The sequence below is a fragment of the Mesorhizobium sp. P3_A8 genome, assembly GCF_056402995.1.
Genome location: NZ_JBFUGI010000004.1, coordinates 1 through 57,293, shown reverse-complemented (window position 1 = coordinate 57,293; position 57,293 = coordinate 1). Strand labels below are relative to the sequence as shown.

Here is a 57,293-nt window from a genome sequence, read left to right as displayed (position 1 = left end):
TGCGGCACCAGTTCGCGGTCGAGCCGCAACTGCTTGAGACCCTGGGGCAGAGAACCCATCACCCGGTCGAGCGCGCGATGGTAGGTATCGTGCGCTGACTTGACCGGGTCGAAATTCATGCCGGCCTGCCGGAGATAGAAGCGGGCCTGGCCTTGCGTGTTGAAACGCGTCGTCAGTTCCTCGAGCTCGGTCTTGCGGGTGACGACGATCACCCGGTCGATCGGCCTATCGCCCTGCTCGCCGGCCACCTTCTACATCACTTCTCGGTCTTGGCCGGCGCGGCAAGCTGGCTCAGCGCGCTGGTCAGCATGTCAGGCGTGATCGACAGATTGCCGACAGAACCGCCCTTCTCCGCCCAGGCCTTGAAGGCCATTGCCGTCAGCACGTTGGCGGGCGCCGACGAATAAACGGTCAGTTCGAGCTGCTGCGCCTTGGCGGCCGCCTCGGCCAGCGTCAGCTTGTTGCGCGCTTCGGTGTCGACCAGGAGTTTGTTGCGCTCGGCCAGTTCGATCTCGGTCGCCAGTTCGCTCTGCTTGATCTCGCGCTCTTTCTCGACGGCATGTGCCCGACGCGCATAGATCGCCTCGTCGGCCTGCCGCTGCAGCGCCTCGCGATACTCGGTCTGCAGCGCCTTGCGGATTTCCGGCGTCGGCTGGACCGAGGTGATATGGACCTCCTCGATTGACAGACCGGCGGTCGAGGCGATCGGATCGCTTCGCAGCAGGTCGGCAAGATTGCCGCCGAGCTTGGTCACCTCCGCCAGCGCCTGTTCGAGCGTCATGCTCGACACCATGGCCCGCGCCCGGCTCTGAATGGCCAGCACGAGGCGTTCGGCGATCTTCTCGCGGCCGTCTCCGGCAACGTCGGACTTGCTGAGCCTGGCGCTGAAGTCAAAACCTTCCGCTGCCTTGACCGGATCGACGATGCGGTAGCTGACCGAGCCCTGGATCGCCAGATCCTGGAAATTGGCGGTGGTTTCGGTGAAGATGAACGGGTTGTCGAGTGACGTCACCGGCACCATGGCGATGGTCGTGCCCAATGTACCGTACCAGAAGCTGATGCCGCGCCCTTGTTCCCGGATCTTGCCGTTCTTGAAACGAACGATGTGATACTCAGGCGTTCCCTTGAAATAGCTGATGAACATGCACGCCCCCAAGGTTCTTCAATAAAATCAGAACTTTACCCGCGATCCCTGAAGCGGTTGGTGATGGGATAGCGGCGGTCGCGGCCAAAGTTCTTCCGGGTGATCTTGACGCCCGGCGCCGCCTGCCGGCGCTTGTATTCGGCGATGTAGAGCAGATGCTCGATGCGCGTCACCGTCGCCCGGTCATGGCCGCGCGCGACGATGTCGTCGACGCCCATCTCGTTCTCGACCAGGCATTCGAGGATATCGTCCAGCACCGGATAGGGCGGCAGCGAATCCTGGTCGGTCTGGTTCTCGCGCAGTTCCGCCGACGGCGCCTTGTCGATGATGTTCTTCGGGATGACCTCGCCCGAAGGCCCGAGCGCGCCCGGCGGCACATGGCTGTTGCGCCAGCGCGACAGCGCATAGACCTGCATCTTGTAGAGGTCTTTTATTGGATTGAAGCCGCCATTCATGTCGCCATAGAGCGTGGCATAACCGACCGACATCTCGCTCTTGTTGCCTGTCGTGACCACCATCGAGCCGAACTTGTTGGAGATCGCCATCAGGATGGTACCGCGCGCGCGGCTCTGCAAATTTTCCTCGGTGATGCCTTCCTTGGTGCCCTCGAAGAGCTGGGTCAGCGCGTGCAGAAAACCCTCGACCGGCTCGAAGATCGGCACGATGTCATAGCGGCAGCCGAGCGCGCGGGCACAGTCCTCGGCGTCCTTGAGCGAATCCTTCGACGTATAGCGGTAGGGCATCATCACCGCGCGCAGCCGCTCCTCGCCGAGCGCATCGACGGCCAGCGCAGCGCAGATGGCCGAATCGATGCCGCCGGACAGGCCGAGCACGACGTTCTTGAAACCGTTCTTGTTGACGTAGTCCCGCAGGCCCAGCATGCAGGCGCGATAGTCTGCCTCCTCCCGCTCGGGGATTTTCGACATCGGCCCTTCCGAGCAGACCCAGCCGTCCTCCGTGCGTTTCCACGTCGTGACGTCGACCGCGTCCTCGAACTGGCTCATCTGGAAAGCCAAGGTCTTGTCGGCGCCGATGGCGAAGGACGCGCCGTCGAAGATCAGTTCGTCCTGACCGCCGAGCTGGTTGGCGTAGATCATCGGCAGCCCGCATTCGATGACCTGCTTGATGACGACCTGATGGCGCACGTCGATCTTGGCGCGATAATAGGGCGAGCCGTTCGGCACCAGCAGGATTTCCGCACCGCTCTCCGCCAGCGATTCGCAAATGCCGACATCGCCCCAGATGTCCTCGCAGATCGGAACTCCGATGCGCACGCCGCGGAAATTGACGGGGCCCTGGATCTCGAGCCCGGCCTGGAACACGCGCTTCTCGTCGAACTCGCCATAGTTCGGCAGGTCGAGCTTGTAGCGCTCGGCGATGATCTTGCCGCCATCGGCGAAAATGATGGAGTTGTGCGTGCCGCTCTTGCGCTTCAGCGGCGTGCCGATGATGACGCCCGGGCCGCCATCTGACGTATCGGCGGCAAAATCCTGCGCCGCCTTCTCACAGGCCCTCAGGAAGGCCGGCTTCAGCACCAGATCCTCCGGCGGATAACCAGCAAGGAAAAGCTCGGTATAGAGCACGAGATCGGCGCCCTGGCGCGCGGCATCCGCCCTCGCCTCGCGCGCTTTGGCGAGATTGCCGGCGACATCGCCGACGGTCGGGTTGAGCTGGGCGATTGCGATGCGCAGGATGTCGAGCTTCTTGGTCATGCCTGCCGGTTTAGCGCGGCAAAATTCGCCCGGCAATGGCGTTCGTTTGGACCAATTCGGACCGATTGCCATCGTCAATCGTGTCGGACCGATTGACCTCAGTTATTCGCGTCCAGACCGGCGATCAGTCGTCGCCCATATACTCGCGCAACGATTGCGGCGAATGGTTCTCGCCGATCGACATCGCCAGGATGCGCGAGATGTGCCGGCGCGGCAGCCTCGTGTCCGCCGCCCATTGGTTGATCTGCGCCTGGATCTTGTCGAGGTCCCGCTTCGAAGTCGGGCTCTCCGCGATGTCGAGGCCGGAGTCGCGCAATGCGGCCGCCATGTCAGCCGAAATCACGAAGGCGTCCCAGCCCAGCCAGCGCAGGAAATACTGGCCGGTGTTGCCGCCCAGCCGGCTGCCATGCTTGCCGAGATAGGCCATCAGCCCGACCTGGTCGTCGGCTGGCCAGTTGGCGAGGAATTCGCCGAAGCCGCCATATTCCCCAGACACACGTTCGACGAAGGCGGCGTTGTCGCGGACAGATTTGATTTTCTGCGGGTTGCGCACAATGCGCTGGTCGGAAGCCAGATCGTGCCAGAAATCGTCAGGCTGGAACAACAGCCGCTTCGGCTCGAAGCGCAGAAATGCCTCCTCGAAACCGGGCCATTTCTGCTCGATGACCCGCCAGACAAAACCGGCGGCGAAGACGCGCTCGGCCATGGTCGAGAGAATGCGGTCGTCCGCGATGTCAGCCACTGCGGCATTGTCGGGCGCCGGCCCCAGCAGCGTTGAAAGCTCCGCGTCGCCGCCCTTGCGTTTGGCTGCACGGGTGCGGATTTTAGCGAAATCTGGCATTTTTGCTTCCATCTCCATGCCGCGCTTTTGAAGGTACTGCATCTTCCTATATGGAGACGAGACTGCCAAGCCGACGCTTTGGTGTGGAGACGTCCATGAACAAGACAGTGCCCGAACTGGCCAATCGATGGCTGAGGCGAAACCCAGAGAATTTGAGCGAGCTTGAGAGGCGGGTGCTGCAAAGCACTGTCGACCGCAAACCCATATCACAGGACATCAACGACAATCTTGCCGGCCTTCAGGGCGCCGGCGATCGTATCGCCGATGCCATCGCCCGTGTCGGCGGTTCGTGGTCGTTCATCCTGTCTTTCATCGCCTTCCTGATCTTGTGGATCGGTGCCAACTGGTGGCTGCTGGGGCAAGAGTCGTTCGACCCCTACCCCTTCATTTTCCTCAACCTGGTGCTGTCGATGATCGCTGCCCTGCAGGCGCCGGTAATCATGATGTCGCAGAATCGCCAGGCGGCGCGCGACCGCATCGACGCTGCCCATGACTATGAGGTCAACCTCAAGGCCGAAATCGAGATCATGGCGCTTCACGAAAAGCTGGACGAACTGCGCCATAGCCAGATCATCGGCATGCGCGACGAGATCGCGCAGATAGCCGAACAGCTGAAGCGGATCGACGAACGGCTCGCTCCCCAGACCCAGTCCTCATGACCGAAGCGATCCATCATTTCATCGAACAATACGGGCTGCTTGCCGTATTCCTGGGCTGCATCGCCGAGGGTGAAAGCATCGCCATCCTTGGCGGCTTCTTTGCCCACCAACATGTCTTCGTGCTGTGGCAGACATTTGTCGCGGCCGCCCTCGGCGCCTTCCTCGGCGACACGTTCTTCTTTATCCTGGGCAGAAGTTTCGCCGATCATCGGTATGTCGTCAGATTGCGCAGACGGCCCGGCTTCCGCCGCGCCTATCGCTTGCTCAACACCCATCCCAACATCTTCGTGCTGTCGAACCGATACGTCTACGGTATGCGCCTGGTCGGCGGCATCGCCGCAGGTCTTTCGACCATAGCGATGCCGCGCTTCATCATCCTCAACGCCATCTCGTCGGTGATCTGGGCAGTGCTGTTCAGTTCAATCGGCTACATTTTCGGGTTGGGCGCCGAGCACTTCGTCGGCCAGGCGTTGCTGCGCCACGAACGGCTGCTGATCGGGCTTGGCATCGGCCTGACGGTGGCGATCCTTGCCTGGCTCATCGCCCGACACATCGCCAAGCGGGAGCGCGCCAAGGAGCTTTGACCCGTCAGTCGATGCCGAGCGCCTGATCACCTCGATCGAGGATCAGCGGGATGATCAGGTCTTCCTCATCGGCAAGATGCCGGGTCAGCATGGCGATCAGCCGGCTGTTTTCATTGGCATAGGTATCCGCCGCGAAGCGCTGTTTGTCTTCACTCTCCTGAAGCGTCCTGATGAAGGCATTGGCCGCCTCGGCATTGCGCTCCAATCCTTCATGGATGGTGTGGTGGTCGGCATCGAGAACCTCGAAACCGCGCTTCAGCCGCGCCTCCGCCTTGGCGAAGACCGGAAAATAGTGATGATCCTCGACATTGTGGTGGCCGTCGAGATTACCGAGAAAATGGTTGAGGCGCGGCGCGAACCAGCGCGCGAAATCAGGCGCCGTCAGCCTGCCCTCGCGATAGTCGCCAATACCGTTGGTCAGAATGCCGCCGAGTTCGCGGAACATGTCGTGCCGCTGCAGCCACATGTTGGCGATACCGTGGATGTTGGCGTGGCCCTGCCATTCTTCACGAGGGTATTTTTCGACCAGCCAGCGCAAATCGTCCGGCAGGCCTTTGCGTTCGACAAGCAGAAGATTTGTAGCTTCGGACATGACAGTCTCCTTTGGTGACCGTCATATAAGAATGGCAACCCTAGATCGGTAGTCCGGTGATCCGCTCGATGAGCGCGATGCCCCAGACGCCGGCAACGATCACCACCGAGATCAGCACCGCCAGCGAACCGCAATCCTTGGCCAGTTGGATGTCCATATTGAACTCGCGGCTGAAGGCATCGCAGGCCGCCTCGATGCCGGTGTTCAGGACCTCGACCATGATCAGGAGCAGCACCGCGCCGATCAGCAAGGCATAGCCACGCCACGACACCGAAACGAACCACCCGGCCGGCAAAGCGAGCGCGAGCAGCATCAGCTCCTGCTGGAATGCCTTCTCGCTGGCAGCCAGCTTGCGGAACGCCCGCACCGAATTGATAAAAGCGTCGATCAGCCGCTGCATGCCCAAACCTCTTTCCGAATTACCGGCACGAGATAAAGCAACGGCCCGATCAAGGGAATAAGGCGTCTCGTCCTAAATTCACTCAGCGACCGCTATCGAAGGCGTCGACTTTTCAAACTGCGGCAGCTCGTCGTCGATCGAATAGTAGTCGCCTTTGTCACCGACAAAGATATGGCAGTCGCCCTTGAGACCTGTCGGCCTGTCGAACGATCCCGCCATGACCGAGATATAGTCTTGATCCCCTGGCTTCCAGAAAAGCACTGAGCCGCATGTCTCGCAGAAGCCGCGCCTGGCGAAAGCGGACGCTTCATACCAGGTGATGCTCTCAGTGCCTTCGATCACGATGTCGGCGTCGGCAACATTGGTCGCGGCATAGAAATGCCCGCTTTGCTTCCTGCATTGCGAGCAATGACAGTAGACTACCCCCCGCAGCGCTCCACTTGTCCGGAAGCGCACCGCTCCGCACAGGCATGATCCCTGGTGACTGTCGCTCATTTCGGCCCCCCTTGAAGAAACCTCGTTCAGCATCATGGTCAGGATTCCAGCTTTGCGGTGGTTACGCGCAAGCAAATACGACATCGACTGGCGCTCGGAATTCGAAATTCAGTTTCATTTTCAGCAGCGCGCCGTGCGGATTTCAAATTCAAAGCCGCCAAACTGGGTGTTGGCGGTGACGATGGTGCAAAAATTTATGCTTCTACAGCCACAGGTAGAGAAAAACCTGCGGAAGTCGTGCGAATTAAGGAAACTTTAGCGTCGCCGCATTTATGCTCTCGTCAAGCGAAGGTCGCGGGTGGGGACGCGCCTCTTTGCAAGATGTTCTGGACTATCGGGTCGCGCTCCCCAGGTCGGCGATCGATGGAACCCGCAAATTCTGTGCCGGGATCCGAGGGGAAGAGTGAACCAGACATGCAGCCGGCAGCCGCCCCAACCGACAAGAATACTGACATCGCATCCGCCGTCGTCGCCACCATGCGCCAGTTGGGCGTGCTCGGCCTGCCGCGCAACTACGAGATTTTCTACGAGGCATTGAGCGGCACCAACCGCGAGCTCAGCCTCGCCGTCCTTGCGCTGAGCAATCGGCCGGCACAAGACGAGCTGGATAAGATCGGGCGCGCTTTCTTCGCCCAGAATCACGGTCCCAGCATCGTCGAGCATGCCCGAGACGTCATCGCCAGGGAACTCGAGGAGGTTGCGTCGCTGTTGCGAAGTGAGCGCAGCCACATCGAGAAATACGGCAGGATCCTGGATGAAACATCCAGCGGCTTGAGCAATCGCAGCCTGCTCTCGCAGGATCTTCTGCAGAAGATTGCCAATGCAATGGCGGTCGCCACCAATTCGACCATCGATCACGGCCGGCAGGTCGCCTCGACACTGAGCGACAAGACGGCCGAACTCGAGAGCGTCAAATCGAAGCTCGAGGAATACAAGCGGTTGGCCGACACCGATCCCTTGACCCACATCTGGAATCGTCGCGCCTTCGACAAGGAAATCACCAGTATCTACACCAGCAACAAGGGTATCCTGTTCAATGCCTTGATCCTTGCCGACATCGATCGGTTCAAGGATATCAATGACCGCTACGGCCATCCTGTCGGCGACAAGATCATCCAGATCATCGCCGAGATTTTCCAGACCAGCATTCGCGGCGACATGTTCGTCGCCCGCACCGGCGGCGAGGAATTCGCGCTGATCATCGAGGGCGCCAGCGAAGACGCCACCTATGAGATCGCGGAACGCATTCGCGCCCTGATCGAGCAGACGCCCTTCACCAGCAGCCAGACCGGCATGAATTACGGCACCGTGACGGTATCGATGGGCATCTGCATGGCGTCGGAGGCCGACGGCCCGGAGGACCTCTACACCAAGGCCGACCGGGCGCTTTACCGTTCGAAGGTGAGCGGGCGCAACCGCGTGACCAAGCATTCGACGATGGCCGGCCGCGCCGGCAAGAGCTGGCTGCTCTACAAGAAGGACTGAGCTCTTCCCTCTTTGCTGGTTGCACCGGCACTAAACGGGAGCACAAACCACAAGCTAAAATAGAAAAAGGCGCCGGGTTTCCCAGGCGTCTTTTTCTTTATCGGTCCAATTGGTTGGGATCAGCCGTTGGCGACCTGCTTGTGCTGGACCGGGTGGCTTTTCTTCAAGAGATCCGACACCAGGAAGGCCAGTTCGATCGCCTGGTCGGCGTTGAGGCGCGGGTCGCAATGGGTGTGGTAGCGGTCCTGCAATTCCTCGGCGGTGATGGCACGTGCGCCGCCGGTGCATTCGGTGACGTTCTTGCCGGTCATCTCGACATGGATGCCGCCGGGATGCGTGCCTTCGGCGCGATGCACCTCGAAGAAGGTCTGCACTTCTTTCAGGATGCGGTCGAACGGCCGCGTCTTGTAGCCGGCGGCCTCGATGGTGTTGCCATGCATCGGGTCCGACGACCAGACCACGCTGCGGCCTTCCTTCTGCACCGCGCGCACCAGCTTCGGCAGGTGGTCGGCGACCTTGTCCGAGCCAAAGCGGGCGATCAGCGTCAGCCGGCCCGGCTCATTCTCGGGGTTGAGCAGGTCGATCAGTTCCAGCAAGCCGTCCGGCGTCAATGATGGGCCGCATTTCAGGCCGAGCGGGTTCTTGATGCCGCGGCAATATTCGACATGGGCATGGTCGGGCTGGCGGGTGCGGTCGCCGATCCAGATCATGTGGCCCGAGGTGGCGTACCAGTCGCCCGAGGTCGAATCGACGCGGGTCAGCGCTTCCTCATAGCCGAGCAGCAGCGCCTCATGGCTGGTGTAGAAATCGGTCTCGCGCAGCGCGTAATTGGTTTCCGAGGTGATGCCGACGGCCTTCATGAAGTCCATCGTCTCGGTGATGCGGTTGGCGAGCGACTCGTATTTTTCGCCTTGCGGGCTGTCGGAGACGAAGCCGAGCATCCAGCGATGCACGTTCTCCAGGCTGGCATAGCCGCCCTGCGCGAAGGCGCGCAAAAGATTAAGCGTCGCCGCCGACTGGCGGTAGGCCATCTCCTGGCGGGCGGGATCGGGAATGCGTGACTTCTGGTCGAATTCGATGCCGTTGATGATGTCACCGCGATAGCTCGGCAGCGTCACCTCGCCCTTGGTTTCATTGTCGGACGAACGCGGCTTGGCGAACTGGCCGGCAACGCGGCCGACCTTCACCACCGGCTGCGCGCCGGCAAAGGTCAGCACGACCGACATCTGCAGGAAGACGCGGAAAAAGTCGCGGATGTTGTCGGCGCCATGTTCGGCAAAGCTCTCGGCGCAATCGCCGCCCTGGAGCAGGAAGGCGTCGCCATTTGCCACAGCCGCGAGCTGCTTCTTCAGCTTGCGTGCTTCACCGGCAAAAACCAGCGGCGGAAAGGTGGCGAGCTGGGCTTCGGTGTTCTTGAGCGCGGCAAGGTCCGGATAGGCAGGAACCTGCTTGATCGGCTTTGCTCTCCACGAATTCGGCGACCATTTCGTCATCGCTGCACCCAACACTCTTTCCGGCGCGCACCCTCGCCCGCCATTTCCGCCCCTATATGGGTTGGCGGCTCCATACACGAAGCCGATTTCCTATTCTAGACCGGAATTTCAGCGCTGGCGAATGGGTCGGGTGGGCTACGCCGCCTTCTCCACCAACCGCGCGAGCTGTGTCATCACCACCGCCGAGCCCGCCAGCCGCTTGTCCGGCGTCGGCCAATCGCGCACGAAGACGACGCTGTGGTCCGGCCGGATCTTGGCCAGCGAACCCTGCTCGCCGATGAACTTGACCAGGCCGACCGGGTTGGAGAATTCGCGCTTGCGGAAATGGATGACGACGCCCTTCGGCCCGGCATCGAGCTTCTCGACATTGGCCTTCCGGCAAAGCGCCTTGATGAAGACGATCTTCAGGAGATGCTTCACCTCGTCCGGCAGCGGGCCGAAGCGGTCGATCAGTTCGGCGCCGAAAGCGTCGATCTCCTCGGTGTTTTCGAGATCGCCGAGGCGGCGGTAGAGCGCCAGCCTGAGCTGCAGGTCCGGAACATAGCTTTCCGGGATCATCACCGCCGTGCCGACGGCGATCTGCGGCGACCAGCCGCCATCCTGGACCTCGCCGGAATCCTTCACCTCGGCCACCGCCTCCTCCAGCATCTGCTGATAGAGCTCGAAGCCGACCTCCTTGATATGGCCGGACTGCTCTTCGCCGAGAAGATTGCCGGCGCCCCTGATATCGAGATCATGGCTGGCGAGCTGGAAGCCGGCGCCAAGCGTGTCTAGCGACTGCAGCACCTTCAGGCGGCGCTCCGCGGTGTCGGTGAGCTTGCGGTTGGCCGGCAGCGTGAACAGCGCATAGGCGCGCACCTTGGAGCGGCCGACGCGGCCGCGCAGCTGGTAGAGCTGCGACAGGCCGAACATGTCGGCGCGGTGGATGATCAGCGTGTTGGCCGTCGGAATGTCGAGGCCGGATTCGACGATGGTCGTCGACAAAAGCACATCATACTGGCCGTCATAGAAGGCATTCATGATGTCGTCGAGTTCGCCCGGCGGCATCTGGCCATGGGCCACCGCCACCTTCAGCTCCGGTACGGATTCTTTCAGGAAATCATGGATTTCCGAGAGATCACTGATGCGCGGAACGACGTAGAAGGAGTGACCGCCGCGGTAGCGCTCCCGCAGCAGCGTCTCGCGAATGACCAGCGGATCGAAGGGCGAGATGAAGGTGCGCACCGCCATGCGGTCGACCGGCGGGGTGGCGATCAGCGACAGTTCGCGCACGCCGGTCAGCGCCAGCTGCAGCGTGCGCGGGATCGGCGTCGCCGACAGCGTCAGCACATGGACGTCGGTCTTGAGGTCCTTCAACCGTTCCTTGTGCTTGACGCCAAAGTGCTGCTCCTCGTCGATGATCAGCAGGCCGAGATTCTTGAACGAGATGGCGGAGCCGAGCAGCGCATGGGTGCCGATGACGATGTCGACCTGCCCCTCGGCAATGCCTTTCTTGGTTTCGGCGAGTTCCTTGGCACCGACCAGCCGGGAGGCCTGGCCGACACGGATCGGCAGGCCGGAGAAGCGCTGCGAAAACGTCTTGAAATGCTGGCGCGACAACAGCGTCGTCGGCACCACCACGGCGACCTGGAACCCCTCCATCGCCGCGATGAAGGCGGCGCGCAGCGCCACTTCGGTCTTGCCGAAGCCGACATCGCCGCAGATCAGCCGGTCCATCGGCTTGCCGGCGCCAAGATCGTCGCGCACCGAGTCGATCGCCGTCTGCTGGTCGTCGGTCTCCTCATAGGGGAAGCGGGCGGAAAACTCGTCATAGAGGCCTTCGGCCGGCACCAGCGCCGGTGCGGACCGCATCTGCCGTTCCGCGGCAATGCGGATCAACTGCCCGGCCATGTCGAGCAGGCGCTTCTTCAGTTTCGCCTTGCGCGACTGCCAGGCGCCGCCGCCAAGCTTGTCCAGCGTCGCTTCGGCGGTGTCAGAGCCATAGCGCGACAGAAGCTCGATATTTTCCACCGGCAGGAACAGCCGGTCGTCGCCGGCATAGTGAATCTCAAGACAGTCATGCGGCGCGCCGACCGCTTCGATGGTGCGCAGGCCGATGAAGCGGCCAATGCCGTGGTCGGCATGGACAACGATATCGCCGGCCGACAGAGCCGAGGCCTCGGCAATGAAATCGGACGCCCGCTTCTTGCGCTTCGAGCGCCGGATCAGCCGGTCGCCGAGAATGTCCTGTTCGGCAACGACGACCAGCATTTCGGTCTCGAAGCCGGATTCGAGCGGCAGCACGGCCAATGCCGCCTGCCCCGGCTCGAGCTGTTCGGCTTCGGCAAGCGTCTCCACCTGCTTGAGATTGCCGAGATGGTGCTCGGCCAGGATCTGCCCAAGCCGGTCGAGCGAGCCTTCGGTCCAGCCGGCGATGACGACACGGCGCCGCGCCGCACGTTCGTCGGCAATATGCCTGACGACGACGTCGAAGACATTGATGTTGGGGTCGGCGCGCTCCTCGACGAAGCTGCGGCCATGGCGTGAGCCGGCGTGGTAGACTTTTTTCGCACCGGCATCGGGCGCATCAAAGGGCGTAAAGTCGATCGCTTCGCGCGGCCCGAGCGAGGCGATCAGGTTTTCCGGCGAGAGATAAAGCAGGTCCGGCGCCACCGGCTTGTAGGGCACGGCATCCTTCAGCGCGGCGTCGGCCTGCTTTTTGCGGGCCTCATAGTGGTCGAGGATCAGCGTGTGGCGTTCGGCCAGCGCCTCATGCGCCAGATGGTCGAAAATGACAGGCGTATCCGGCAGATAGTCGAACACCGTCTCCAACCGTTCGTAGAAGAACGGCAGCCAGTGCTCCATGCCGGCGAAGCGCCGGCCCTCGCTGACCGCCGCGTAAAGTCCGTCGTCGCGCTGGGGTGCGCCAAAGGCTTCGATATAGGAGCGGCGGAAGCGGCTGATGGTTTCCGGCGTCAGCGCCACTTCGCTCATCGCCTGCAGTGCCATCGACTTGCGCTGGCCAGTGGTGCGCTGGGTGGCGGCATCGAAGACTCGGATCGATTCCAGCGTATCGCCGAAGAAGTCGAGCCTGAGCGCCTCGGTCCAGCCGGGCGCGAACAGGTCGAGAATGCCGCCGCGCACCGCGAATTCACCAACGCCGCGCACCGTCGGCACGCGCTCGAAGCCTGACGTTTCCAGCCGCGACACCAGCGCGTTCATGTCGATCTGGTTGCCCGGCTTGGCATGAAACGTCTGCGACTCGACAAGGTCGGCCGGCGGAATGCGCTGAAGCAGCGCGTTGGCGGTGGTGAGGATGACGGCACGATGCGGCTTCTTCGCCAGCGCGATCATGGCGGTCAGCGCATCGAGGCGCTTGGCGGCGGCGTCCGAGCCGGGCGAGACCCGGTCGTAAGGCAGGCAATCCCAGGCCGGCAGTTCCAGCACCGGCAGGCTCGGCGCGGCGAAGGCCAGCGCCTCGATGATAACAGGCAGGCGCTGGCCGTCGCGCGCCACGAACAGCACGGGCTTGTCGGGCGCGATTTCGAGGGCAGCCTGCACCAATCCAAAGGCTTCATAGCCATCGGCGACACCGTCGACGATGAACTGGCCGGCGCGGCCTTTCGGCAGTCCGATTTTGGGGATGAGGCTCATGATTGCACGTTTAAAATGTCATGGTCCGGCGGGACGCCAGGATTTTTTGCAGGACGGCACAATCGATATCCGCCGGCACCGGGCGTTCGCCCGTGATCAGCGGCAGGAATTCAGTATCGGGAATATCGAGAAGCCCTTCATATTGGTCGATCTCCTCGGCGGTCAAGGCGCCGATCTCAGCGTCGGCGAAGGTGCCGAGGATGAGATCCATCTCGCGCATGCCGCGATGCCAGGAGCGGAACAAGAGCTTGCGGCGGCGGGCGTCCAGTCCCTCGCTTGATCGTTTCGTTCCAGTCATTGTGCCGCATCCTCACTTGCTGCGGCGCATATAGCGTGGATAGAAGGGGCTGTCAGCCTTGCGCTGCGGCCGTCGCGACATAAGCTGACATCATGCGTCCTTCCATCCTCGATCCGCTGTTTGTTCCGATCACTTCGCTTGCCGGCGTCGGGCCGAAGGTCGGCACCCTGATCGAGAAAATTGTCACGGCTGATCTTGGTGATCGCGCGGCTCGCGCCGGCGACCTTCTGTTCGTGCTGCCGCACACCGTCATCGACCGCCGCAACCGGCCGGGCATCGCGCTCGCGGCCGAAGGCGCGATCGTCACGCTCGAGGTGCGCATCGACCGCCACCAGCCGCCACCGCGCGGCAACCGGTCGGTGCCCTACCGGGTCTACGCCCATGACGACACCGGCGAAATCGGTCTGACCTTTTTCCATGCGCATGCTGCCTATCTCGAAAAGGCAATGCCTGTCGGCGAGCATGTCGTGGTCTCGGGCCGCATGGAATGGTTCAACGGCCGCCCGACCATGGTCCACCCCGACCACATCGCGCTGGTCAGCGAGGCGGAGAACCTGCCGCTGGTCGAACCGGTCTATCCCCTCACCGCCGGGCTGTCGGGCAAGGTGCTGCGCCGGGCGATCGGCCAGGCGCTCGGCCGCGTGCCCGAATTCCCCGAATGGCAGGACGGCGCCTTCATGCGCCGGCACACCTTTCCCAGCTTTGGCGACGCGCTCGCCCGCATCCACAATCCGGCCGACCCGATCGATGTTTCCATCGAGGGTGCTGCCTGGCGGCGTCTGGCCTATGACGAGTTGCTGGCGGGCCAGGTCTCGCTGGCGCTGGTGCGCTCGAAGATCCGCCGCCTGTCCGGCCGTCCCCTGGTCGGCGACGGCAGCATCGTCGAGAAACTGCGCGCCGCCCTTCCCTATTCGCTCACATCAAGCCAGGAATTCGCGCTCGCCGAAATCAATGCCGACCTTGCCGACCCCGAGCGCATGCTGCGGCTGCTGCAGGGCGATGTCGGCTCAGGCAAGACGGTGGTCGCGCTGCTTGCCATGGCACGCGCCGTCGAGGCCGGCGGCCAGGCGGCGTTGATGGCACCGACCGAAATCCTGGCGCGCCAGCATCTGGCAACGATCGCCTCGCTTGCCGCCAAGGTCGTGTTGCGCATCGCCATCCTGACTGGTCGCGAAAAAGGCCGCGAGCGCACTGAAACGCTGGCTGGTCTGGCCAGCGGCGAGATCGACATCGTCGTTGGCACCCACGCACTGTTCCAGGAGACGGTGACCTTCCACGATCTGGTCTTCGCCGTCATCGACGAACAGCATCGTTTCGGCGTCCACCAGCGGCTTGCCATCACCGCCAAGGGCGATGCCCCCGACATGCTGGTGATGACCGCCACACCCATCCCGCGCACGCTGGTGCTGACCGCCTTTGGCGACATGGATGTATCCAAGCTCACTGAAAAACCGGCCGGCCGCCAGCAGATCCGCACCGTCACGCTGCCGCTTGAGCGGCTGGACGAGTTGGTTGGCCGCATGGAGGACGCCGTCGCCGGCGGCCAGAAAATCTATTGGATCTGTCCGCTGGTCGAGGAATCCGAAGAGATCAAGCTGATGTCGGCCGAGGATCGCTTTGCCTCGCTAAAACCGCTGTTCGGCGACCGCATCGGCCTCGTCCATGGTCGCATGAAGGGCGCCGAGAAGGACGAAGCGATGCGCGCCTTCAAAGAGGGCGAAACCCGCATCCTGATCGCCACAACGGTCATCGAGGTCGGCGTCGACGTGCCCGACGCCACCGTCATGGTCATCGAACATGCCGAGCGCTTTGGCCTTGCCCAGTTGCACCAGCTGCGCGGGCGAGTCGGGCGCGGCGACAAGCCGTCCTCCTGCGTGCTGCTCTACAAGGATCCGCTCGGCGAGACCGCAAAACGCCGGCTGTCGGTGATGCGCGAGACCGAGGACGGCTTTTTGATCGCCGAGGAGGACCTGAAACTGCGCGGCGAAGGCGAGCTTTTGGGCACCCGCCAGTCCGGCACGCCGGGTTTCCAGGTGGCTCGGATCGAGGCGCATGCCGACCTGCTGGAAGCGGCCCGAGACGACGCCAGGTTGATCCTGTCGCGCGACCCGGAACTGCAATCCGATCGCGGCGAGGCGCTGCGCCTGCTGCTCTATTTGTTCGGCCGCGACGAGGCTGTGCGGCTCTTGCGCGCCGGATGAGGCCCTAGCGGCGGATTGGCGACCGTTCCGTTGATCGGCTCGCCATTCAGCGTCACCATCTTGCTTTTCACCTCGGGCGCCACCAACCCCGCCGAGACAATCAGCTTGGCGCCGTCCTCGATCGTCATGTCGAGCAGCACGATGTCCGACTTCAGCACATACATCAGAAACCCGGTGGTCGGGTTCGGCGTGCACGGCATGAACACGGCGATCAGCGGATCGCCTTCCTGGTCGAGCTTCTCATTGATCTCGGTTTCCTTCTCGCTGGCGACGAAGACAAGCGACCACACGCCCTTGCGCGGATATTCGACCAGTCCGACCTGGCGGAACATGTCGCCCTTGTTCGACAGCACGGTCTCGAAAATCTGCTTCAGCGAGCCATAGATGCCGCGCACCAGCGGCATGCGACCAAGCAGGCGCTCGCCGAAACCGACAATGGCACGGCCGACAATGTTGGCGGTGAGAAAACCGATCAGCGTGATCAGGATCAGCGCGACGATCAGCCCGAACCCCGGAACCGGAAACGGCAGATAAGAGTCGGGGCTGTAACGCGCTGGAATATATGGCTTTACCCAGGAATCGACCCAGCCGATGAACGACCAGGCGATATAGGCGGTGATCGCCAGCGGCGCGCAGACGACGAAGCCCGTGAGGAAATAGTTCCTCAGCCGGGTCATGCCGGAGGTCTTGGGAGCATCGGACATGGTTCACCGGGGGCGCGGGTTGCAGCGCAACATTAGTGAACTGGCGGGCGCTTTGGAACTGCGAAGTTTTTAATTGTGCAGCGGCGTCCAGCAGTTCGTTTTCCGACTTCAGCGGACTGGTTTCAGGCCACAAGCCTGCTGAAAGTTCACCCTGTTTGGGGCGTGACATTGACAAAATCCGGAGCGACGGTCAGTCCGGGACAGGAAATGGGGAGCCAATGCTCAGATTGATTCTTGTGGTCATTCTGACTGGCATGGCCCGCGACAACGCTTAGGCGGAGTAAGCCATGCCGTCTCAATCCTGCTTTTCGTTTCGCCGCATCGCCCGCTGCGCTTTGCTGGTCAATGGCATCGCTTCATCCGCCCATGCCCAGCAACAACAGGCCAAATCGGATGTTGCCGGCATCGAGTTTGTTACCCTCGATCACCTTCCAAGGGCGCCGGCCTCCGCCAAATCGCAAAAAGACTGCGACTGGAAGCTGACCAAGCCGAAGACGGCGGGTGGGCAAGCCATTGCCGCGCTAGGCTGGGGCGTCACGGCGGAGCAACCGCTTGGCGCCTATCGGGCCGTGAGTTTCGCCGGCCAGTTCGAGCCTTCCACCAGCGGCACCTGCCATATCGACAAGGGCAACGTCGCCATCTTCTCGGACCAGCAGTTGATTGCGCTGGCCTACGCCGCCAAGGGCGCCAAGCAAACCATTGGCAGCATCGCGCTGCTGCAGGATGGCCTGCGTATATGGGATGGCGACTTGGTCGCCGCGCCCATCGCGGATATCCGCCTCGTCGACGGCAAAAGCCTTCAGGTCGTTCCGGTCGCCGCTGAAGATGCGGTTTGCGAGAGCGCGGGCAAGGTCCCCAATGTCTACGGCAAACCCATCGACCAGGCGCGCCAGTCCCTGATCTCGGCGGGCTGGGCGCCCCTCAAAAATCCAAAGGCCGACGAGGGCCAGGAATTGGAACTCAGCAAGCAGGGCATGGTCGAAGTCGACAGCTGTTCGGGAACAGGCGTCAATTTCTGCAATTTCTACTACCGCAAGGACGCCATGGAACTCTCGGTGACCACAGCTGGCGAAGAGGATCCCCGCATAGTCGTGGGCTACAGCACGCAGTGCGACCGGGCCCATTGGCACCAACCCGATTGACCTGAATGTCAGCGTCTCGCCGGACTCCCTTGGTGCTTGCCGCCCCAAAGTAACCCCGGTGATGCGCTTCGTGCCTGCCAACGCTTGCCGATGCCAGCGGGCAGCTGCCAGTTCCGCCATCCACCGAGCAGTTCAAGTCTCATGAGGCTTGCCTTGCCGCGCTGCAAGACACTTACGCGGAAGACAAGAAACAGTCTGGTATCATAACGGCCCGTGCACCGACACAACCCTGCAGACGAGCGGAGAGAACGGCTACACCCTGAGCACGCCGGGCTTTCAGCCGGGGCGCTGATTACTCCACCGTCACCGATTTCGCCAGATTGCGCGGCTGGTCGACGTCGGTGCCCATGAACACGGCGGCGAAATAGGCCAGCATCTGGATCGGCAGCGCATAGATGATCGGCGAGATGATTTCCGGCACATCCGGCAGGATAATCGTCTCCATCGTCTTCACGCTCACCTGCGCCGCGCCCTTGCTGTCGGTGATCAGGATGATCTTGCCGCCGCGCGCCGCCACTTCCTGCATGTTGGACACGGTTTTTTCGAAAATTCGGTCATGCGGCGCAATGACGATGACCGGCATGTTCTCGTCGATCAGCGCGATCGGCCCGTGCTTCAATTCGCCCGCCGCATAGCCTTCAGCGTGGATGTACGAGATTTCCTTGAGCTTCAGCGCGCCTTCCATGGCCAGCGGGAAATTGGTGTCGCGGCCGAGATAGAGCACATCCTTGTAGCGCGACAGTTCGCGCGCGATCCGTTCGATCTGCTCTTCGAGCTTGAGCACCTGGTTGGCATAGCGCGGCGCTTCCGAAAGCGCGCGCACCAGGGTCTTTTCCTGCTCTTTCGAGATCGTGCCGCGCGCCACGCCGGCGCGCACCGCAAGCGACGCCAGGACGGACAGCTGGCAGGTAAAAGCCTTGGTCGAGGCGACGCCGATCTCGGGGCCGGCGAGCGTCGGCAGCACGACGTCGGATTCGCGCGCCATGGTCGATTCGCGCACATTGACGATGGCGCCGATTTTCATGCCGGCCTTGCGGCAATAGCGCAGCGAAGCCAGCGTGTCGGCGGTCTCGCCCGACTGCGAGATGAAGAAAGCGGCATCGTTGGCCGACAGCGGCATCTCGCGGTAACGGAATTCCGAGGCGACATCGATGTCGACCGGCAGCCGCGCATAGCGCTCGAACCAGTATTTGCCGATCAGCCCGGCGAGGTACGCAGTGCCGCAAGCGGAAATCGCCAACCGGCCAATCTTGGCGAAGTCGAACGGCAGGTCGAGCGGCTTCGAGACGCCGGAGACGAAATCCACATAATGCGCCAGCGTGTGCGAGATCACCTCGGGCTGTTCATGGATTTCCTTCTCCATGAAATGGCGTCGATTGCCCTTGTCGACCATGAAACTGGTCGACAGCGACTGCTGCCGCTTGCGCTCGACTTTTTTGCCGTCGATGTCGAAGATCGCGACGCCGTCACGGCGCACCACCGCCCAGTCGCCGTCTTCCAGATAGGTGATCGAATTGGTGAACGGCGCCAGCGCGATGGCGTCGGAGCCCAAAAACATCTCGCCATCGCCATGGCCGACAGCCAGCGGCGGCCCATTGCGGGCGCCGACGATCAGGTCTTCGTCGCCCTTGAACATGATGGCCAGTGCAAAGGCGCCTTCCAGCCGCTTCAGTGCCTGGTGCGCGGCCTCGACCGGCTTCAGCCCCTTGGCCAGTTCGCGCGCCACCAGATGGGCGACGACCTCGGTGTCGGTCTGCGACGAGAAAGAGTAGCCGTCGCGGATCAGCTCGTCGCGCAGCTCGGCGAAATTCTCGATGATGCCGTTGTGGACGATGGCGACACCGTCGGAAAAATGCGGGTGCGCATTGGTCTCGTTGGGCACGCCATGTGTTGCCCAGCGCGTGTGGCCGATGCCGATCGTGCCTTCGAGTGGCTCCTCCTTGAGGCGGCGTTCGAGGTTGACCAGCTTGCCTTCGGCGCGGCGGCGACCAAGTTGTCCCTTTTCGATGGTGGCGACGCCGGCCGAGTCATAGCCGCGATATTCGAGCCGCTTCAGCGCATCGACGATGAGCGGCGCAACCTGCGAGTGACCGACGATTCCAACGATACCGCACATGCAGACAGTCCCCGATTCCCCATGCAAAACCAGCGCTATTTAGGGATGGCCGGCCTGCCGTGAAAGTCACATTGCATTTCGTCCGGTGTAACGGACGCTTCTCAACGCATGCACCATGCCAGACCGCTCTTGCAATCCGGTTACTGCAATTGTTCGGTTTTTCGATTGCTCGGCCAGAAAGCAAATCTGCCAGCTGACCGTTAGTGGTCGGCGCCGGCGGCCTTTTTCTTCGCCGCCGCGGCCGAAGCAAAACGCTCGCGCAGTTCCTTGCCCTTGCCGGGGATCGTCTTCTGACGAGCGCGGCCGAACGCCAGCGCATCGTCGGGCACGCTTTCGGTGATGACGCTGCCGGAAGCAATATAGCCGCCCTTGCCGATCGACACCGGCGCCACCAGCGAGGAATTCGAGCCGATGAAGGCGCCTTCGCCGATGTCGGTGAAGAATTTCGAATAGCCGTCATAGTTGCAGGTGATGGTGCCGGCGCCGATATTGGCGCCCGCGCCGACGCGGGCATCGCCGATATAGGTCAAATGGTTGACCTTGGCGCCCTCCGAGATAACAGCCTGCTTGACCTCGCAGAAATTGCCGACCTTTGCTTTGTTCCGAAGATCGGCGCCCGGCCGCAGCCGCGCAAAAGGCCCGACATCGCAATTGGACGCAATGGTGGCGCCTTCGATATGGCTGAAGGCATGGATCTTGGCGCCCGTGGCAATCTTCACCCCTGGGCCGAACCAGACATTGGGTTCGACGAGTGTGTCGGCGCCGATCTCGGTGTCATGCGAGAAATACACGGTCTCCGGCGCGATCAGCGTCACCCCCGAAAGCATCGCCTCGTGCCGGCGGCGCTGCTGCCAGATGGCTTCGGCTTGTGCGAGTTCGGCGCGGTTGTTGATGCCCAGCGCGCTTTCGAAGCTGGCCTCGGTGGCAACGACATCGAGCCCCCGCGCGCTGGCGATCTCGACGATGTCGGTCAGATAATACTCGCCCTTGGCGTTCTTGTTGCCGACGGCGTCGAGCAGCCTCAGCGCATGGGCACCGGCCACCGCCATCATGCCGGCATTGCAGAAGCCGATTTTTTTCTCCTCTTCGGAGCAGTCTTTTTCCTCGCGAATGGCAATCAGCTTGCCATCCTTTTCGATCAGCCGGCCATAGCCGGTTGGGTTGGGTGGGCGAAAGCCGATCACGACGACAGCCGCGCCTTCCGCCAATTTCAGCCGCGCCACCGTCAGAGCATCCGCGTCGATCAGCGGCGTGTCGCCGAACATCACCAGCACATCGTCGTAACCTTTTGATATTGCTTCACGAGCAGCAAGAACCGCATGCGCCGTACCGAGCCGCTTTTCCTGTATGAAGGTCTCTGCCTTCGGTGCGAACTTTGCCGCCGCCTTGCGCATCTCGTCGACGCCATGCCCGATCACCAGCGCCTGGTCACCGGCGCCGGCGGCTTCAGCGGCCTTCACCACATGGGCAACCATCGGCAGCCCGGCGATCTGGTGCAGCACCTTCGGCAGCGCGCTCTTCATGCGCGTGCCTTCACCGGCGGCGAGGATGACGGACAGGCAGGATCTCTGGCTCATGGACGGACGACCATATGAAAAGGGTTGGGAATCAAAGCATGCTAGCAGCGGCGCCATGCTGCACCAATGCGGTTAAATTCCGGTGAGATTGAGTGCGGGGCTAAAGCACGACGCCATCTCGTCGATTTATTCAAAATAAATGTTTGGCCGCCATGGTCTTAAAAAATTTCTGCATCGTAAAAGGTAGATGCATGGAGATTTTATCTAAATTGATTGTTGCCGCTTTCGGCTTGCTAGCCTGCATCTTCGTTGGTGCAGTCGTGGGCTTGGGCCTATCATCAATTTCGGTATCAAAATCAAATGTTTCAGGTTTCTTGGAACACGCCTTCATATTGGTTCCGATATGCGCTTTGGCCGGCGCGGTCACCTTCTTTTTTATATTGAGCTCCGTTACAAAACGGTGATCGTCCCGCAACTGCAATGACGCCGACCAATAGCTCTATCCCAGCCGCCCCAGCACCGGGAAATTCTCCAGCAGCCAGTAGGACACTGTCTGCACACCGCCGGTGAGGAAAAACACGCCGGCGACCACCAGAAGCGCGCCGATGGCCTTTTCGACGCGGCCGAGATGGACACGGAATTTGCCGAGGAAGCGCATGAAGGCGCCGGAAAACAAGGCCGCGATCAGGAACGGGATGCCGAGGCCAAGCGAATAGGCGGCGAGCAGCAGAGCGCCCTCGCCCACGGTTTCGCGGCCGCCGGCCAGCGTCAGGATCGGCCCCAGCACCGGGCCGATGCACGGTGTCCAGCCAAAGGCGAAGGCGAGCCCCATGACATAGGCGGCGACGGCACTTGCAGGCTTGCCTTGCGACTGGAAGCGCGCCTCGCGCGACAAGAGCGGAATGCGCAATATGCCGAGGAAATTCAGGCCCATCAGGATGATGAGCACACCGGCGGCCATCGCCAGCGGCTCCTGCCAGATACGCAGCAGCCGGCCGATGGTCGAGGCACCGGCGCCGAGTGCGACGAACACGGTCGAGAAGCCGAGCACGAAAGCAATCGAGGAATAAAGCAGTGCGCCGCGCGTACCTTCGCGGGCCGTCACGCCCGCATTGCCGCGAAAATCATCGACCGAAACGCCGGCCATATAGCAGAGGTAGGGCGGCACCAGCGGCAGCACGCATGGCGACAGGAACGAGATAGCCCCCGCCCCGATCGCGCTGACATAGCCGATGTCCAATGCCATTCCCAAGCTCCGACTGTTTGGCGACGATATAGCGACGGTCCAGTACGTCTGCCAATCACCATTGTGTGGAAAGTCATCGCCGCATGTGCGCGTCGGGGACGAAAGCACCTGCGTTGGACGTTGATACAAAGAGGCCGCGATTTCCCGCGTGTCTCCAAATATCAGCCAGGGAGATTTCCATGAAAACCATAGCCACAGGACTGGCAGCACTTTTGCTCAGCACCGCCGCATCCTTCGCCGCCGAGGCGTGGAAGGAGGCCGAAGTCAACGGCACCAAGATCTACACCGACGCCATGGGCATGACGCTCTACACCTATGACAAGGACGAGAAGGGCAAGACCAACTGCTACGACAAATGCGCCACCAACTGGCCGCCGCTGAAGGCCGAGGCCGGCGCCAAGGCGGATGACGAATGGAGCGTTGTCGACCGCACCGACGGCACCAAGATGTGGGCCTATGACGGCAAGCCGGTCTACACCTTCATCAAGGACAAGAAGGCCGGCGATGTGACCGGCGATGGCGTCGCCGGTGTCTGGCACATCGTCAAAGCCGACTGATCCTCGATACCGTTGCCCGCCGGCTGGCGGGACAAAAGCTGGTCGCCGGGCATCCCTCCATGCAGCCGGCGGCCAGCGTCAGACAGCCTGTCACGGTGTCGTCCCAGTTTTGTACGCAGCCGGATTTTCCTCGACTCGGCGGAAAAATGAACCGGGCTGTTTCCGCTGACTCGAGACCGTCATCTCTCCAAGCCGAAATCTGTGATTTTCTCCATACACTCTAAGAGTGTATTGCTGCGGACAGCCCCGCAATTTGGGCGCTTCCCCTTGACCGGATGCAAAAGCGCGGCCATGTGAGCGACAAATAGAACGAGATTTCGTCGCGCGCAGCGGAATTCTTCTGCCGCACCACAGCTGATATGAGACCTCATGGACGTCGTCGTCGTCGAATCGCCGGCCAAGGCGAAGACAATCAACAAATACCTCGGCAGGAACTACAAGGTTCTGGCCTCGTTCGGCCATGTCCGCGATTTGCCGGCCAAGGATGGATCGGTGCGTCCGGATGAGGATTTCGCCATGTCCTGGGCGGTCGATACCGCTTCGGGCAAGCGCCTCGCCGACATCGCCAAGGCGGTCAAGGATGCCGACGGCCTGATCCTCGCCACCGATCCGGATCGTGAGGGCGAAGCCATTTCATGGCATGTGCTGGAAGTGCTGAAGCAGAAGCGCGTGCTGAAGGACAAGTCGGTCAGCCGCGTCGTCTTCAACGCCATCACCAAGTCGTCGGTGCTGGAAGCCATGGCCAATCCGCGCCAGATCGATGCGCCGCTGGTCGATGCCTATCTCGCCCGCCGGGCGCTCGACTATCTCGTCGGCTTCACGCTGTCGCCGGTGCTGTGGCGCAAACTGCCGGGCGCCCGTTCCGCCGGTCGCGTCCAGTCGGTAGCGCTGCGCCTGGTTTGCGACCGTGAATCCGAGATCGAACGCTTCATCCGTGAGGAATATTGGCAGATCGCCGCTCTGCTGGGCACGCCGCGCAACGACACATTCGAAGCGCGGCTGACCGCCTTTGAGCGCAAGAAGCTGCAAAAGCTCGACATTGCCAACAAGGCGCAAGCCGACGACATCAAGGGAATGCTTGAAGGCGCGACCTTCAAGGCGTTGTCCGTCGAAGCCAAGCCGACCAAGCGCAATCCAGGCCCGCCCTTCACCACCTCGACGCTGCAGCAGGCTGCCTCGTCGGGCCTAGGCTTCTCCGCCACGCGCACAATGCAGGTGGCGCAGCGGCTGTATGAAGGCATGGAGATCGGCGGCGAGACCACCGGCCTGATCACCTATATGCGAACCGACGGCGTGCAGATGGCGCCGGAGGCGATCGACGCTGCCCGCGACGCCATCGCCAAGGAGTTCGGCCCGAAATACCTGCCGGAAAAGCCGCGCCAATACACCGCCAAGGCCAAGAACGCCCAGGAAGCGCACGAAGCCATCCGCCCGACGGATTTCATGCGCACCCCAGCATCGGTCCGGCAATATCTCGATTCCGACCAGATGCGGCTCTATGAGTTGATCTGGAAGCGCGCCATCGCCAGCCAGATGCAGCCGGCCGAGATCGAGCGCACCACCGTAGAGATCGAAGCAGTGAACGGCGCCCGCACCGCCGAGCTTCGTGCCGTCGGTTCGGTCGTCCGCTTCGACGGCTTCATCGCCGCCTACACCGACCAAAAGGAAGACGACGCGGAAGACGAGGAAAACCGTCGTCTGCCCGAAATCCGCGCCGGCGAGCAGCTTGCCCGCCAGGCGATCAACGCCACCCAGCACACGACCGAGCCGCCGCCGCGCTATTCCGAGGCGACGCTGATCAAGAAGCTGGAAGAGCTCGGCATCGGCCGTCCGTCGACCTACACCGCGATCCTGAAGACGCTCGAGGACCGCGACTACGTCACGATCGACAAGCGCCGGCTGGTGCCGCAGGCCAAGGGCCGCCTGTTGTCGGCCTTCCTGGAAAGCTTCTTCGAGCGCTATGTCGAATACGACTTCACCGCGTCGCTCGAGGAGAAGCTCGACGAGATCTCCGACGGCAAGCTCGCCTGGAAAGACGTGCTGCGCGATTTCTGGAAGGATTTTTCGGGAGCTGTCGCCGACATCAAGGAACTGCGCGTCACCGACGTGCTCGATGCGCTGAACGAGGAACTGGCGCCGCTGGTGTTCCCCACAAGGGAAGACGGTTCGAACCCCCGCATCTGCCCGAAATGCGGCTCCGGCAATCTGTCGCTGAAGCTCGGCAAGTTCGGCGCCTTTGTCGGCTGCTCGAACTATCCCGAATGCTCCTTCACCCGCCAGCTCGGCGACGCCGCCAACCCGAATGGCGAGAATGGCGGCGGCGAGGACGGCACCAAGGTGCTCGGCAAGGACCCTTACACGGCGGAGGAAATCACGCTTCGCTCAGGCCGCTTTGGCCCGTACCTGCAGCGCGGCGACGGCAAGGAAGCCAAGCGCTCGAGCCTGCCCAAGGGCTGGACGCCCGAGTCGATCGACCACGAAAAGGCGCTCGCCCTGCTGGCACTGCCGCGCGATATCGGCAAGCATCCCGAATCCGCCAAGATGATCTCGGCCGGGCTCGGCCGCTACGGCCCGTTTGTGCTGCATGACGGCACCTATGCCAATCTCGACAGCATCGAGGATGTGTTCTCGATCGGCCTCAACCGCGCCGTCACGGTGATTGCCGAAAAGCAGTCCAAGGCCAAGGGCGGCCGCAATAGCGGCACTGCGGCTGCGCTGAAGGAACTCGGCGACCATCCCGATGGCGGCGGCAAGATCGTCGTGCGCGACGGCAAATACGGGCCTTACGTCAATTTCGGCAAGGTCAACGCCACGCTGCCCAAGGGCAAGGATCCGCAATCTGTGACGATTGAAGATGCGCTGGCGCTGATTGCCGAGAAGGAAGCCAAGGGCGGTGGCGGCAAGAAGCCGTTCCGCAAGGCAGCGGCGGCCAAGGCGCCTGCAGCGAAGAAAACAGCCGCCAAGAAGCCGGCGGCGAAGAAAAAAGGGTAGGACGGCGTGGCGCGCAGGATCACCGGACGAAGCCACGGCGATCCACGCACCGCCGACACGAGAGCCAAGGTCAAGGACGACTACAGGCCCTCGCGCGACGAAATCCTGCGCTACATCGCCGAAAATCCCGACCGTGCCGGAAAGCGCGACATCGCCAAGGCGTTCGCGCTGCGCGGTGACGATCGCATCTGGCTGAAGGATATCCTGCGCGACCTGCAGGATGAAGGCGTGCTCACCAAGGAACGCAAGCGGTTGGCCCGCGTCGGCGCCCTGCCCCATGTCGCCGTGCTCGACATTTTTGGCCGCGACGGCGACGGCATCCTGCTGGCGCATCCGGCGGAGGCTGTCGGCACCGGCGAACCGCCCGTGGTCTCGATCCGCGTCTCGCGCAGCGGCAATGGCCCAGCACCGGGCATCGGTGACCGCGTTCTGGCCAAGACCTTCCCGACCGATGACCCGTCCGGCCCCGCCTATACCGGCCGGGTGATGAAGATCTTCGAGAAGCGCACCGATGCGGTACTCGGCGTCTTCCGCGTGCTGCAGGACGGCACCTTCCGCATCGAGCCGGTCGAGCGGCGCCAGCCGGAGCTGATCGTCGACAAGGAATTCCAGAACGGCGCCAAGAACGGCGACCTGGTCGAGGTCGAGCCGGCGCGCGCCTCCCGCTTTGGGCTTCCTCGCGCCAAGGTGCTCAACGTGCTGGGTTCGCTGACCAGCGAGAAAGCGGTCTCGATGATCGCCATCCACGCCCACGACATTCCGCACATCTTCCCGGCCGATGTCATCGCCGAATCCGAAGCCGTCAAGCCGGCAACGATGGATCACCGCGAGGACTGGCGCGACCTGCCGCTGGTCACCATCGATCCGGCCGACGCCAAGGACCATGACGACGCGGTCTTCGCGACGCCCGATCTCGACGAAAAGAACCCCGGCGGCGTGATTGCCACCGTCGCCATCGCCGATGTCGCCGCCTACGTCCGCTATGGCACGGCACTGGACCGTGAAGCGCTCAAGCGCGGCAATTCGGTCTATTTCCCCGATCGCGTCGTTCCGATGCTGCCCGAGCGCATCTCCAACGACCTCTGTTCGCTGCGCGAGGGCCAGGATCGGCCGGCGCTCGCTGTGCGCATGACCTTCTCCGCCGATGGTCACAAGATCAGGCACTCCTTCCACCGCGTGATGATGAAATCCGCGGCGAAGCTTGCCTACCCGCAGGCGCAGGCGGCGATCGACGGCGCGCCCGACGACAAGACTGGCCCGATCCTCGACACGGTGCTGAAGCCGCTATGGGATGCCTATGCGATCCTCAAGCGCGGACGCGACGGCCGCCAGCCGCTCGAACTCGACCTGCCGGAGCGCAAGATCCTGCTCAAGCCGGATGGCACGGTCGATCGCGTCATCGTGCCGGAACGGCTCGACGCCCACAAGCTGATCGAAGAATTCATGATCCAGGCCAATGTCGCCGCCGCCGAGACGCTGGAGGCGAAGAAGCAGGCGCTGGTCTACCGCGTCCACGATGCGCCGTCGCTCGCCAAGCAGGAATCGCTGCGCGAGTTCCTGCAGACGCTCGGCCTGTCGCTGGCGCGCGGCGCGCAGATGCGGCCCAGCCAGTTCAACGGCATTCTGGAACGCGTGCGCGGCGCCGACAATGAGGCGCTGGTCAACGAGGTGGTGCTGCGCTCGCAGAGCCAGGCCGAATATTCGCCTGGGAATATCGGCCATTTCGGCCTCAACCTGAAGCGCTACGCGCATTTCACCTCGCCGATCCGCCGCTACGCCGACCTGATCGTGCATCGCGGGCTTATCGCCGCACTCGGCCTCGGTCCGGGAGGGCTGACGCAAGATGAGGAGGCGCGGCTCGAAGACGTTGCGGTCTTGATCTCCGGCACCGAACGGCGCGCCATGGCGGCCGAGCGCGACACGGTCGACCGGCTGATTGCCGCTTATCTCGCCGAGCGCATCGACGATCGTTTCGACGCTCGCATCTCCGGCGTCACCAAATCAGGACTATTTGTCCAATTGCCGCAGTTTGGCGCAGATGGCTTCATCCCGGTGTCAACTCTGGGCGGCGATTACTATATATATGACGAAACGGCCCGCTCCCTGTTCGGAGAACGCTCGGGCAAAGGCTACCAACTCGCGGACCGCGTCGAGGTTCGGCTCATCGAGGTGGCGCCAATGGCTGGCGCGATGCGCTTCGAGATGTTGACCGACCCGAAGCCCCTGCCAGGCTCCAGCAAGTCGTTTCACAAGGCTAAGGGCCGCGCCCGTGCGTCGCAATCGCGACCGGGTTCGCGCGGCAGGAGACGATGATGCCAAATGAACTAGGGATACAAGAACAGGTTTTCGGCGGCGAACATCACTCGGGCCGGGTTGCCCGCCCGCTGTGGACGGCGATGAAGCGCGGCCTCTTGGGCCGCTGCCCGAATTGCGGCGAAGGCAAGCTGTTCCGCAGCTTCACCAAGACCGTCGAGACCTGCAGCGTCTGCGGCGAGGAAATCCATCACCATCGCGCCGACGACCTGCCGGCCTATCTGGTCATCGTCATTGTCGGCCACATCGTTCTTGGCGCCTTCATGGGCGTCGAAGCGACCTCGACGCTCACCACCTGGCAGCACATCGCCATCTGGGTGCCCTTGACCATCGTTTTGTCGGTTGCGCTGCTGCAGCCCGTCAAAGGCGCCGTCATCGGATTGCAATGGGCGTTCTATATGCACGGATTCGGTGGCGAAAAGGATGGGACGGAGTCCCACAACGGCGCCTGAAGCGCCGCTGGCGCAACATACCGACCGTGGAAGGCCACTTTCGTTTGCAAGAAGTTTCCGCTAGGTCCAGCGCATGGAAGCAATGACCAAGGCGGCTGTCGACAAGCTCGACAAGGGTCTTGCCGCGCATAGCGGCCGGCCTTTGCGTCCGCGTGACGCCGCGACCCTGATTCTTCTCGACCGCAAGGGCGACGAGGTGCTGGTGCTGATGGGCCGCCGTCACGCCGGCCACGCCTTCATGCCTGGAAAATTCGTGTTTCCCGGCGGCCGCACCGATCCGGCCGACAGCCGCATCGCGACGGCCACCGCATTGCATCGCGACGAGGAGGCAAAGCTGCTTGCCGGCCCCGGCCGCACCAGTGCTGCGCGTGCCCGCGCCGTCGCCTTGTCCGCAATTCGCGAGACCTATGAGGAAGCCGGGCTGCTGATCGGGCAGAAGGCCGCCTTTGCGACCGACAAGCGTGACTGGCAAGGCTTTGTCGAGCACGGCGTGAGACCTTCGCTCGAGACGCTGCGGTTCATCGCGCGCGCCATCACCCCGCCCAACCGGGTACGCCGCTTCGACACGCGCTTCTTCAGCGCCTGGCGCAACGATGTCGCCGTCGAACTGCCTGATGGCGGACCGACCAACGAACTCGAGGAACTGGTCTGGCTGCCGCTTGCCAAGGCCAGGGAAGCCGACATACCCGACATCACCCGAATGATCCTGGACGAGCTGGAAAAGCGCCTTATCCATGATCCACTATTGCGTCCGGGCGGTCCCGTCCCCTTCTACCGGCTTGTCCGCAACCGCTTCACCCGCGAACTTCTGTAGAGCAATCCCAGGAAAAGTGTGACGCGGTTTTCCCACGGCAATTGCGCAAGATCAAAGAGACAGAGTATTCAGCATCCCATGACGGTCGATACCCAACCACAGGGCGACGAACGCGTACACTGGCTGCCGATGGTGGCGGCGATCTCGTCGATCAGCGTCGTCGGCATCGCCATTGGCCTCGGCATGCCGCTGCTCAGCGTCATCCTGGAAACGCGCGGCCACTCGGCTTCGATGATCGGCCTCAACACGGCTGTCGCCGGCTTGGCCTCGATCGCCGGCGCGCCGCTCGCCACGCCACTCGCCATGCGCTTTGGCGTCGCCTGGACCATGATCGCCATGATTGCCACAGGCGCGCTCGCCTTCGTCGGCTTCCATTTCGCACCCGACTTCTGGATGTGGTTTCCGCTGCGCATCGTGCTGCATATCGCATTGACGGTGCTGTTCATCCTGTCGGAATTCTGGATCAGCACCTCGGCGCCGCCGCACCGGCGCGGCCTTGTGCTTGGTATCTACGCCACCGTCCTGTCGCTCGGTTTTGCCGCCGGACCATGGCTGTTCGCCCATCTCGGCAGCTCCGGCTTCAGGCCGTTCGGCGTCATCATCGTACTGGTGACGCTCGCCGCCATACCGGTGCTGGCCGCGCGCAACGAAAGCCCCACCATTGTGGCCGATGGCGAAACCAGCAATTTCCTGCGCTACATCTGGCTGGTGCCGTCGGCGACCGCCGCCGTGCTGGTCTTCGGTGCGGTCGAAACCGGCGGCTTCGCGCTGTTCCCTATCTACGGTAACCGCATCGGCTATTCCGAAGCCGACGCGGCGTTGCTGCTGACCATGATCGGCCTCGGCAACGTGCTGCTGCAGATCCCGATCGGCATGATCAGCGATCGCGTCAGCGATCGCCGTTATCTGCTGCTTGCCTGCGCCACCGTCGGCCTCGTCGGCACAGTGTTCATGCCCTTCTTTGCCCAGAACTGGCACCTGATGGCCGCCCTGCTGTTCGTCTGGGGCGGCGTGGTCGCTGCCATGTACACGATCGGCCTTGCCCATCTCGGCTCGCAGCTTTCCGGCCACGAACTGGCATCCGCCAACGCCGCCTTCGTGCTTTGCTATGGCGTCGGCATGGTGCTTGGCCCGCAGGCGATCGGCATCGGCATGGATGCGTTCGGTCCGTCCGGTTTCGGCTGGTCGCTCGGCCTGTTCTTCGCCGCCTATATGGCGTTGGTCGGTATCAGGCTCGTGCGCAAGATTCTGCTTTGACTCTTTGTCACAGCCACCGCTGCTGACAGAACCGTGTCAGGAGCGCTGGGTTAGAAGAGTGTCCCAAAAACATCGGAAGTTGAGGACACTCCCATGATCGACAGCGGCTTTGAAACCACATCCCTGCGCATGACGCTTCTGCTGCTTGTGACCTTCCAGGCCCCGGCCGCGGATGTTGATCGCATCATGGACGCGGTGGTTGCGATCGCCCCGCTGGCCATGGGCAAGTATGACCGCAACGCCTATCAGTCGGCGCACGGCATCGAGCGCTACAGGCCGCTTGAGGGGGCCACGGCCGGTGCCGAAACCGAATTGCGCCGCCGCCCGGGCACGGTCGAGATTTCATTCGAACTGCCTGACGACCAGGCGCTGGCCAGCCGCGTCGTCGAGGCAATTTTCCAGGCCCATTCCTATCAGGAGCCGGTGATCCGCATCCAACCGATCCTCGCCAGCCGCTCCAAGGGGCTGGACGACCGCGCCAATCCGAATCGCTGGTGGAACACGACCGGAGACTGGAAGAAGGTTGCGGTATCGGAGGCGGAAAACGCCTGATTTACGCGTAATGGGCAGCCTGGGCGGGCCACATCGGGTTCGCCGGGCTTGACTTTCCAGGCACGTTCTTTATGTGTCGCGCCAAGTTTCCCGCGTCCGGGTGTTTTCCCGTGCTCCAGCGGCCAAAACCCCACGAACATAACGGACTGAGATCATGGCCAAAGCCGCAAACATCAAGATCAAGCTTCTGTCGACCGCCGACACCGGTTTCTTCTACGTGACCAGCAAGAACAGCCGTACCAAGACTGACAAGCTGTCGTTCCGCAAGTACGACCCGGTCGCCAAGAAGCACGTCGAATTCAAGGAAACCAAGATCAAGTAATCTGGGTTTTCCCCTTTGCAAACAAAAACGCCGCCCATCGGGCGGCGTTTTTGTTTGCAAGACAGAGGCTGCCCTCAGCCCCGGCTGAGTTTCCCTCAGCCGATGCGATCGCCGCTTTTCGGATCGAAAAGATGCAGTGATGCCGGATCGGCCGCGAGCCGCACGGTGTCGCCGGGCTTCACCCCGGCGCGGCCCATGGCGAAGACGCAGAGCTGCTGGCCGGCCAGTTTGACGTAGAACTGCGTCGACAGGCCGAGCGGCTCCACCACCCCCACCTCGCCTTGCAGCGCACCGTCATCGGCCAGCCTGATATGTTCGGGCCGCAGGCCGACGGTGATGGCGTCGCCGTTCTGCAGCGGCAGGCCGTCCGGCAGTGTCAACGCCTGACCATCCGCAAGCACGGCCTCCGAAGTGGCGCCCTTGCGAACCGTCGCCGGCAAAAAGTTCATGCCTGGTGAACCGATGAAACCGGCGACGAACATGTTGGCCGGCCGGTCGTAGAGATCGAGCGGCGCGCCGACCTGCTGGATCAGCCCGTCATGCATGACGACGATCCGGTCGGCCATGGTCATGGCCTCGATCTGGTCGTGGGTGACATAGACCGATGTGGTCTTCAATTGCTGGTGCAGCGCCTTGATCTCGGCCCGCATATGCACACGCAGCTTGGCGTCGAGGTTCGACAGCGGCTCGTCGAACAGGAAGACCTTGGGATCGCGCACGATGGCGCGGCCCATGGCGACGCGCTGGCGCTGACCACCCGACAATTGGCGCGGCAGGCGCTGAAGGTATGCGTCCAGGCCCAGCCGCTTGGCCGCACCGTCCACCCTGGCATCGATCGTCGTCTTCTCCGCTTTCTTCAACAGCAGGCTGAAGCCCATGTTCTTCGACACGTCCATATGCGGATAGAGCGCATAGGACTGGAACACCATGGCGATGTCGCGGTCCTTGGGTGCCACGTCATTGACCAGCCTTTCACCGATGCGGATCTCGCCGCCGGAAGCCTCCTCCAGCCCGGCGATCATGCGCAGCAATGTCGATTTCCCGCAGCCGGAAGGACCGACCAGGACGACGAACTCGCCATCGGCGATTTCGAGGTCGACCGCGTGCAGGACGCGGACAGCGCCATAGTCCTTGCGGACCTTTTCGAGTGTGACAGAGGCCATCGATCTATCCTTTGACGGCACCGGCGATCAGGCCGGTGACGAGATAGCGTTGCAGGAAAGCGAAGAAGATGCACACCGGGATCAGCGCCAGGATCGACGCCGCCATCATCTGCCCCCAGTCGACGGCGAACTTGCCGATGAAGGTGAGCAGGCCGACAGCAAAAGTCTTCTGGTCGTCGCTGGAAATCAGCATCAGCGCGAACAGAAGCTCGCTCCAGGCGGCGGTGAAGACGAAACCGAGCGTCGCCCCCATGCCGGGCAGCGTCAGCGGCACGATGACCTTGCGCATCGCCTGTGCACGGGTGCAGCCGTCGATCATCGCCGCCTCTTCCAGATCCTTCGGGATGCCGTCGAAGAAGGACTGCATCAGGAAGGTGGCGAAGGCGGTGTTGAAGGCGGTGTAGATGATGATCAGCCCAGTCAGGCTGTTGATCAGACCGATCTGCCCCATGACGCGGTAGATCGGCGGAATGACCATCACCAGCGGGAAGGTCTGGGTCAGAAGCAGCATCAGCGCCAGCGTCGCCTTGCCGCGGAAGGTAAAGCGCGACATGGCGTAGCCGGCGAGTGTGGCGATGACCGTCACCAATGCGGCCGTCGACACCGAGACGATGACGCTGTTGAGGAAATAGCGTGGGAAATCGGTGGCTTCGAGCACGGTGACGAAATTCTGCAGCGTCATGTGTGACGGCCAGAGGGTGACGCCTTCGGAATAGAGCAGCCGCTCCGGCGTGACCGAAATCTTCAGTGTCCAGTAGATCGGGAACAGAGCGAAGATCAGGTAGACACCGATTGCCGCGTAGAGGCCGATGCCACCGAAAAAGCGTTGCGAGGCTGAGCGTCCGGCGATCATCAGACGTGCCTCACCAGGGAGCGGCGGATGGCGATCAGCGCAATCGCATAGACGATCAGCAGGACGAGCAACAGCACGGCGACCGCCGAGGCATAGCCCTTGTCCAGCGATTTGAAGGCGCTGACATAGATGTAGACCGGCACCGTATTGGTCGAGCCGGCCGGGCCACCCTCGGTCATGACGAAGATCAGGTCGGCGAAGGTAGCGATCCAGATGGTGCGCAGCATCACGGTGATGGCGATGGTCGGCGCCAGGAATGGCAGCGTCACCTTGGTGAAGCGCTGCCAGGGCGAAGCGCCGTCGATCGCGGCCGCCTCATGCAGTTCCGATGGAATCGACTTCAGCGCCGCCAGAAGCGTGATGGCGAAGAACGGAATGCCGAACCAGACATTGGCGATGATCGGCCCCCACATCGCGGTGGCCGGATCGGACAGGATGCTGGTGGTCGGGTCGGCTCTGAGCCCCAGGGCGAACAACCAGTGCGGCAGCGGCCCAACGATCGGGTTGAACAGCCAGGCCCAGGTCAGGCCCGACAGGAAGGACGGCACCGCCCAAGGCAGGAACACCAGCGCCTGCACCGCCTTGCGGCCCCAGAACGGCTTGTCGAGCAGCAGCGCCAGGCCAAGGCCGAGGAAGAACTGGAAGAACAGGCTGGCGACCGTCCACCACAGCGTGTTGACCAGCGCCTGCCCCAGCACCTGGTCCGAAAACATCGCCTGATACTGGCCAAGCCCGACATATTCCGACTTGAAGGCCGAGAATTTACGGAAGGAGTAGCTGATGCCGATGACGAGCGGCACCAAAAGCACCACGACCAGCAGGATGATCGCCGGGCTGAGATAGAGCCAGGGCTCGATGGCGGCATGCGACAGCCGCTTGCGGCGCGGCTTGCCTGCGGATCGTATTTCGGAAACGGCATAGGTCATTGGTGAGGATCGGTTCCCTGGAGCGGCGTCGGGGACAGCGTCCTTCTCCCCGTCACTATACGGGGAGAAGATGCCGGCAGGCAGATGAGGGGCAGCGCGAACCTTGGGGTGCTGGCCCCGCCCCTCATCCGTCACTTCGTGACACCTTCTCCCCGTGAACGGGGAGAAGGAAGAAGCTGCGCCTACTTCTTGTTCTTCGCCAGCCAATCCTGCTGTTCCTTGGTCAGGAAGGCAGCCCATTGGTCGGCGACGTCCTTGGCGGTCTTCTGGCCGAGCAGCACTTCCTGGAAGTTCTTGATCGCCACTTGATCGACGAAATTGCCGAGGTTTTCCAGATGCGTCGGCGGCGTCACCATTTCATATTTGGAAGTGTCGCTGAGCTCCGTGAACCAGCCCTTGAACTGCTCGGTCTTGAAATGGGGATCCTGGTCGGCGCCGTTGTGGATCGGTACGACGCCGACTTCCTTGGCCCATTCCAGATTGTCCTTGGGCGACAAGAGCGTCGCCATCAGCTTCCAGGCATCGTCCTTGTGCTGCGAGTTGGCGAACATCGCCCAACCGGCGTAGCCGAGCGTCGGATAGGATTTTCCGCTTGGCCCGACAGGCAGCGGCGCCACGGCGAAGTCGTCGGCGCTCATCTTGTCGGCAATGCCGAGCAGCGCGTCCGGATCCTGGTTGAGCATGGCGCAGGTGCCGGAATAGAAGCCGGTGACGGTTTCGTTGAAGCCCCAGCTCACCGCATCCTTCGGCGCCAGCCCGTCCTTGTACATGTCGGCCAGCATCTGCAGGCCCTTGACCGAGCCCTCGTCGTTGATGGTCGAGGTGCCGTCCTCGTTGAAGTAGCCGCCCTTGCCGGCGGCGATGTTCATGAACATGTGCATGCCATTGAAGGCGCCGGGGCCGCCGCGCAGGCAATAGCCGTACTTGCCAGGGATGGCCGAGATCTTCTTGGAATCGGCGATGAAATCGTCGAGCGTGGCCGGCGGGCCATCGAGACCAGCCTCCTTGAACAGCTTCTTGTTCCAGAACAGCGCGTTCACATAGTAGCCGTAAGGGATCATGAACTGGGTGTTGTTGACGGTCGAGCCGAACTGCTTGGCGCGCTCGCCCAGCGTCTTGGCGTCGTCCCATTTGGCCATATAGGGGCCAAGGTCCTCGAGCTGCGCATTGTTGGCATAGAGGCCCATCCAGCGTTCCGGCATCTCGACCACGTCGGGCGTGTCGCCGGCCTGCACCATGGTCAGGAACTTTTCGAAAGCCTGGCCCCAGGGCAGCGAGATCAGCTCGACCTTGACGCCGGGATTGGCGGCTTCGAACTCGGCGATCTGCTTTTTCAGGAATTCGGTGCGCGGCGGGCTGGTGATGACTTCGACCATTTTCAGGGTCGAATCGGCCAGCGCGCTCCCGGCGGAAATCGCCAGCCCCGCAACGGTGGCAAGCATGACGGTCAGTTTTTTCATGTTCAAGACTCCCATTTTGAACCCGCTTGTTATTTTCTGGCTTTTTCGAAGGCCTGGGCCACATCGGCCCAGAGGTCTTCGACACTTTCCAATCCGACATTGAAGCGGATGGTTCGGGGGCTGACGCCGAAGCGCGCCATCGAATTCAGTCCCGGCGTCTGCTCCAGCGACGCCTTGGCCGGCACGACCAGGCTTTCATGCCCGCCCCAGCTGACGCCGATGCGGAAATATTTCAGCGCGTCGACGAAGACGGGGATGTCGATATCGTCCGTCACCTCGAAGGAGAACAGACCGGCATATCCCGCCAGCGTCGCCTTGCCCGGATGGTTCGAATAGACGGGATGATTGACCCGCTCGACATTGGCGTGCGCCTTCAACCGTTCGGCTATGGTCAGGCCGCTCTTCATGTGGTGCGGCAGGCGCAGCGGCAGCGTGCGCAGGCCGCGCAGCAGCAGCCAGGCCTCGAACGGCGACAGCTTGCCGCCGAGATAAGAATAGGTCTGCTCGTTGATGTGCTTGATGTGCGCGGCCGAACCCGCCACCACGCCGGCGACGGTGTCGCTGTGGCCACCGAGATATTTCGAGGCCGAGTGCAGCACCAGGTCGACGCCATGCGTGATCGGCTTCTGGAACACTGGTGAGGCCCAGGAATTGTCGATGGTGGTGATGATGCCCTGCTCTTTCGCCAGCCGGGTCAGGTGCGCGATATCCTGCAGCTCGAACATCATCGAGGTCGGGCTTTCCAGATAAAGCAGCTTGGCGCCGGGAAGTGACGCCGCCACCGCATCCGGATCGGAGCCGTCGACATAGTCGACCTTGATGTTGAGCCGCGGTAGGAGCCGCTCGAACAGCCGGTAGGCATCGCCATAGCAATTGCGGACCGCCACGATGCGCTCGCCAGCCCCGACGAAGGCAAGCACGGTGGCGCTGATCGCCGCCATGCCGCTGGAGAAGCCGCGCGCGGCCTCGGCGCCCTCGAGCGCGGCCACGCGCGCCTCGAACTCCATCACCGTCGGATTGTCGCCGCGCGAATAGATCGGCTGCTTTCGTTTGCCGGCAAAGGTGTCGGCCATTTCGGCATAGTTGGCGAAGGTGAACAGCGACGTCTGGTAGATCGGCGGCACCACCGCACCGCCGGGGAACGGCTCGTCATGCGCCAGCAGTGTCGCCGCCTCGGCGAGATAGTCGTAATCGAAACTGGTCGGATGCTCGTTCATGTCTGGCTCGGAAGTTTGAGTTTGGCCGCACCGCGCCTGAGATCGTCCTCGACGGTGGCGATCAGCTTGAGCGCCTCGGCACGGGCGCCTTGCGGGTCGCGAGCGATGATGCGTTCGTACATGGTGCGGTGATAGGGAAAGCTGGCGTGGCCGAAATCACGCACGCCGAGCGGATGCTCCCAGAAGCGGTGGAACAACTCGTGCATGGCAGCGATGATCTGCTCGAACAGCGGATTGCCGGAGACCCGGTAGATCGCCTGGTGGAACTCCCAGTCCTCTTCCGAAGACATGCCGTCGCGGGTGCGAAAAGCCTGCTCCATGATGTCGAGCTTGCGCTCGATCTCGGCGATATCGGCCGGGCTGGCGCGCTCGGCGCAAAGGGCCGCTGCTTCCGCCTCCAGCGCGCGGCGGATTTCCAGTGTCTGCATCAGGCTGGTGAAATCGTTGCCGCCCGCCAGCGTCAGCGGCATGTGCAGCATGTCGGCTGACACGGCCGCCTTGAGGTAAGTGCCGCTGCCTTGCCGGCGCTCGACAAGACCTAGCCCCTCCCAGCGTGTCAGCGCCTCGCGCACCGTGTTGCGGCTGACCTTCAGCCGCTCGGCCAGGATACGCTCGGTCGGAAGCCGCTCGCCGGGCTGCAGGGATTCGGCGCGGACAAAGCCCACCAACGCCTTCAGCACGGCGTCATCGCGCGCCGTCGTCTGAATGGGTGGCAGGCTGTTCTGGTCCACAAATTCTCCCCGAAGCCGCGCAAGTGGTCCAATGGTCCAATGGTCCAACCAATTCTGCACGGACGGAGAGACGTGTCAACAGCCGAAACGAGGACGGGCCGAACGGCGCGCCATGGCGCCGTTCGGCCCGTCAGTTCATGCTTGGCTTTACGCCGGCGTGACGGCTGCGCGCGTGGCGCGCCAGCGCGCGAACATGTCCTCGCGAACCCGCCTCGAGCCAGCGAGCCGCTTCTTTGCCTCCGCCAGCACGGCAGGCGAAGCCTGTGCGGGCGTGCCCGATTGGAACGGAGGAGCCGGGGCATATTCGAGCGAGAGCTGCACCGTTTCGGCCTCGGCCTGACCGAGAAGCCTGGCGACCAAAGCGAGACCGAAATCGATCCCCGAGGTGACGCCGCCGGCGGTTATCAGGTTTCCGTCCTCGACAATTCGCTCGTCGACTGGAATGGCGCCGAACTCGGCGAGGAAATCATGCGCGTACCAATGCGTCGTCGCCCGCTTGCCTTTGAGCAGGCCGGCGGCACCAAGCACCAGGGCGCCGCTGCATACCGAGGTGACATGGCGTGCCTGCGCAGCACGCTCCCGCACGAAATCGAGGACGGCCTGGTCCTCCAGCAGCGGATTGACGCCGCCGCCACCTGGAATGCACAGCACATCGAGAGGCCGACAATCGTCGAAGGTCGCCGTTGGGTTGAGCGACAGCCGCGTCGACGACATCACCGGATTGCGATCCTTCCAGATCAATTCGACCTCGGCGCCCTTTGCCGATGCCAGGACTTCATAAGGGCCGGTGAGGTCGAGCTGCTGGACATTGGGGAAGACGAGGATGCCGAAACGAAGGCTCATGGAACTCTCCATAGGTTGACTCCGGTCAACCTAAGGCATCATGCTTTGGCACGATCGCCAATCATCCCTCGTTTCAAGCCAAATCGCCATGCGCCGTATCGAAATTCTTGCCTATCCCGACATCCAGCTCCTCGATGTCAGCGGGCCGCTGCAGGTTTTCGCCAGCGCCAACGACTTCAGGACGCAGGCCGGCGAACCAGTTCCCTACGAGGTCGCGGTCGTCGCCGCCTCGCCGCAGATCAGGACATCGGCCGGTCTCGTGCTGGAGGCAGCGGCGCTGCCGGTGCACGGGCTGGAGATCGACACGCTGATCGTGCCTGGCGGATGGGGCGTCAACGCAGCCTGCGAGGATCCCCAACTCGTCCAATGGATCATCGGCCGCTCGCACGACGCCACGCGAACAGCTTCCGTGTGCAGTGGCGCCATGCTTCTGGCGACGGCAGGACTGCTCGACGGCCGGCGTGCGGTTACCCACTGGGGACGCTGCGCCGAGTTCGCGCGGCGCTTTCCAGCGGTCCGCCTCGAACCCGATCCGATCTTCATCCGTGACGGCAATGTCTGGACGTCGGCAGGCGTCACGGCGGGCATAGATCTCGCCCTTTCCTTCGTCGAGGCCGACCTTGGCCGGCGCGTGGCGCTTGCGGTGGCACGCGAGTTGGTGGTCTTCCTGAAACGACCCGGTGGCCAGGCGCAGTTCAGCCAGACGCTCAAGCTGCAGCAAGGCGACGAACGCTTCGACCGGCTGCATGGCTGGATTCAGGACAATCTGGACGGCGACCTTTCGCTGCCGGACCTGGCCGAGCGCGCCAATATGAGCCCGCGCAGTTTCTCCAGGCACTATCGGGAGGCAACGGGCCGCACACCTGCACGCGCGATCGAGGAGATCCGGATCGAGGCGGCGCGACGGATGCTGGAACAGGGCCAGGCCGTCAACCGGACGGCCCGCCGCTGCGGCTTCGGGTCGGAAGAAACGATGCGGCGCGGCTTTCTACGCGTCCTCGGCACAAACCCGCGCGATTATCGCGAACGCTTCTGACCCAAAGGCCTGCGGCACCATTCCTAGAGCAATTCCAAGAAAAGTGTAAAACGGTTTTCCGTCCGGAATTGCGTCAAAACAAGGGGTTAGAGCGGTTCGCCGTTTCCGTGAAACGGTGAACTGCTCTACTCTAAGGCGTGTCGCTAACGTGCGGCGGACGGTCCGAACCAGGTGGTCAGCTCCTCAGCCAGCCCCTCTCGGGTTCCAATCCCAACCCAGGCCACATAGCCATCCGGCCGGATCAAGACGGCGTCGGGCGCGGCGACCGTCCCGAGCACCGGAAGCTCCCAGGCACCGGCATATGACGCGTCGATCCGCCGAACCCGATCCGCCCAGGGCGCAATGTCCAGCCTGCCTGGTTCACCGAGGTTGAGAAGCACCGGCCGGGCATCGAGCAGCAAGCTGAAGACCCGCACCGGACCGCCGGCGGTGACCAGGTCGAGGTCGGGCAATCGCCGCCCAAGCAGCGGATGTCCCACGCCGAGATCGTAGTGGATATCCAGGCCGGACATCTCCGCGGCGATCCGTTTGCGCGGCTCTTCCATGCCGAGCAGTTCGGCAAAGATGTCGTTCAATGCCTTGGTGCTGGCATCCGTACGACGAAGCGCAACCTGCGCCATCGTGTTGCGCAAGACGCGCGCGGCGACCGGATGGCGTTCGGCATGGTAGCTGTCGAGCAGGCTTTCCGGTGAGATCCGCTTGACCACCTGGGCCAATTTCCATCCAAGATTGACCGCGTCCTGCACACCGATGTTGAGCCCCTGCCCGCCCATCGGCGGATGGATATGCGCGGCGTCGCCGGCCAACAGGACGCGTCTGTCGCGGTAGGCGGAGGCCTGGCGTGTCGTATCTGTGAACCGGGAGAGCCAAGTCGGGCTGTGGACCCCGAAATCGGTACCGTAGACCGCGACGAGCGCCTCGCTGAGATCGCCCAGCGTCGGTTCGCCGCTGATCGTCAGTTGCCGCTCGGTCAGCACGACACCCACCCGGCCGCCTTCCTCGACCTTGCCTATCGCGTGAATTCCGTAGGCGTCGCTGCGAAAGCCCAATGCCGGTTCCCCAGACATTTCGACCTCGGCGATCATCCAGCTCATCGTCGGATCCTGTCCGGCGAACTCAATGCCCGCCGCCTTGCGGATCGTGCTGCGTCCTCCGTCGCAGCCGACGAGGTATTGCGCCCTCAACCGCTGGCCATCGGACAGCTCCACATCGACGCCGTCATCGTCCTGCGCGAAGTCAGTGACGTCCTGTCCGCGGTAGATCGGCACCTCCAATTCGCTGATCCAGTCGGCCAATATCCGCTCGATATGGTTTTGCCGCAGCGCCAGCAGATAGTTATGCCGCGTGGGAAAATCGCCGATGTCCAACCGGATCATGTGGAAGCCAACGGTCGGGAAGCGCTGCCCCTGAGAGAGGAACCGGTCGGCAATTCCGCGTTGATCAAGCACCTCGATGGTGCGTGCGTGCAGGCCACCCGCACGCAAGCCGATCAGCTGTTGGTTCGGGCGGCGCTCGACGATGGCGACATCGATGCCGGCCAAAGCGAGTTCGCCGGCCAGCATCAACCCGGTCGGACCAGCCCCGACGATGACCACAGCATGATCCCGATGCAATCCGTCTGCTGGCGACACAACACCCATTCTCATCTCCCGTTTCCGCTGGCTGGGGCCGCGGTTTTACGGGAACAGGTGGGTCTTGCCGCAAGCCCCTTGTGCGCCATATGTACAAAGTGGAGAGAGGTCCTCTCCTTGCCCTGGATGAACGACAGCCCAAAACGGCAGTTCGCAGTCGCGCCGCCGCAGCTGAAGCCGCCACTGCCCAGCAAACGTTATTCAGATTCTTCCGCGCAAGAAAAAAGCCCCTTTCGGGGCTTTTACGCAGGCTTGAAACAAAGGGGGCCGGTCGGCGTTTGGCAGCGGTACGAGGAGGCCACTATGTGCCAGCGCCGGCCGGCCGACCCCACGGACCCAGGAGATGCGGCGGACCTGAGCATCATGGGGTATTTCTAGGGATCGAGCCGGCTATCTATCCTCGTGCCGGCTTCGTCTTGCACTGCACATTTGCGCAAGAGCTTATGAAAATCAACAGTTTCTTAACCAAGGCTCGCGAATCGCTTGGATTAAGGTAAATGGCTAACCTTGTTGGATTGACCGGACAATCAGGCGCGGAGGACTACGCCGCCTTGGCAACCACGCGGTTGCGGCCGCCGCTCTTGGCTTCGTAAAGCGCGAGATCGGCGCGCTTCATCAGCGCCGCCACCGTATCCACGCCCTTCAGCACCGACGACACGCCAACGCTGACGGTGACCTCGATCGTCTTGCCATCGGTACCGATGGCGAACGGCATCTGGGCGATTTCGGCGCGGATGCGTTCGGCCACTTTTTCAGCCACTGCGCCATCGGTGTCCGGCATCACCACCACGAACTCCTCGCCGCCGAACCGGCAGGCAAGATCGATACCCCGGACATTCTTGCGCAGCCGCCGGGCAAATTCCCGCAGCACCTCGTCGCCGCCATCATGGCCGTGCGCGTCGTTGATCGACTTGAAGCGGTCGAGATCGGTGATCATTACCGACAGCGGCCGCCGCCGCGCCACGGCGCGGTCGAAAAGCGTCTGCAGATGGCTGTCAAGATAGCGGCGATTGTGCAGCCCGGTCAGGCCGTCCGTCACCGCCATCTCGATGGTCTGGGTGACGCTGGCACGCAATTGGTCGTTGTAGCGCTTGCGGCGCACCTGGGTGCGCAGCCGCGCCGTCAGCTCCTGCTGGTCGATCGGCCGCATCAGATAGTCGTTGATGCCGAGTTCGAGGCCGCGGATGATGCGCTCCTCCTCGCCCTCATCCGCCAAAAGGATGATCGGCACGAAACGGGTGCGGTCGAGCGAGCGCAGCTGCGAGCAGAGCCTGAGCGGATCGAAATCGGCGAAGGCCGTCGAAATCATCACGCATTCATAGGACGTCTCGGCGGCCTGGAAGAACCCGGCATGCGGATCGCTGTTGACGTCAAGATCGGCGCGATCACGCAACATCTTCTGCATGCGCTCGACCGACGATTTGCGCTCGTCGATCAAAAGCACTTTCGGCGTCGTGTCTTCCGACGCGAAATTGCGGCTCAGCAGCTCTTCGATGCCGATGTTGCGCGTCGTCGAGGCACGCAGCCTGAGTTCATCGGTCAGCGACTTCAACCGGACCAGGCTCTTGACGCGCGTCATCAGCTGAAGGTCGTTGACCGGCTTGGTCAGGAAATCGTCGGCGCCGGCCTCGAGCCCTCGCACACGGTCGGACACCTGGTCGAGCGCGGTGATCATCACCACCGGGATGTGCGACGTCGCCGGATCGCTCTTCAGCCTGCGGCAAACCTCGAACCCGTCCATATCGGGCATCATCACGTCGAGCAGCACGACATCGACCTTGCCGTTCTCGCAGGTCTCGATCGCGTCTGGCCCGTTGGTGGCGGTCAGCACCTCGAAATATTCGGCCAGCAGCCGGACCTCCAACAGCCTCACATTGGCAGGGATGTCGTCGACGACGAGGATCCGCGCGGTCATTTCACAAGGCTCCGGCTCGGCTGGAATGGCACATCAGGCATCGCCCAGATAGGATTTGATGGTTTCGATGAAACGCGGCACCGAGATCGGCTTTGAAATATAAGCCTCGCAGCCGCCCTGGCGGATGCGTTCCTCGTCGCCCTTCATGGCGAAGGCGGTCACCGCGATGACCGGAATGACGTGCAGATCGTCATCTTCCTTCAGCCATTTGGTCACTTCCAGCCCCGACACTTCGGGCAGCTGGATGTCCATCAAGATGAGATCGGGCCGGTGCTGACGCGCCAGATCGAGCGCTTCCAGACCATTACGGGTGCGCACCGTTTCGTAGCCGCTCGCTTCTATGAGGTCCCGAAAGAGCTTCATATTGAGCTCATTGTCCTCGACGATCATGACCTTCTTAGGCATCGACATCCCGTCCCGGCCGTCCTTCCGATCGAAGGTGGCCGTCATGCGCCCCTGGTTGAACGCACCAAACCCTGCTTCACTATACGGCAATATGATTGACGAAACGGAAACCCTCGGGCTGCAAGGCAGCACAAATTCCACCTCGCCTTCCTGCGCGTCCAAACGGCGCGCCGCGCTGTAAAGGCTTGCCGCAAGCAATTCTTGCCATTACTGCGGAAGAGACTCATTCCACATACCGAAGGTAGTGATGGCAAACGCGGCGTCAATGCGCGAAGAGGCGGAAACCCTTGCCGTCAAGGCGCTGGGCTTCGTCGCCTCCGATCCGGAGCTGTTGCCGCGCTTTCTGGCGATCACCGGAATAGAGGCGCATTCGATCCGCAGGGCCGCCGGCGAGTCTGGCTTTTTGGCCGGCGTGCTGCAGTTCATTCTCGCCCACGAGCCGACCCTGATGCGCTTTGCCGAGGAGACCGGCACGCCGCCGGCCGCCGTCGGCAAGGCGTTGCGCGCCCTGCCGCTCGGCGACGACAACCATGAGCATTCCATATGAGCGATGATCCAGAGACCGCGCGCCAGATCGAGGAACTGGCCGACGACGACCGGCCGTTGCTTGTGCTCGACGTCGACGACGTCGTGCTCGAATTCATCCGCCCCTTCCCGCATTTCCTCAAGTCGCGCGGCTATGGCCTGACGCTGGCGTCCTTCCGGCTGACCGGCAACATTGCCGAAACGGCCAGCGGTCGCCTGATCGAACAGCCCGAAGTCACGACGCTCCTGGGCGATTTCTTCGACGCGCAAGCCGATTGGCAGAGCATCACCGACGGCGCCGCGGAAGCCTTGGCAGGGCTCGGTGACCGCGCGGAAATCATATTGCTGACGGCCATGCCGCACAGGCATCGTGCCGTGCGCCGCGCCCATCTCGATGCCTTGGGTCTGAACTATCCGCTGCTGACCACCGAAATGGCCAAGGGACCGGCCGTGGCAAGGCTGCGCGGCAAGGCTGGCCGGCCGGTGGTGTTCGTCGACGATCAGCCGCACAATCTGGCGTCGGTGCGAGAATCGGTCACCGACGCCAATCTTTTCCATCTGATGGCCGACAATTCGCTACGCGCGTTCCTGCCGGCGGTCCCGGACGATGTGATCGTCGTCCAGGACTGGCATGAAGCCGCGCCGAAGATCGTGGGCGCGCTGGGGCTCTAGAGCAATTCCAGGAAAAGTGTGAAACGGTTTTCCCGGGAAAAAAGCGCGTAGCGCTTTTCCCTTGGGAATTGCGTCAAACAGGAGTCTAGAGCCGAACTCTCAAGGACTCAGTTTCGCACCGGCTCCGCCATTATCGCTGCCGCCGCTATTGGCGCCACCACCATTGTCGCCACCACTGCTGTCGTCGGCGCCGTCACTGTCGTCGACGCTGTCGTCCACCGCCGGATCGGCGGGCTTCAGCATGACGCCGTTGACGGTGACCGAGCCGTCGGCCTTTGTGCTGACAGCCCATTCCAGACGGCCGTCCGGCAGCGTCTTGGCAAAACCCTTGGCCATGAGAGCGACGGGAACGTACTGCCCCAGCTCCGGCTCAGCCTTCGCCGCTTCCTGCAGATGCTCCATGATCTTGTCGAAGCCGGCGACATCGACCGTAAGATTGGCGTCGGGCTTCTCACCGAAGCTTGTCATCTCGCCTTCCAGCGCGATTTCCATATCCTTGTTCTTCACGGTGCTGTGGCCGATGACGACCTTCGGCGCCTTGGCCAGGAAGTCGGCTTTGAGCTGGTCGCCGAACTCGGGCGACAGCGGCGGATCCTGATTGAGATCAAAGGCTTCGATCGCCTTCTTCGCCATGCTGTCGAGATCGATATTGGCGCCGCCGAAGTTGAGATCGATATCGGTGGGCAGCAGCGCCACGCTCCAGCTCGGCAAAAGCTGCTGCGGCACGGTCAGCCCCGATGCCTTGATGCCATAGGTGATCTTGCCGCTCTGGGAAACGCCGTCGCTGCCGAACGCGGTGCTGAGCTGGGTCGCCCCAAACGTGCCGATCGGGCTGTCGACCGCGAAATCCTTGAAGCCATAGGTGCCGTCGATGCGCTCCCACACCGGAAGCGCGGCGAGCAGAAGCGACTTCAGCTGCGCCTGGTTTGCCTTCAGCGTCTTCTCGTCCTCATTGGCCACGGCAAATGCCAGGAGGTCGAGCAGCGGCCTGGTCTGCACGCCCTTGCCGCTGGCTTCCACCGACAATTCCGGCGACTTCACCGTGACCGGAAAATTCAGCCCGCTCTCGGGATCATTGAATTTGATCGCTTCGACGAAATTCGAAACTTTCTGCGACGTCGTGAAATCAACGCCGCCATTGGCGGCCTTGGTGGCGGCGATGGTCGCGGTGGCCGCGCCGGCACTGGCATCCACCTGCTCCTTGCCATCCTTCGAAGTGATCGTCATGCCAGCCATCGAGCTGGCGCCGCTGATGAAGGCCGCCAGCTTGGAATCGTAGACGCCGGAACCCTTGCCGTCCTTGATCGAAAACTGCGTGCTTTGCAGCCCCTCGGGCCCGTTGAACTCGAAGGACGCGCTCTGCGAAAAGTCTATCGAGACATCCCAGGTGCCGTCGCTGCGCGGCTTGACCATCAAGGCGTAAGGGGCAAAGTCGAATTTCCCCAGCTTCTGGTCTGGAAAGCTCGCCGCCAACGCCTTGAAATCGAACACGATCTTGTAAGCGGCGCCTTCGACCGAGACCTTCAGAATGCCCTTGTCGAGCGCCTGCTTGCCGACATAGCGCGACAGGTCATCGGACAATTGCTTCGCCCCCTGGCTGTCGACGGTCTGGCCGAAAGCGGGCGCGCAGAACAGCAGCGCGGTAAAGGCAGTTGGCAACATACGGTTCACAGCAATTCTCCGTTGGATCGAAAAGGCAAAAAACGTTTCGTACTTCTGGTAGGGAAATACCATCACAACTGCAAGATGATGACAGTCAAGCTGCCGGTTTGAGCACCAGCCGCATCAGCGGCCGGCCGGCCTTGCGCTCGACGAGCCGCTCGAAACCGGCCTTCTCGAACACCCCCGACGAGCCGACGAACAGGCCGATCGAACGTGAGTCCCGGGACAGGTCGATCGGACAGGCCTCGACAAGCCGTGCCCCGTTGCTGCGGGCGAAATCGACGCCGCCCTCGACGAGGCGATGGGTGATGCCCTGGCCGCGCGCTTTGGCGCGGATGAAAAAGCAGGAGATCGCCCATACGGCCGGATCGGAAGCGTCGCCGGGATCGATCGGCGCCGAACCCCTGCCCTTGTTGTTCCATTCGGGCACGTCGGCGCGTGGTCCGATCTGCATCCAGCCAACCGCCTTACCGTCCTCGAAGGCCAGCAGACCGGGCGGCGGGCCGGCTTCGATGCGCGCCTTGATGTGGTCCTTGTTGCGTTCGCGGCTGCTCTCGCGCCGCGCCACCGGCGCCAACCGGAAATGCGTGCACCAGCAGCCATAGCAAGCGCCCTGCTTGCCGAAAAGGTCCTCGAAATCGGGCCAAAGCTCAGGCGCCAGCGGCACTATGGTCGTGCTCATACGGTTCTCCCCAGGCCAAGCTTGTCGCTGACCCTGCACTGTCGTACCATTGCCTCTGTTCTCTTTATGTTCGCAGCGATGGCGGCCCCTGTCAACAATCCCGATCACGGTTTTTGCCGTGACTGCCTGACGTTTCAGCGCAGTGAAACGCGCCGCTGTGAGCGCTGCGGCAGCCCTCGCCTTGCCCGCCATCCAGAGCTTTACCGGCTGCATCTGGCCCACATCGACTGCGACGCCTTCTACGCCGCGATCGAAAAGCGCGACAATCCGGCGCTCAAGGACAAGCCGCTGATCATCGGCGGCGGCAAGCGCGGGGTTGTCTCCACCGCATGCTACATCGCCCGCATCCGGGGCGTGCGCTCGGCCATGCCGATGTTCAAGGCACTCGAGGCCTGCCCCGAGGCGGTCGTGATCCCACCCAACATGGACAAATACGTACGTGTCGGCCGCGAGGTGCGCGCCATGATGCAAGCGCTGACGCCGCTGGTCGAGCCGCTGTCGATCGACGAGGCGTTTCTCGACCTCGCCGGCACCGAGCGGCTGCACGGCCTGCCACCGGCGGTGGTGCTGGCGCGCTTTGCGCTGGCCGTCGAGAAGGAGGTCGGCATCACCGTTTCCGCCGGCCTCTCCTATTGCAAATTCCTCGCCAAGATCGCTTCGGACTTCCGCAAGCCGCGCGGTTTTTCCGTCATCGGCGAGGCCGAGGCGGTCGGCTTCCTGGCGGTGCAGCCGGTGACCATGATCTGGGGCGTCGGCAAGGCTTTCAACGCCACGCTTGAGCGCGACGGCATCCGCACCATCGGCCAGCTTCAGAAGATGGAGCGTGGCGACCTGATGCGCCGCTACGGCACGATGGGCGACCGGCTCTACCGGCTTTCGCGCGGTGAGGACGTCCGCCGCGTCGACCCTGACCAGGACGCCAAAAGCGTATCGGCCGAAACCACATTCGACACTGATATCGCATCGCTGGATGAACTGGTCGCGGTGCTGAGGGGCCTTTCGGAAAAGGTCTCGGCGCGGCTGAAAAAGTCGGGCATTGCCGGACGCACGGTGGTGCTGAAGCTGAAGACCCAGGATTTCAAGCTGCGCACGCGCAACCGCCAGCTCGGCGACCCGACCCGGCTCGCGGACCGCATCTTTCAGACCGGAGTCGAGCTGCTTCGCAAGGAAACGGACGGAACGAAATTTCGATTGCTCGGCATCGGCGTCAGCGACCTGTCCGATGACAACAAGGCGGATCCGCCGGATCTGGTCGACGTGCAGTCGCGCAAGCGCGCCATGGCCGAAGGCGCCATCGATGCGCTGCGCGACAAGTTCGGCCGCAAGGCGGTGGAAACCGGCTATACATTCGGCAGGGGCCGCGATGCCCACCCGCCGGAACCGCTGGAAGACTGAACCTTCCGGGACGCTAGACTCTCGTCAAATCGATCCGGCTCGTCACCACGCTCTTGCCGGTTTTCGGATCGGTGTCGATGACCGTCAGCCGGATGCCATTCTCGCCTCGCTTCTCGACCGTCATCCGGGCCTTGCGATCGCCGTTGACCTCCTGCGCCCAGCGGATGCCAAGATTGATCGCGTTGCCTGAACGGCTGCCGTTTAGCTGTGCCGGTCCGGTGCGGGACCCGACATAGATGCCGCTGTATTTCGCGCCCGTGACCTTGAGATTGGCGCTGATGGCGCGCGACACCACCACGAGACCGCGACAATTGCCATCCAGCGAGAGCGAGGTTGCGGTCGCATTTGACTTGAAGCTGCAGGAGACACTGACGTTCGGCACGTCCGTGGTCACCTGGACAGTGCCCTTGCCGGCGAAATTACCCTTGAACGACTGGAGAAACTTGGTCTCGTCGGCATGAGCAGCACCGGCGGCGATCACCAGGCAGCCAGCGAGCGCGACTTGCGCGAATGGTCTCATGAGACTCTCCTTGTCGATATTGAAAGGCAGGTTTGCAAAGCACGCACAAAATATCGCGACTCAACGCCCCCGGGCCGTCTCAGGTTCCGCCAACAGCATGACGGTTTCACCGCAACTGGCCCAGAAGAATGCATCAGCTAGCGATTGCGGCAAAAGCCGCGGCCTGCGAGATAGCTGCCATGGCACCCACCCCCTCGATCCCCAAGGCCGCGTTCTGGATGGCGCTGTCGATTACCTCGTTCCTGGGGATGTCGATCGCCGGCCGCGCCACGACGGCCGAACTCAACGTCTTCCAGGTTCTGGAACTGCGCTCGGTGATCGGCTTCTTCATCCTCTTGCCGCTGGTGCTGACGAGCGGCGGCTTTGCGGCGATGCGCACGCAGCGTCCCCTCGCCCATATCGCCCGCAACGTCGTCCACTACACCGGCCAGGCGGCGTGGCTCTACGCCTTGACGTTGATCCCGCTGGCGGTGCTGATCTCGATCGAATTCACCACGCCGATCTGGACGGCGATCCTGGCGGTGACGTTTCTCGGCGAAAGGCTGAGCCGGCCGAAACTGGCGTCAGTCGTGCTCGGCCTGATCGGCGTGGTGGTCATCGTTCGTCCCGGCGTCGGCGCCGTCGATCCGGGACACCTCGTCGTGCTGGGCGCCGCCGTCTGCTTTGGCATCTCGTTGGTGCTGGTAAAGTCGTTGACGCGCACGGATAGCGTCGTGCGCATCATCTTCTGGATGCTGGTCATCCAGTCGGCCGTCGGCCTCATCCCGGCGCTCTATGAATGGCGCACTCCATCGCTCGAGCTCTGGCCATGGATCCTGCTCATCGCCTTCACCGGCATGTCGTCGCATTTCTGCATGGCCCGCGCCCTCACCTATGCCGACGCGACCGTCATCTCACCGATGGATTTCCTGCGCGTACCCTTGTCCGCTCTGGTCGGCTGGCTGCTTTACCAGGAACAGATCGACGCCTTCACCGCCGGTGGCGCGCTGCTCATCCTGATGGGCAACCTGCTCAATCTGCAGCGCAAGCCGGTGCAAGCGGCTGAAGTGGCGGCGTCTTAGCCGTCAGATCCCATCGTCGGGTATGTTGATAACATGCCCGCAGGCCTTGCAGTGCACCGCATCCGGCTCATGCCTCTGCAGCCCGCATTGCGGACAGGGAAAGAATACCTTGGCCGGCCGGAAGATCGCCTGCGCCAGCCTGACGAACAGCGATATGCCGATGATCATGGTGACGATCGCCGTCAGCTTGCCGGCCATGCCTGGCAGCACGATGTCGCCGAAGCCGGTCGTCGTTACCGTCGCGACGGTGAAATAAAGCGCGTCGATGTAGTTTTCGAGCCCTGCACCGGTCCGGAAGAAGAAGGTGTAGACGAAGCCGGTGATGACGAAGAGAAACGTCAACAGGTTGATGACCGCGTGGCTCGCCTCGCGCCAGGGCCGCAGGCCACGCATTTCAAAATGCCGCCAGATCGAACCGCTGCGCGACAGCGACCACAGCCGCAGGATGCGCAGAAAACCGAGATTGGCGAGCGCCGTCGGCATCAGCAGCGTCAGCAGGATGAAGACATCCACCCAGGAGGTCGGCTGCTTCATCAGGCGCAGCATATCGTTGGACGCCAGCAGCCTGGCGATCAGATCGGCGCCGACAAGGGCCGCCACCGCATAGTCCAGCCACAGGAACGAGGCCGATTGCTGGATGACGGGCGTCGCGATGAAAAAGGCGATGATGGCCAAATCGATGACGATTGCCACCAGTTGAAACTGGAAGGCGGCCGGCGTGCGCCCATGATAGAGCTTTCGCAGCCTATGGCGCAGCCGCGCCAGCGCGGAACGATCCTGTGATGCGCGCTTGTCCGCGGCCTTCATGCCGATCGCGATGACATGGGCGGCAGATGCAGAAGCGTGCCAGGGGCCGCGGTCACACCAATTCCACTTCGACCACGCCGGGCACCGCGCGCATCGCCGAGGCGATCTGCGGCGAGACGCGGTAGCCGCCCTGCAAGGCGATCTCGACCTCGCCTTGCGCCTCTTCCTTGATGACGATGATGCTCACCTGGCTTTCGCCGCGCTGGGTAAGCTGGGATTGGATGATCGAGGCAGGCCCATCGTTCCTGACGAAGATGCGCAGCGCCTTCTGGATGCGGCTTGCCTCGTCTTCCAGCGAATGCACCGAGTTGATGCGCAAATTGACGCCCTCGGGCCTGTCCTCAGCCGCGACGGTGATGACGACGGAGCGGCCGGCTTCGAGGAGATCACGGTACTGGGCCAATGCTTCAGAAAACAGCACGGCCTCGTACTGGCCGGAGGTGTCGGAAAAGGCCACCACGCCCATCTTGTTACCGGTGCGCGTCTTGCGCTCCTGCTTGCTGGTCACCGTGCCGGCCAGGCGGCCGGCGGCAGCGCCGCGCTTGACGGCGGCGGAGAACTCCGCCCAGTTCTGCACCCGCATCTTCTGCAACGCCGCCTTGTATTCGTCGAGCGGATGGGCCGAGAGATAGAAGCCTACGACCTGGAATTCGCGGTGCAGCCGGTCGGCGGCGAGCCAGGGATCCGTCGCCGGCAGATTGAGCGCCTGCGACTGTGCGCCCAGCGAGGCGCCGAAAATATCGGCCTGGCCGGAAACGGCATTCTGCTGGGCGAGCGACGCCAGGCCCATCATCCGTTCGACGCCGGCCAGCATCTGGGCGCGGTCGTGGCCGAAACAGTCAAGCGCGCCGGCCATGATCAGGCTTTCGAAGACACGCTTGCCGACGACCTTCGGGTCAACCCGCTCGCAGAAATCGGCGAGGTTCTTGAACGGCTTTTCGCCGCGCACGGCAACAATATGCTCGACCGCCGCGTCGCCGACGCCTTTGAGCGCCGCCATCGAATAATAGATGCGGTTCTCGCCGACCTCGAAAGGCCGAAAACTCGTCATCACCGACGGCGCCAGAACCTCGATGCCAAGGCGTAGCGCATCCTGGCGGAAGTCGGCCAGCTTGTCGGTGTTGCCCATGTCGAGCGTCATCGACGCCGCCAGGAACTCGACCGGATAATGCGCCTTGAGATAGGCGGTCTGGTAGGAAACCACGGCGTAAGCCGCGGCATGCGACTTGTTGAAACCATAGTCGGCGAACTTGGCCAGCAGGTCGAAAATGAAGTCGGCTTGCGGCTTGTTGACGCCGCGCTCGACAGCGCCGGTGACGAAGCGCTCGCGCTGCTTGTCCATCTCGGCGCGGATCTTCTTGCCCATGGCGCGGCGCAGAAGGTCGGCTTCGCCGAGCGAATAGCCGGACAGCTCCTGCGCGATCTGCATCACCTGTTCCTGGTAGACGATGACGCCTTGTGTCTCCTTCACCAGATGGTCGATCTTGGGATGGATCGACGCCATCTCCTCCTCGCCATGCTTTCTGGCGTTGTAGGTCGGAATGTTCTCCATCGGGCCCGGGCGGTAGAGCGCGACCAGCGCGATGATGTCTTCGATGCAGTCAGGCCGCATGCCGATCAGCGCTTTGCGCATGCCGGCACTTTCGACCTGGAACACGCCGACCACTTCGCCGCGCGACAGCATGGCGTAGGTGTCGGGGTCGTCGAGCGGGATCGTCGCCAGATCGATGTCGATGCCGCGGCGGCGGATCAGTTTCACCGCCGTCTCCAGCACGGTCAGCGTCTTCAGGCCGAGGAAGTCGAACTTCACCAGCCCGGCCTGCTCGACATATTTCATGTTGAACTGGGTGACCGGCATGTCCGAGCGCGGATCGCGGTACATCGGCACCAGCTCCGACAGCGGCCTGTCGCCGATTACGATGCCGGCGGCGTGTGTCGAGGCGTGGCGGTAGAGGCCTTCGAGCTTCTGCGCCATGTCGAGCAGCGTCTGGACGATCGGCTCCTTCTCGGCCTCTTCGGCAAAGCGCGGCTCATTGGCGATGGCATCCGCCAGCTTGACCGGATTGGCCGGGTTCTGCGGCACCATTTTCGACAGCTTGTCGACCTGGCCATAGGGCATCTGCAGCACGCGGCCGACGTCACGCAGCACGGCGCGGGCCTGCAGCGTACCGAAGGTGATGATCTGTCCGACCTGGTCGCGGCCGTATTTCTGCTGGACGTAGCGGATCACCTCTTCGCGGCGATCCTGGCAGAAGTCGATGTCGAAGTCGGGCATCGACACGCGGTCGGGGTTGAGGAAGCGCTCGAACAGCAGCGAGAAACGCAGCGGATCGATGTCGGTGATGGTCGTCGAATAGGCGACCAGCGACCCGGCGCCCGAACCACGGCCCGGCCCGACCGGAATGCCTTGCGCCTTGGCCCATTTGATGAAGTCGGCAACGATCAGGAAGTAACCCGGGAATTTCATCTTCTCGATGATGCCGAGCTCGAATTCGAGCCGTTCGCGATATTGCTCGATCGTGTAGCCCGGCGTCGGTCCGTGCAGCGCGAGCCGGGCATCGAGCCCCTCGCGCGCCTGGCGGGCGAGTTCCGCGGCCTCGGCCTTTTCGGCTGCGTCCTTGTCGGAGGCATCACCGCCGGTGAAGCGCGGCAGGATCGGGCTGCGGGTCTTTGGATAGTAGGAGCAGCGCAGTGCGATCTCGACGGTGTTGTCGATCGCTTCCGGCAGGTCAGCGAACAGCTTTGCCATATCGGCCTGGCTGCGCAGGAAATTGTCCGGCGACAGCCGACGTCTGTTGTCGACGGCAACGACGGTGCCCTCGGCAATGGCGATCAGCGCGTCATGCGCCTCATAGTCGTCACGCGAGGAGAAAAAAGCCTCATTGGTGGCAACCAGCGGAAGTTCGTGCGCGTAGGCGAGATCGATTGTCTGATGTTCGATGACCCGGTCGTAGCCCGCAACGCGATCCAGTTCGACATAAAGCCGGTCGCCGAACAGCGCCTTGAGCGTCAGAAGCCGCACCTCGGCCAGATCGCGGCGATCCTCCTTCAAGGCGTTGCCGATCGGGCCGCGCGGTCCGCCGCTGAGGCAGATCAGCCCATCGCTCTGTCCAGTCAGCGTCTCGGTGGTCAGGTGCACTGCCTCACCGGGGGGTGTTTCCAGATAGACGCCGCTGACAAGCCGAACCAGATTGGAATAGCCGGCTTCCGTCGCGGCGAGCAGGACGACCGGCCGCATCTCCGGGCCTTGCCGCCGGCGGTCGCGCTGGCCGTCGCTGTTTTCGCCGGAAAAGGCGAGCGCGATCTGGCAGCCTATGATCGGCTGGATGCCGTCCTTGACCGCCTTCTGCGCGAATTCGAGCGCGCCGAACAGATTGTTGGTGTCGGTGACGGCGATCGCCGGTGCTTCGTCCTTGACCGCGTGGCCGACGACCTTGCCGAGCTGAAGCGCGCCCTCGAGCAGCGAATAGGCCGAATGCACGCGCAGATGGACGAACGGCCGCGCCGGTACCTCCGGCCGCGCCGCCGCAATCGCGGCTTCGCGCTTCAGGGGATCGCGTGGAAGTCTGTCATCCGCCATGGTTTCTCGCGCTGCCTAAGGTCTTGAGTCGATGGAGATGTATTGTCCGGGACGGCGCGATGCCAGTCCAGCACAAACGACCCGTCAACCACAGGCTTCCCAGCTGCTCAGGCGAATTCCATGATCACCGCGTCCACCGCAAGACTGTCGCCGGGCTTGGCGTTGAGTTTTGATACGACGAGATCGCGCTCGGCGCGCAGCACGTTTTCCATCTTCATCGCCTCGACCACCGCCAAAGTCTCGCCGGCCTTGACCTCCTGGCCTTCGGTAACGGCGATCGACACGACGAGGCCGGGCATCGGGCAGAGCAGCAGGTTCGACGTGTCCGGCGCCACCTTCTCCGGCATCAGCCGTTCCAGCTCGGCGGTGCGCGGCAGCATGGCGCGCGCGGCCACCGACATGCCCTTCCAGGCGATGCGAAGACCGTTGGCGACTGGCCGGATTTGAGCGGCAACCCTGCGCTTGCCGACCGTGCCACGCCAGATCAGGTCGCCCGGCCGCCAGTCGGATGAGACGGTCAGCGCCTTGCCGCCGTCGATCGACAGGTCGATCTCCATCGGGATCGAAATCATGCCTTCGAGGATGGACGCCTGGAGATACTCTTCGCCGATCTTCACCACCCAGTCGCGCTTGAGCGCACCCGAATGCGGGGCCAGCCGCCCGCCCAGCCGGTCGAGCCTATCGCGGCGCAGCAGCTCCACCGCTGTGGCGATTGACGCCAGAACAGCCTTTTCCTCGCTGTTGGGTACGATCGGCGCAAAACCGTCGGGATACTCCTCGGCGATGAATGCCGTCGATATCTGTCCTTCCCGCCAGCGTGGATGCTGCATCAGCGCCGCCAGAAACGGGATGTTGTGCTCGATACCGTCGACGACAAAACTGTCGAGCGCTTCCGACATGGCATCGATCGCCTCGATGCGCGTCGGCGCCCAGGTGCACAGCTTGGCGAGCATCGGGTCATAGAACATCGAAATCTCGGAGCCTTCGGTGACGCCGGTGTCGTTGCGGATGACGACATCGCCGAATGTCCCTTCCTCCGGCGGCCGGTAGCGCGTCAGCCGGCCGATCGACGGCAGGAAGTTCCTGTATGGATCCTCTGCATAAAGCCGGCTTTCCACCGCCCAGCCATTCAGCTTGATATCGCTTTGCTTCAGGCCAAGCTTTTCGCCGGCGGCGACGCGGATCATCTGTTCGACCAGATCGATGCCGGTGACGAGCTCGGTCACCGGATGTTCAACCTGCAATCGTGTATTCATTTCAAGGAAATAGAAGTTCTTGTCCTTGTCGACGATGAACTCGACCGTGCCGGCGCTCTGGTAGTCGACAGCCCTCGCCAGCGCCACCGACTGCTCGCCCATGGCCTTGCGCGTCTTGGCTTCGAGGAACGGCGACGGCGCCTCTTCCGCGACCTTCTGGTTGCGGCGCTGGATCGAGCATTCACGCTCGCCGAGATAGAGCGCGTTGCCATGCGCGTCGGCCAGCACCTGGATCTCGATATGGCGCGGATCGACGACGAACTTTTCGATGAACACGCGGTCGTCGCCGAACGAACTCTTGGCCTCCGAACGCGCGCGATCGAAGCCGTCACGCACTTCCGACTGATTCCAGGCGATGCGCATGCCCTTGCCGCCGCCGCCAGCCGAGGCCTTGATCATCACGGGATAGCCGATCTCGCCGGCGATCTTTTCGGCATGGTCGGCATTCTCGATGACGCCGAGCCAGCCGGGCACGGTCGAAACCTTGGCGGCGTTGGCGAACTTCTTCGATTCGATCTTGTCGCCCATCGCCTTGATGGCCTTGGGCTTTGGACCGATGAAGACGATGCCTTCCGCTTCCAGCGCCTCGCAGAAGGCGGCGCGCTCGGACAGGAAGCCATAACCGGGATGCACCGCCTGCGCGCCGGTTTCCTTGCAGGCGGCGATGATCTTTTCGGGCAGCAAATAACTCTGCGCGGCGGGCGAAGGCCCGATATGCACCGCCTCGTCGGCCATTTCGACATGCACGGCATCGCGATCGGCATCGGAATAGACCGCGACCGTGGCAATCCCCATCTTGCGCGCCGTCTTGATGACGCGACAGGCGATCTCGCCACGATTGGCGATCAAGATTTTCGTGAACATGCTGAGGTCATTCCCCTCCGGTCGGTCGTTCCTTTTATGGCCTGTGCTTGCGGGGTCAAGCCGACCATGCAAATCACTGCCGTTCAATCGATTTGCGATTCCAATTCTTCGCTGTGGCCCAGTGTCGGCACCAGCTTCCAGTTGATCGTGTCGATAAAACCTGAAACCTTGGAAAAAAATTCGCATTGGAGGACGCCTGATGAAAACCCGCGCCGCTGTCGCTGTCGCCGCCGGAAAGCCGTTGGAGATCATGGAGGTCGACCTCGACGGTCCGCGCGAGGGCGAGGTGCTGGTCGAGATCAAGGCGACCGGTATCTGCCACACCGACGAGTTCACTTTGTCGGGTGCCGATCCGGAAGGCCTGTTCCCGGCCATCCTCGGCCATGAAGGCGCCGGCATCGTCGTCGATGTCGGCAAGGGCGTCACCTCGGTCAAGAAGGGTGACCATGTCATCCCGCTCTACACGCCGGAATGCCGACAGTGCCCGTCCTGCCTGTCGAGAAAAACCAATCTGTGCACCGCCATCCGTGCCACGCAGGGGCAAGGGTTGATGCCTGACGGCTCGTCGC

At 62.7% G+C, this 57,293-nt stretch carries 50 protein-coding genes (1 of these 50 running past the window's edge); 19 read left to right on the top strand and 31 right to left on the bottom strand.

What is annotated here, in order from left to right; all coding sequences use genetic code 11:
• The 4 genes from AC1DX4_RS10955 to AC1DX4_RS10940 form a co-directional block, all read right to left on the bottom strand.
• Positions 1 to 248, bottom strand: partial view of a diacylglycerol kinase catalytic domain-containing protein gene (locus tag AC1DX4_RS10955; protein ID WP_477220340.1) — the start only. Its footprint begins 703 nt before the window's first position; the window shows 248 of its 951 coding nt (coding positions 1-248); it begins with the start codon at positions 246 to 248; the stop codon falls past the left edge of the window.
• A gap of 8 nt (positions 249 to 256) precedes the next feature.
• Entirely contained in the window at positions 257 to 1,144 is an 888-nt protein-coding gene (locus AC1DX4_RS10950) for an SPFH domain-containing protein (RefSeq protein ID WP_477220339.1), read from the bottom strand.
• Positions 1,145 to 1,179: 35 nt separating this feature from the next.
• Positions 1,180 to 2,856, bottom strand: a complete 1,677-nt coding sequence (locus AC1DX4_RS10945) for an NAD+ synthase (protein ID WP_477220338.1) — start codon at positions 2,854 to 2,856, stop codon at positions 1,180 to 1,182.
• Positions 2,857 to 2,980: 124 nt separating this feature from the next.
• Positions 2,981 to 3,697 (bottom strand): DNA-3-methyladenine glycosylase I, encoded by a 717-nt coding sequence (locus AC1DX4_RS10940; RefSeq protein ID WP_477220337.1) that lies wholly within the window; start codon positions 3,695 to 3,697, stop codon positions 2,981 to 2,983.
• A gap of 95 nt (positions 3,698 to 3,792) precedes the next feature.
• Between AC1DX4_RS10940 and AC1DX4_RS10935 the strand changes: the two genes are divergently transcribed.
• Positions 3,793 to 4,356 carry a DUF1003 domain-containing protein gene (locus AC1DX4_RS10935; RefSeq protein ID WP_477220336.1) on the top strand — a complete coding sequence of 188 codons (564 nt, stop codon included), beginning with the start codon at positions 3,793 to 3,795 and terminating at the stop codon, positions 4,354 to 4,356.
• On the top strand, positions 4,353 to 4,940 hold the full coding sequence (locus AC1DX4_RS10930) for a DedA family protein (RefSeq protein ID WP_477220335.1): 588 nt from the start codon (positions 4,353 to 4,355) through the stop codon (positions 4,938 to 4,940). Before AC1DX4_RS10935 ends, AC1DX4_RS10930 begins: the two co-directional genes overlap by 4 nt.
• Before the next feature lie 4 nt (positions 4,941 to 4,944).
• Here the strand turns inward: AC1DX4_RS10930 and AC1DX4_RS10925 are convergent, their stop codons facing one another.
• From AC1DX4_RS10925 to AC1DX4_RS10915, 3 genes are all read right to left on the bottom strand, one after another.
• Entirely contained in the window at positions 4,945 to 5,532 is a 588-nt protein-coding gene (locus AC1DX4_RS10925; protein ID WP_477220334.1) for a hemerythrin domain-containing protein, read from the bottom strand.
• A 40-nt stretch (positions 5,533 to 5,572) separates the two neighbouring features.
• Positions 5,573 to 5,932 carry a diacylglycerol kinase gene (locus AC1DX4_RS10920; RefSeq protein WP_477220333.1) on the bottom strand — a complete coding sequence of 120 codons (360 nt, stop codon included), beginning with the start codon at positions 5,930 to 5,932 and terminating at the stop codon, positions 5,573 to 5,575.
• Between the two features lie 78 nt (positions 5,933 to 6,010).
• On the bottom strand, positions 6,011 to 6,427 hold the full coding sequence (locus tag AC1DX4_RS10915; RefSeq protein WP_477220332.1) for a GFA family protein: 417 nt from the start codon (positions 6,425 to 6,427) through the stop codon (positions 6,011 to 6,013).
• 414 nt (positions 6,428 to 6,841) lie between these two features.
• Here AC1DX4_RS10915 and AC1DX4_RS10910 point away from each other — a divergent pair, with 414 nt between their 5' ends.
• Positions 6,842 to 7,912, top strand: coding sequence for a diguanylate cyclase domain-containing protein (locus AC1DX4_RS10910; RefSeq protein WP_477220331.1), 1,071 nt, complete (start codon positions 6,842 to 6,844; stop codon positions 7,910 to 7,912).
• Between the two features lie 119 nt (positions 7,913 to 8,031).
• On the opposite strand, the gene AC1DX4_RS10905 is transcribed toward AC1DX4_RS10910, so the two are convergent.
• The 3 genes from AC1DX4_RS10905 to AC1DX4_RS10895 form a co-directional block, all read right to left on the bottom strand.
• Positions 8,032 to 9,405, bottom strand: coding sequence for a class II 3-deoxy-7-phosphoheptulonate synthase (locus AC1DX4_RS10905; protein ID WP_477220330.1), 1,374 nt, complete (start codon positions 9,403 to 9,405; stop codon positions 8,032 to 8,034).
• Positions 9,406 to 9,540: 135 nt separating this feature from the next.
• Positions 9,541 to 13,038 carry a transcription-repair coupling factor gene (gene mfd, locus AC1DX4_RS10900; protein WP_477220329.1) on the bottom strand — a complete coding sequence of 1,166 codons (3,498 nt, stop codon included), beginning with the start codon at positions 13,036 to 13,038 and terminating at the stop codon, positions 9,541 to 9,543.
• 10 nt (positions 13,039 to 13,048) lie between these two features.
• A complete protein-coding gene (locus tag AC1DX4_RS10895; protein ID WP_477220328.1) occupies positions 13,049 to 13,336 on the bottom strand; it encodes a succinate dehydrogenase assembly factor 2 in 288 nt (95 codons plus the stop codon).
• Between the two features lie 92 nt (positions 13,337 to 13,428).
• On the opposite strand from AC1DX4_RS10895, the gene recG reads away from it, so the two are divergent.
• A complete protein-coding gene (gene recG / locus AC1DX4_RS10890) occupies positions 13,429 to 15,537 on the top strand; it encodes an ATP-dependent DNA helicase RecG (RefSeq protein ID WP_477220327.1) in 2,109 nt (702 codons plus the stop codon).
• On the opposite strand, the gene AC1DX4_RS10885 is transcribed toward recG, so the two are convergent.
• Positions 15,489 to 16,241, bottom strand: a complete 753-nt coding sequence (locus tag AC1DX4_RS10885; RefSeq protein ID WP_477220326.1) for a DUF502 domain-containing protein — start codon at positions 16,239 to 16,241, stop codon at positions 15,489 to 15,491. The two genes, recG and AC1DX4_RS10885, sit on opposite strands and share 49 nt — an antisense overlap.
• Before the next feature lie 287 nt (positions 16,242 to 16,528).
• Here AC1DX4_RS10885 and AC1DX4_RS10880 point away from each other — a divergent pair, with 287 nt between their 5' ends.
• Positions 16,529 to 17,383, top strand: a complete 855-nt coding sequence (locus tag AC1DX4_RS10880; protein ID WP_477220325.1) for a PASTA domain-containing protein — start codon at positions 16,529 to 16,531, stop codon at positions 17,381 to 17,383.
• Positions 17,384 to 17,675: 292 nt separating this feature from the next.
• Here AC1DX4_RS10880 and glmS read toward each other — a convergent pair whose 3' ends face one another.
• From glmS to AC1DX4_RS10860, 4 genes are all read right to left on the bottom strand, one after another.
• Positions 17,676 to 19,499 carry a glutamine--fructose-6-phosphate transaminase (isomerizing) gene (glmS, locus tag AC1DX4_RS10875; protein WP_477220324.1) on the bottom strand — a complete coding sequence of 608 codons (1,824 nt, stop codon included), beginning with the start codon at positions 19,497 to 19,499 and terminating at the stop codon, positions 17,676 to 17,678.
• 200 nt (positions 19,500 to 19,699) lie between these two features.
• Positions 19,700 to 21,076: a bifunctional UDP-N-acetylglucosamine diphosphorylase/glucosamine-1-phosphate N-acetyltransferase GlmU gene (gene glmU, locus AC1DX4_RS10870; protein WP_477220323.1), complete on the bottom strand. Its 1,377-nt coding sequence runs from the start codon at positions 21,074 to 21,076 to the stop codon at positions 19,700 to 19,702.
• 130 nt (positions 21,077 to 21,206) lie between these two features.
• Entirely contained in the window at positions 21,207 to 21,497 is a 291-nt protein-coding gene (locus AC1DX4_RS10865; protein ID WP_477220322.1) for a hypothetical protein, read from the bottom strand.
• Between the two features lie 18 nt (positions 21,498 to 21,515).
• Entirely contained in the window at positions 21,516 to 22,262 is a 747-nt protein-coding gene (locus AC1DX4_RS10860; RefSeq protein WP_477220321.1) for a cytochrome c biogenesis CcdA family protein, read from the bottom strand.
• A gap of 179 nt (positions 22,263 to 22,441) precedes the next feature.
• Between AC1DX4_RS10860 and AC1DX4_RS10855 the strand changes: the two genes are divergently transcribed.
• The 8 genes from AC1DX4_RS10855 to rpmG all read left to right on the top strand — a co-directional run bounded on the left by AC1DX4_RS10855 (position 22,442) and on the right by rpmG (position 31,520).
• Entirely contained in the window at positions 22,442 to 22,819 is a 378-nt protein-coding gene (locus AC1DX4_RS10855; RefSeq protein ID WP_477220320.1) for a COG4315 family predicted lipoprotein, read from the top strand.
• 369 nt (positions 22,820 to 23,188) lie between these two features.
• On the top strand, positions 23,189 to 25,810 hold the full coding sequence (gene topA, locus AC1DX4_RS10850) for a type I DNA topoisomerase (RefSeq protein ID WP_477220319.1): 2,622 nt from the start codon (positions 23,189 to 23,191) through the stop codon (positions 25,808 to 25,810).
• Between the two features lie 6 nt (positions 25,811 to 25,816).
• On the top strand, positions 25,817 to 28,123 hold the full coding sequence (rnr, locus tag AC1DX4_RS10845; protein ID WP_477220318.1) for a ribonuclease R: 2,307 nt from the start codon (positions 25,817 to 25,819) through the stop codon (positions 28,121 to 28,123).
• Positions 28,123 to 28,575 (top strand): DUF983 domain-containing protein, encoded by a 453-nt coding sequence (locus tag AC1DX4_RS10840; protein WP_477220317.1) that lies wholly within the window; start codon positions 28,123 to 28,125, stop codon positions 28,573 to 28,575. Before rnr ends, AC1DX4_RS10840 begins: the two co-directional genes overlap by 1 nt.
• 73 nt (positions 28,576 to 28,648) lie before the next feature.
• A complete protein-coding gene (locus AC1DX4_RS10835) occupies positions 28,649 to 29,389 on the top strand; it encodes an NUDIX hydrolase (RefSeq protein ID WP_477220316.1) in 741 nt (246 codons plus the stop codon).
• Between the two features lie 78 nt (positions 29,390 to 29,467).
• Positions 29,468 to 30,646, top strand: a complete 1,179-nt coding sequence (locus AC1DX4_RS10830; protein WP_477220315.1) for an MFS transporter — start codon at positions 29,468 to 29,470, stop codon at positions 30,644 to 30,646.
• A gap of 93 nt (positions 30,647 to 30,739) precedes the next feature.
• A complete protein-coding gene (locus AC1DX4_RS10825) occupies positions 30,740 to 31,198 on the top strand; it encodes a YqfO family protein (protein ID WP_477220314.1) in 459 nt (152 codons plus the stop codon).
• Between the two features lie 154 nt (positions 31,199 to 31,352).
• A complete protein-coding gene (gene rpmG, locus AC1DX4_RS10820) occupies positions 31,353 to 31,520 on the top strand; it encodes a 50S ribosomal protein L33 (RefSeq protein ID WP_006201775.1) in 168 nt (55 codons plus the stop codon).
• A 95-nt stretch (positions 31,521 to 31,615) separates the two neighbouring features.
• On the opposite strand, the gene AC1DX4_RS10815 is transcribed toward rpmG, so the two are convergent.
• The 7 genes from AC1DX4_RS10815 to AC1DX4_RS10785 form a co-directional block, all read right to left on the bottom strand.
• Complete coding sequence (locus AC1DX4_RS10815; RefSeq protein WP_477220313.1) at positions 31,616 to 32,683, bottom strand: ABC transporter ATP-binding protein; 1,068 nt, start codon at positions 32,681 to 32,683, stop codon at positions 31,616 to 31,618.
• A 4-nt stretch (positions 32,684 to 32,687) separates the two neighbouring features.
• Positions 32,688 to 33,536 (bottom strand): carbohydrate ABC transporter permease, encoded by an 849-nt coding sequence (locus AC1DX4_RS10810; RefSeq protein WP_477220312.1) that lies wholly within the window; start codon positions 33,534 to 33,536, stop codon positions 32,688 to 32,690.
• Positions 33,536 to 34,462, bottom strand: a complete 927-nt coding sequence (locus tag AC1DX4_RS10805; RefSeq protein WP_477220311.1) for a carbohydrate ABC transporter permease — start codon at positions 34,460 to 34,462, stop codon at positions 33,536 to 33,538. The genes AC1DX4_RS10810 and AC1DX4_RS10805 overlap by 1 nt, the downstream gene beginning before the upstream one ends.
• Before the next feature lie 182 nt (positions 34,463 to 34,644).
• On the bottom strand, positions 34,645 to 35,922 hold the full coding sequence (locus AC1DX4_RS10800; protein ID WP_477220310.1) for an ABC transporter substrate-binding protein: 1,278 nt from the start codon (positions 35,920 to 35,922) through the stop codon (positions 34,645 to 34,647).
• Positions 35,923 to 35,951: 29 nt separating this feature from the next.
• On the bottom strand, positions 35,952 to 37,139 hold the full coding sequence (locus AC1DX4_RS10795; RefSeq protein WP_477220309.1) for a PLP-dependent transferase: 1,188 nt from the start codon (positions 37,137 to 37,139) through the stop codon (positions 35,952 to 35,954).
• The gene (locus AC1DX4_RS10790) at positions 37,136 to 37,870 is read right to left on the bottom strand and encodes a FadR/GntR family transcriptional regulator (protein WP_477220308.1); all 735 of its coding nucleotides are present in this window, start codon (positions 37,868 to 37,870) and stop codon (positions 37,136 to 37,138) included. The genes AC1DX4_RS10795 and AC1DX4_RS10790 overlap by 4 nt, the downstream gene beginning before the upstream one ends.
• A gap of 147 nt (positions 37,871 to 38,017) precedes the next feature.
• Positions 38,018 to 38,713, bottom strand: coding sequence for a DJ-1/PfpI family protein (locus AC1DX4_RS10785; protein WP_477220307.1), 696 nt, complete (start codon positions 38,711 to 38,713; stop codon positions 38,018 to 38,020).
• A gap of 88 nt (positions 38,714 to 38,801) precedes the next feature.
• Between AC1DX4_RS10785 and AC1DX4_RS10780 the strand changes: the two genes are divergently transcribed.
• Positions 38,802 to 39,749: a GlxA family transcriptional regulator gene (locus AC1DX4_RS10780; protein ID WP_477220306.1), complete on the top strand. Its 948-nt coding sequence runs from the start codon at positions 38,802 to 38,804 to the stop codon at positions 39,747 to 39,749.
• 143 nt (positions 39,750 to 39,892) lie between these two features.
• Here AC1DX4_RS10780 and AC1DX4_RS10775 read toward each other — a convergent pair whose 3' ends face one another.
• From AC1DX4_RS10775 to AC1DX4_RS10765, 3 genes are all read right to left on the bottom strand, one after another.
• Positions 39,893 to 41,389, bottom strand: a complete 1,497-nt coding sequence (locus AC1DX4_RS10775) for an FAD-dependent monooxygenase (RefSeq protein ID WP_477220305.1) — start codon at positions 41,387 to 41,389, stop codon at positions 39,893 to 39,895.
• Positions 41,390 to 41,921: 532 nt separating this feature from the next.
• Positions 41,922 to 43,295, bottom strand: a complete 1,374-nt coding sequence (locus AC1DX4_RS10770; RefSeq protein ID WP_477220304.1) for a PleD family two-component system response regulator — start codon at positions 43,293 to 43,295, stop codon at positions 41,922 to 41,924.
• A gap of 33 nt (positions 43,296 to 43,328) precedes the next feature.
• Positions 43,329 to 43,700, bottom strand: a complete 372-nt coding sequence (locus AC1DX4_RS10765; RefSeq protein ID WP_006334976.1) for a response regulator — start codon at positions 43,698 to 43,700, stop codon at positions 43,329 to 43,331.
• 247 nt (positions 43,701 to 43,947) lie between these two features.
• Here AC1DX4_RS10765 and AC1DX4_RS10760 point away from each other — a divergent pair, with 247 nt between their 5' ends.
• Positions 43,948 to 44,247, top strand: coding sequence for a DUF3572 domain-containing protein (locus AC1DX4_RS10760; protein WP_477220303.1), 300 nt, complete (start codon positions 43,948 to 43,950; stop codon positions 44,245 to 44,247).
• Positions 44,244 to 44,897: a hypothetical protein gene (locus tag AC1DX4_RS10755; protein WP_477220302.1), complete on the top strand. Its 654-nt coding sequence runs from the start codon at positions 44,244 to 44,246 to the stop codon at positions 44,895 to 44,897. The genes AC1DX4_RS10760 and AC1DX4_RS10755 overlap by 4 nt, the downstream gene beginning before the upstream one ends.
• 99 nt (positions 44,898 to 44,996) lie before the next feature.
• On the opposite strand, the gene AC1DX4_RS10750 is transcribed toward AC1DX4_RS10755, so the two are convergent.
• Together AC1DX4_RS10750 and AC1DX4_RS10745 are read right to left on the bottom strand one after the other, a co-directional pair.
• Positions 44,997 to 46,559, bottom strand: a complete 1,563-nt coding sequence (locus tag AC1DX4_RS10750) for a hypothetical protein (protein ID WP_477220691.1) — start codon at positions 46,557 to 46,559, stop codon at positions 44,997 to 44,999.
• A 94-nt stretch (positions 46,560 to 46,653) separates the two neighbouring features.
• Positions 46,654 to 47,241, bottom strand: coding sequence for a GNAT family N-acetyltransferase (locus AC1DX4_RS10745; protein ID WP_477220301.1), 588 nt, complete (start codon positions 47,239 to 47,241; stop codon positions 46,654 to 46,656).
• A 66-nt stretch (positions 47,242 to 47,307) separates the two neighbouring features.
• On the opposite strand from AC1DX4_RS10745, the gene AC1DX4_RS10740 reads away from it, so the two are divergent.
• On the top strand, positions 47,308 to 48,636 hold the full coding sequence (locus AC1DX4_RS10740) for a DNA polymerase IV (protein WP_477220300.1): 1,329 nt from the start codon (positions 47,308 to 47,310) through the stop codon (positions 48,634 to 48,636).
• A 13-nt stretch (positions 48,637 to 48,649) separates the two neighbouring features.
• Here the strand turns inward: AC1DX4_RS10740 and AC1DX4_RS10735 are convergent, their stop codons facing one another.
• Positions 48,650 to 49,156 carry a hypothetical protein gene (locus tag AC1DX4_RS10735; protein ID WP_477220299.1) on the bottom strand — a complete coding sequence of 169 codons (507 nt, stop codon included), beginning with the start codon at positions 49,154 to 49,156 and terminating at the stop codon, positions 48,650 to 48,652.
• A gap of 179 nt (positions 49,157 to 49,335) precedes the next feature.
• Here AC1DX4_RS10735 and AC1DX4_RS10730 point away from each other — a divergent pair, with 179 nt between their 5' ends.
• A complete protein-coding gene (locus tag AC1DX4_RS10730; protein ID WP_477220298.1) occupies positions 49,336 to 50,217 on the top strand; it encodes a DMT family transporter in 882 nt (293 codons plus the stop codon).
• Between the two features lie 3 nt (positions 50,218 to 50,220).
• Here AC1DX4_RS10730 and AC1DX4_RS10725 read toward each other — a convergent pair whose 3' ends face one another.
• From AC1DX4_RS10725 to AC1DX4_RS10715, 3 genes are all read right to left on the bottom strand, one after another.
• Entirely contained in the window at positions 50,221 to 51,024 is an 804-nt protein-coding gene (locus tag AC1DX4_RS10725; RefSeq protein WP_477220297.1) for an ion channel, read from the bottom strand.
• 52 nt (positions 51,025 to 51,076) lie between these two features.
• Positions 51,077 to 54,604, bottom strand: coding sequence for a DNA polymerase III subunit alpha (gene dnaE / locus AC1DX4_RS10720; protein ID WP_477220296.1), 3,528 nt, complete (start codon positions 54,602 to 54,604; stop codon positions 51,077 to 51,079).
• Between the two features lie 107 nt (positions 54,605 to 54,711).
• Complete coding sequence (locus AC1DX4_RS10715; protein ID WP_477220295.1) at positions 54,712 to 56,724, bottom strand: acetyl-CoA carboxylase biotin carboxylase subunit; 2,013 nt, start codon at positions 56,722 to 56,724, stop codon at positions 54,712 to 54,714.
• Positions 56,725 to 56,923: 199 nt separating this feature from the next.
• On the opposite strand from AC1DX4_RS10715, the gene AC1DX4_RS10710 reads away from it, so the two are divergent.
• A partial coding sequence (locus AC1DX4_RS10710; protein WP_477220294.1) for an alcohol dehydrogenase catalytic domain-containing protein occupies positions 56,924 to 57,293 on the top strand: 370 nt, incomplete at its 3' end.

Coding starts and splice junctions, on each gene's coding strand:
- AC1DX4_RS10925 (WP_477220334.1), bottom strand. CDS start 5,532: ATGTCCGAAGCTACAAATCTTCTGCTTGTCGAACGCAAAGGCCTGCCG.
- AC1DX4_RS10950 (WP_477220339.1), bottom strand. CDS start 1,144: ATGTTCATCAGCTATTTCAAGGGAACGCCTGAGTATCACATCGTTCGT.
- AC1DX4_RS10935 (WP_477220336.1), top strand. CDS start 3,793: ATGAACAAGACAGTGCCCGAACTGGCCAATCGATGGCTGAGGCGAAAC.
- AC1DX4_RS10910 (WP_477220331.1), top strand. CDS start 6,842: ATGCAGCCGGCAGCCGCCCCAACCGACAAGAATACTGACATCGCATCC.
- topA (WP_477220319.1), top strand. CDS start 23,189: ATGGACGTCGTCGTCGTCGAATCGCCGGCCAAGGCGAAGACAATCAAC.
- glmU (WP_477220323.1), bottom strand. CDS start 21,076: ATGAGCCAGAGATCCTGCCTGTCCGTCATCCTCGCCGCCGGTGAAGGC.
- AC1DX4_RS10755 (WP_477220302.1), top strand. CDS start 44,244: ATGAGCGATGATCCAGAGACCGCGCGCCAGATCGAGGAACTGGCCGAC.
- AC1DX4_RS10730 (WP_477220298.1), top strand. CDS start 49,336: ATGGCACCCACCCCCTCGATCCCCAAGGCCGCGTTCTGGATGGCGCTG.
- AC1DX4_RS10835 (WP_477220316.1), top strand. CDS start 28,649: ATGGAAGCAATGACCAAGGCGGCTGTCGACAAGCTCGACAAGGGTCTT.
- dnaE (WP_477220296.1), bottom strand. CDS start 54,604: ATGGCGGATGACAGACTTCCACGCGATCCCCTGAAGCGCGAAGCCGCG.
- AC1DX4_RS10785 (WP_477220307.1), bottom strand. CDS start 38,713: ATGAGCCTTCGTTTCGGCATCCTCGTCTTCCCCAATGTCCAGCAGCTC.
- AC1DX4_RS10735 (WP_477220299.1), bottom strand. CDS start 49,156: ATGAGACCATTCGCGCAAGTCGCGCTCGCTGGCTGCCTGGTGATCGCC.
- AC1DX4_RS10750 (WP_477220691.1), bottom strand. CDS start 46,559: ATGTTGCCAACTGCCTTTACCGCGCTGCTGTTCTGCGCGCCCGCTTTC.
- AC1DX4_RS10770 (WP_477220304.1), bottom strand. CDS start 43,295: ATGACCGCGCGGATCCTCGTCGTCGACGACATCCCTGCCAATGTGAGG.
- AC1DX4_RS10880 (WP_477220325.1), top strand. CDS start 16,529: ATGCCGTCTCAATCCTGCTTTTCGTTTCGCCGCATCGCCCGCTGCGCT.
- AC1DX4_RS10895 (WP_477220328.1), bottom strand. CDS start 13,336: ATGACTGGAACGAAACGATCAAGCGAGGGACTGGACGCCCGCCGCCGC.
- AC1DX4_RS10840 (WP_477220317.1), top strand. CDS start 28,123: ATGCCAAATGAACTAGGGATACAAGAACAGGTTTTCGGCGGCGAACAT.
- AC1DX4_RS10885 (WP_477220326.1), bottom strand. CDS start 16,241: ATGTCCGATGCTCCCAAGACCTCCGGCATGACCCGGCTGAGGAACTAT.
- AC1DX4_RS10725 (WP_477220297.1), bottom strand. CDS start 51,024: ATGAAGGCCGCGGACAAGCGCGCATCACAGGATCGTTCCGCGCTGGCG.
- AC1DX4_RS10760 (WP_477220303.1), top strand. CDS start 43,948: ATGGCAAACGCGGCGTCAATGCGCGAAGAGGCGGAAACCCTTGCCGTC.
- AC1DX4_RS10780 (WP_477220306.1), top strand. CDS start 38,802: ATGCGCCGTATCGAAATTCTTGCCTATCCCGACATCCAGCTCCTCGAT.
- AC1DX4_RS10765 (WP_006334976.1), bottom strand. CDS start 43,700: ATGCCTAAGAAGGTCATGATCGTCGAGGACAATGAGCTCAATATGAAG.
- AC1DX4_RS10810 (WP_477220312.1), bottom strand. CDS start 33,536: ATGATCGCCGGACGCTCAGCCTCGCAACGCTTTTTCGGTGGCATCGGC.
- AC1DX4_RS10905 (WP_477220330.1), bottom strand. CDS start 9,405: ATGACGAAATGGTCGCCGAATTCGTGGAGAGCAAAGCCGATCAAGCAG.
- AC1DX4_RS10800 (WP_477220310.1), bottom strand. CDS start 35,922: ATGAAAAAACTGACCGTCATGCTTGCCACCGTTGCGGGGCTGGCGATT.
- AC1DX4_RS10775 (WP_477220305.1), bottom strand. CDS start 41,389: ATGGGTGTTGTGTCGCCAGCAGACGGATTGCATCGGGATCATGCTGTG.
- AC1DX4_RS10745 (WP_477220301.1), bottom strand. CDS start 47,241: ATGAGCACGACCATAGTGCCGCTGGCGCCTGAGCTTTGGCCCGATTTC.
- recG (WP_477220327.1), top strand. CDS start 13,429: ATGCGTCCTTCCATCCTCGATCCGCTGTTTGTTCCGATCACTTCGCTT.
- rpmG (WP_006201775.1), top strand. CDS start 31,353: ATGGCCAAAGCCGCAAACATCAAGATCAAGCTTCTGTCGACCGCCGAC.
- AC1DX4_RS10920 (WP_477220333.1), bottom strand. CDS start 5,932: ATGCAGCGGCTGATCGACGCTTTTATCAATTCGGTGCGGGCGTTCCGC.
- mfd (WP_477220329.1), bottom strand. CDS start 13,038: ATGAGCCTCATCCCCAAAATCGGACTGCCGAAAGGCCGCGCCGGCCAG.
- AC1DX4_RS10855 (WP_477220320.1), top strand. CDS start 22,442: ATGAAAACCATAGCCACAGGACTGGCAGCACTTTTGCTCAGCACCGCC.
- AC1DX4_RS10825 (WP_477220314.1), top strand. CDS start 30,740: ATGATCGACAGCGGCTTTGAAACCACATCCCTGCGCATGACGCTTCTG.
- AC1DX4_RS10715 (WP_477220295.1), bottom strand. CDS start 56,724: ATGTTCACGAAAATCTTGATCGCCAATCGTGGCGAGATCGCCTGTCGC.
- AC1DX4_RS10930 (WP_477220335.1), top strand. CDS start 4,353: ATGACCGAAGCGATCCATCATTTCATCGAACAATACGGGCTGCTTGCC.
- glmS (WP_477220324.1), bottom strand. CDS start 19,499: ATGTGCGGTATCGTTGGAATCGTCGGTCACTCGCAGGTTGCGCCGCTC.
- AC1DX4_RS10940 (WP_477220337.1), bottom strand. CDS start 3,697: ATGCCAGATTTCGCTAAAATCCGCACCCGTGCAGCCAAACGCAAGGGC.
- AC1DX4_RS10740 (WP_477220300.1), top strand. CDS start 47,308: ATGTTCGCAGCGATGGCGGCCCCTGTCAACAATCCCGATCACGGTTTT.
- AC1DX4_RS10805 (WP_477220311.1), bottom strand. CDS start 34,462: ATGACCTATGCCGTTTCCGAAATACGATCCGCAGGCAAGCCGCGCCGC.
- AC1DX4_RS10860 (WP_477220321.1), bottom strand. CDS start 22,262: ATGGCATTGGACATCGGCTATGTCAGCGCGATCGGGGCGGGGGCTATC.
- AC1DX4_RS10915 (WP_477220332.1), bottom strand. CDS start 6,427: ATGAGCGACAGTCACCAGGGATCATGCCTGTGCGGAGCGGTGCGCTTC.
- AC1DX4_RS10795 (WP_477220309.1), bottom strand. CDS start 37,139: ATGAACGAGCATCCGACCAGTTTCGATTACGACTATCTCGCCGAGGCG.
- AC1DX4_RS10830 (WP_477220315.1), top strand. CDS start 29,468: ATGACGGTCGATACCCAACCACAGGGCGACGAACGCGTACACTGGCTG.
- AC1DX4_RS10945 (WP_477220338.1), bottom strand. CDS start 2,856: ATGACCAAGAAGCTCGACATCCTGCGCATCGCAATCGCCCAGCTCAAC.
- AC1DX4_RS10815 (WP_477220313.1), bottom strand. CDS start 32,683: ATGGCCTCTGTCACACTCGAAAAGGTCCGCAAGGACTATGGCGCTGTC.